General features: G+C 67.3%; 48 protein-coding genes, 2 tRNA genes and 1 pseudogene (1 of these 51 only partly in view). 27 read left to right on the forward strand and 24 right to left on the reverse strand.

The window, feature by feature from the left end:
* Positions 1 to 82 precede the first annotated feature (82 nt).
* Positions 83 to 167, reverse strand: a tRNA-Leu gene (locus tag QPK32_RS17995).
* Positions 168 to 490: 323 nt separating this feature from the next.
* Here QPK32_RS17995 and rnr point away from each other — a divergent pair.
* The 4 genes from rnr to QPK32_RS18015 all read left to right on the forward strand — a co-directional run bounded on the left by rnr (position 491) and on the right by QPK32_RS18015 (position 5,598).
* Positions 491 to 3,157: a ribonuclease R gene (rnr, locus tag QPK32_RS18000; protein ID WP_290414171.1), complete on the forward strand. Its 2,667-nt coding sequence runs from the start codon at positions 491 to 493 to the stop codon at positions 3,155 to 3,157.
* A 3-nt stretch (positions 3,158 to 3,160) separates the two neighbouring features.
* Positions 3,161 to 3,907: a 23S rRNA (guanosine(2251)-2'-O)-methyltransferase RlmB gene (gene rlmB / locus QPK32_RS18005; RefSeq protein ID WP_290414172.1), complete on the forward strand. Its 747-nt coding sequence runs from the start codon at positions 3,161 to 3,163 to the stop codon at positions 3,905 to 3,907.
* 246 nt (positions 3,908 to 4,153) lie between these two features.
* Positions 4,154 to 4,891, forward strand: a complete 738-nt coding sequence (gene cysE / locus QPK32_RS18010; protein WP_290414173.1) for a serine O-acetyltransferase — start codon at positions 4,154 to 4,156, stop codon at positions 4,889 to 4,891.
* A gap of 17 nt (positions 4,892 to 4,908) precedes the next feature.
* A complete protein-coding gene (locus tag QPK32_RS18015) occupies positions 4,909 to 5,598 on the forward strand; it encodes a YceH family protein (RefSeq protein WP_290414174.1) in 690 nt (229 codons plus the stop codon).
* A gap of 5 nt (positions 5,599 to 5,603) precedes the next feature.
* Here the strand turns inward: QPK32_RS18015 and QPK32_RS18020 are convergent, their stop codons facing one another.
* The 7 genes from QPK32_RS18020 to QPK32_RS18050 all read right to left on the reverse strand — a co-directional run bounded on the left by QPK32_RS18020 (position 5,604) and on the right by QPK32_RS18050 (position 10,951).
* Entirely contained in the window at positions 5,604 to 6,401 is a 798-nt protein-coding gene (locus QPK32_RS18020) for a hypothetical protein (RefSeq protein WP_290414175.1), read from the reverse strand.
* Positions 6,402 to 6,414: 13 nt separating this feature from the next.
* The gene (locus QPK32_RS18025) at positions 6,415 to 7,404 is read right to left on the reverse strand and encodes a hypothetical protein (RefSeq protein ID WP_290414176.1); all 990 of its coding nucleotides are present in this window, start codon (positions 7,402 to 7,404) and stop codon (positions 6,415 to 6,417) included.
* Entirely contained in the window at positions 7,401 to 8,282 is an 882-nt protein-coding gene (locus tag QPK32_RS18030; RefSeq protein ID WP_290414177.1) for an ABC transporter ATP-binding protein, read from the reverse strand. The genes QPK32_RS18025 and QPK32_RS18030 overlap by 4 nt, the downstream gene beginning before the upstream one ends.
* On the reverse strand, positions 8,279 to 8,644 hold the full coding sequence (locus QPK32_RS18035; RefSeq protein WP_290414178.1) for a GntR family transcriptional regulator: 366 nt from the start codon (positions 8,642 to 8,644) through the stop codon (positions 8,279 to 8,281). Before QPK32_RS18035 ends, QPK32_RS18030 begins: the two co-directional genes overlap by 4 nt.
* Positions 8,645 to 8,896: 252 nt before the next feature.
* The gene (locus QPK32_RS18040; RefSeq protein ID WP_290414179.1) at positions 8,897 to 9,676 is read right to left on the reverse strand and encodes a UDP-2,3-diacylglucosamine diphosphatase; all 780 of its coding nucleotides are present in this window, start codon (positions 9,674 to 9,676) and stop codon (positions 8,897 to 8,899) included.
* A 59-nt stretch (positions 9,677 to 9,735) separates the two neighbouring features.
* Positions 9,736 to 10,230 carry a peptidylprolyl isomerase gene (locus QPK32_RS18045; RefSeq protein ID WP_290414180.1) on the reverse strand — a complete coding sequence of 165 codons (495 nt, stop codon included), beginning with the start codon at positions 10,228 to 10,230 and terminating at the stop codon, positions 9,736 to 9,738.
* Between the two features lie 112 nt (positions 10,231 to 10,342).
* Positions 10,343 to 10,951, reverse strand: coding sequence for a peptidylprolyl isomerase (locus tag QPK32_RS18050; protein ID WP_290414294.1), 609 nt, complete (start codon positions 10,949 to 10,951; stop codon positions 10,343 to 10,345).
* Between the two features lie 277 nt (positions 10,952 to 11,228).
* On the opposite strand from QPK32_RS18050, the gene cysS reads away from it, so the two are divergent.
* The 6 genes from cysS to QPK32_RS18080 all read left to right on the forward strand — a co-directional run bounded on the left by cysS (position 11,229) and on the right by QPK32_RS18080 (position 17,517).
* Positions 11,229 to 12,626 carry a cysteine--tRNA ligase gene (gene cysS / locus QPK32_RS18055; protein WP_290414181.1) on the forward strand — a complete coding sequence of 466 codons (1,398 nt, stop codon included), beginning with the start codon at positions 11,229 to 11,231 and terminating at the stop codon, positions 12,624 to 12,626.
* Between the two features lie 27 nt (positions 12,627 to 12,653).
* Positions 12,654 to 13,322, forward strand: a complete 669-nt coding sequence (locus QPK32_RS18060; RefSeq protein WP_290414182.1) for a DNA-3-methyladenine glycosylase — start codon at positions 12,654 to 12,656, stop codon at positions 13,320 to 13,322.
* A gap of 118 nt (positions 13,323 to 13,440) precedes the next feature.
* Entirely contained in the window at positions 13,441 to 14,418 is a 978-nt protein-coding gene (locus tag QPK32_RS18065) for an acetyl-CoA carboxylase carboxyltransferase subunit alpha (RefSeq protein ID WP_290414183.1), read from the forward strand.
* Entirely contained in the window at positions 14,415 to 15,827 is a 1,413-nt protein-coding gene (gene tilS, locus QPK32_RS18070; RefSeq protein WP_290414184.1) for a tRNA lysidine(34) synthetase TilS, read from the forward strand. The genes QPK32_RS18065 and tilS overlap by 4 nt, the downstream gene beginning before the upstream one ends.
* A gap of 249 nt (positions 15,828 to 16,076) precedes the next feature.
* Complete coding sequence (locus QPK32_RS18075; protein ID WP_290414185.1) at positions 16,077 to 17,324, forward strand: aspartate kinase; 1,248 nt, start codon at positions 16,077 to 16,079, stop codon at positions 17,322 to 17,324.
* 99 nt (positions 17,325 to 17,423) lie between these two features.
* A tRNA-Ser gene (locus tag QPK32_RS18080) sits at positions 17,424 to 17,517 on the forward strand.
* Positions 17,518 to 18,118: 601 nt separating this feature from the next.
* On the opposite strand, the gene QPK32_RS18085 is transcribed toward QPK32_RS18080, so the two are convergent.
* The 8 genes and pseudogenes from QPK32_RS18085 to QPK32_RS18120 all read right to left on the reverse strand — a co-directional run bounded on the left by QPK32_RS18085 (position 18,119) and on the right by QPK32_RS18120 (position 25,642).
* On the reverse strand, positions 18,119 to 18,403 hold the full coding sequence (locus tag QPK32_RS18085) for an aldehyde dehydrogenase family protein (RefSeq protein WP_290414186.1): 285 nt from the start codon (positions 18,401 to 18,403) through the stop codon (positions 18,119 to 18,121).
* A 25-nt stretch (positions 18,404 to 18,428) separates the two neighbouring features.
* On the reverse strand, positions 18,429 to 19,112 hold the full coding sequence (gene ligK, locus QPK32_RS18090; RefSeq protein ID WP_290414295.1) for a 4-carboxy-4-hydroxy-2-oxoadipate aldolase/oxaloacetate decarboxylase: 684 nt from the start codon (positions 19,110 to 19,112) through the stop codon (positions 18,429 to 18,431).
* Between the two features lie 16 nt (positions 19,113 to 19,128).
* Positions 19,129 to 20,154, reverse strand: a complete 1,026-nt coding sequence (locus QPK32_RS18095; RefSeq protein ID WP_290414296.1) for an amidohydrolase family protein — start codon at positions 20,152 to 20,154, stop codon at positions 19,129 to 19,131.
* 16 nt (positions 20,155 to 20,170) lie between these two features.
* A complete protein-coding gene (locus QPK32_RS18100; RefSeq protein ID WP_290414297.1) occupies positions 20,171 to 21,274 on the reverse strand; it encodes a 4-oxalomesaconate tautomerase in 1,104 nt (367 codons plus the stop codon).
* Positions 21,275 to 21,366: 92 nt separating this feature from the next.
* Positions 21,367 to 21,891, reverse strand: a pseudogene (locus QPK32_RS18105) (hypothetical protein); the annotation flags it as partial.
* 52 nt (positions 21,892 to 21,943) lie between these two features.
* On the reverse strand, positions 21,944 to 23,167 hold the full coding sequence (locus QPK32_RS18110; RefSeq protein ID WP_290414187.1) for a CaiB/BaiF CoA-transferase family protein: 1,224 nt from the start codon (positions 23,165 to 23,167) through the stop codon (positions 21,944 to 21,946).
* A 155-nt stretch (positions 23,168 to 23,322) separates the two neighbouring features.
* The gene (locus QPK32_RS18115; RefSeq protein WP_290414188.1) at positions 23,323 to 24,861 is read right to left on the reverse strand and encodes a 3-hydroxyacyl-CoA dehydrogenase; all 1,539 of its coding nucleotides are present in this window, start codon (positions 24,859 to 24,861) and stop codon (positions 23,323 to 23,325) included.
* A gap of 10 nt (positions 24,862 to 24,871) precedes the next feature.
* Entirely contained in the window at positions 24,872 to 25,642 is a 771-nt protein-coding gene (locus QPK32_RS18120) for an enoyl-CoA hydratase (RefSeq protein ID WP_290414189.1), read from the reverse strand.
* A gap of 247 nt (positions 25,643 to 25,889) precedes the next feature.
* Between QPK32_RS18120 and QPK32_RS18125 the strand changes: the two genes are divergently transcribed.
* From QPK32_RS18125 to QPK32_RS18140, 4 genes are read left to right on the forward strand one after another with little or no spacing between them, the layout of a single operon-like run.
* Entirely contained in the window at positions 25,890 to 26,711 is an 822-nt protein-coding gene (locus QPK32_RS18125; protein ID WP_290414298.1) for an IclR family transcriptional regulator, read from the forward strand.
* A 22-nt stretch (positions 26,712 to 26,733) separates the two neighbouring features.
* Complete coding sequence (locus QPK32_RS18130; protein ID WP_290414190.1) at positions 26,734 to 27,888, forward strand: acyl-CoA dehydrogenase family protein; 1,155 nt, start codon at positions 26,734 to 26,736, stop codon at positions 27,886 to 27,888.
* Between the two features lie 47 nt (positions 27,889 to 27,935).
* Positions 27,936 to 29,201: an MFS transporter gene (locus QPK32_RS18135; protein WP_290414191.1), complete on the forward strand. Its 1,266-nt coding sequence runs from the start codon at positions 27,936 to 27,938 to the stop codon at positions 29,199 to 29,201.
* A gap of 10 nt (positions 29,202 to 29,211) precedes the next feature.
* Positions 29,212 to 29,865 (forward strand): flavin reductase family protein, encoded by a 654-nt coding sequence (locus tag QPK32_RS18140; RefSeq protein WP_290414192.1) that lies wholly within the window; start codon positions 29,212 to 29,214, stop codon positions 29,863 to 29,865.
* 97 nt (positions 29,866 to 29,962) lie between these two features.
* Here QPK32_RS18140 and QPK32_RS18145 read toward each other — a convergent pair whose 3' ends face one another.
* Both QPK32_RS18145 and nhaA read right to left on the reverse strand, forming a co-directional pair.
* On the reverse strand, positions 29,963 to 31,864 hold the full coding sequence (locus tag QPK32_RS18145) for a sensor histidine kinase (protein ID WP_290414193.1): 1,902 nt from the start codon (positions 31,862 to 31,864) through the stop codon (positions 29,963 to 29,965).
* Positions 31,865 to 32,024: 160 nt separating this feature from the next.
* On the reverse strand, positions 32,025 to 33,263 hold the full coding sequence (nhaA, locus tag QPK32_RS18150) for a Na+/H+ antiporter NhaA (protein ID WP_290414194.1): 1,239 nt from the start codon (positions 33,261 to 33,263) through the stop codon (positions 32,025 to 32,027).
* Positions 33,264 to 33,791: 528 nt separating this feature from the next.
* Between nhaA and QPK32_RS18155 the strand changes: the two genes are divergently transcribed.
* The 7 genes from QPK32_RS18155 (at position 33,792) to QPK32_RS18185 (ending at position 42,667) form a co-directional block, all read left to right on the forward strand.
* Positions 33,792 to 35,777, forward strand: a complete 1,986-nt coding sequence (locus QPK32_RS18155) for a BCCT family transporter (RefSeq protein ID WP_290414195.1) — start codon at positions 33,792 to 33,794, stop codon at positions 35,775 to 35,777.
* Between the two features lie 61 nt (positions 35,778 to 35,838).
* Positions 35,839 to 36,555, forward strand: coding sequence for a MarC family protein (locus QPK32_RS18160; protein ID WP_290414196.1), 717 nt, complete (start codon positions 35,839 to 35,841; stop codon positions 36,553 to 36,555).
* A gap of 425 nt (positions 36,556 to 36,980) precedes the next feature.
* Entirely contained in the window at positions 36,981 to 37,667 is a 687-nt protein-coding gene (locus QPK32_RS18165; protein WP_290414197.1) for a helix-turn-helix domain-containing protein, read from the forward strand.
* 204 nt (positions 37,668 to 37,871) lie between these two features.
* Positions 37,872 to 39,881, forward strand: a complete 2,010-nt coding sequence (locus QPK32_RS18170; protein ID WP_290414198.1) for a TonB-dependent siderophore receptor — start codon at positions 37,872 to 37,874, stop codon at positions 39,879 to 39,881.
* 10 nt (positions 39,882 to 39,891) lie between these two features.
* A complete protein-coding gene (locus tag QPK32_RS18175; RefSeq protein WP_290414199.1) occupies positions 39,892 to 40,392 on the forward strand; it encodes a YfiR family protein in 501 nt (166 codons plus the stop codon).
* Positions 40,393 to 40,403: 11 nt separating this feature from the next.
* Entirely contained in the window at positions 40,404 to 42,269 is a 1,866-nt protein-coding gene (locus QPK32_RS18180) for a bifunctional diguanylate cyclase/phosphodiesterase (RefSeq protein WP_290414200.1), read from the forward strand.
* Positions 42,270 to 42,442: 173 nt separating this feature from the next.
* Positions 42,443 to 42,667: a hypothetical protein gene (locus QPK32_RS18185; protein WP_290414201.1), complete on the forward strand. Its 225-nt coding sequence runs from the start codon at positions 42,443 to 42,445 to the stop codon at positions 42,665 to 42,667.
* Between the two features lie 214 nt (positions 42,668 to 42,881).
* On the opposite strand, the gene QPK32_RS18190 is transcribed toward QPK32_RS18185, so the two are convergent.
* The 3 genes from QPK32_RS18190 to QPK32_RS18200 all read right to left on the reverse strand — a co-directional run bounded on the left by QPK32_RS18190 (position 42,882) and on the right by QPK32_RS18200 (position 47,198).
* A complete protein-coding gene (locus QPK32_RS18190; protein ID WP_290414202.1) occupies positions 42,882 to 44,042 on the reverse strand; it encodes a sensor histidine kinase KdpD in 1,161 nt (386 codons plus the stop codon).
* Between the two features lie 222 nt (positions 44,043 to 44,264).
* Positions 44,265 to 46,517 carry an ATP-binding protein gene (locus QPK32_RS18195; RefSeq protein ID WP_374046764.1) on the reverse strand — a complete coding sequence of 751 codons (2,253 nt, stop codon included), beginning with the start codon at positions 46,515 to 46,517 and terminating at the stop codon, positions 44,265 to 44,267.
* 42 nt (positions 46,518 to 46,559) lie between these two features.
* Entirely contained in the window at positions 46,560 to 47,198 is a 639-nt protein-coding gene (locus QPK32_RS18200; protein ID WP_290414203.1) for a TetR/AcrR family transcriptional regulator, read from the reverse strand.
* A gap of 143 nt (positions 47,199 to 47,341) precedes the next feature.
* Between QPK32_RS18200 and QPK32_RS18205 the strand changes: the two genes are divergently transcribed.
* Together QPK32_RS18205 and QPK32_RS18210 are read left to right on the forward strand one after the other, a co-directional pair.
* Entirely contained in the window at positions 47,342 to 49,768 is a 2,427-nt protein-coding gene (locus QPK32_RS18205; protein WP_290414204.1) for a membrane-bound PQQ-dependent dehydrogenase, glucose/quinate/shikimate family, read from the forward strand.
* A 152-nt stretch (positions 49,769 to 49,920) separates the two neighbouring features.
* The gene (locus QPK32_RS18210; protein ID WP_290414205.1) at positions 49,921 to 51,240 is read left to right on the forward strand and encodes a carbohydrate porin; all 1,320 of its coding nucleotides are present in this window, start codon (positions 49,921 to 49,923) and stop codon (positions 51,238 to 51,240) included.
* Positions 51,241 to 51,413: 173 nt separating this feature from the next.
* Here the strand turns inward: QPK32_RS18210 and QPK32_RS18215 are convergent, their stop codons facing one another.
* Entirely contained in the window at positions 51,414 to 52,202 is a 789-nt protein-coding gene (locus QPK32_RS18215; protein ID WP_290414206.1) for an IclR family transcriptional regulator C-terminal domain-containing protein, read from the reverse strand.
* Between the two features lie 94 nt (positions 52,203 to 52,296).
* Here QPK32_RS18215 and pcaD point away from each other — a divergent pair, with 94 nt between their 5' ends.
* Genes pcaD through QPK32_RS18230 form a run of 3 tightly spaced genes read left to right on the forward strand, consistent with a single transcriptional unit; the run spans position 52,297 to position 54,915 of the window.
* On the forward strand, positions 52,297 to 53,142 hold the full coding sequence (pcaD, locus tag QPK32_RS18220; RefSeq protein WP_290414207.1) for a 3-oxoadipate enol-lactonase: 846 nt from the start codon (positions 52,297 to 52,299) through the stop codon (positions 53,140 to 53,142).
* Complete coding sequence (locus QPK32_RS18225) at positions 53,129 to 53,518, forward strand: hypothetical protein (RefSeq protein ID WP_290414208.1); 390 nt, start codon at positions 53,129 to 53,131, stop codon at positions 53,516 to 53,518. Before pcaD ends, QPK32_RS18225 begins: the two co-directional genes overlap by 14 nt.
* A 56-nt stretch (positions 53,519 to 53,574) precedes the next feature.
* On the forward strand, positions 53,575 to 54,915 hold the full coding sequence (locus tag QPK32_RS18230; protein WP_290414209.1) for an MFS transporter: 1,341 nt from the start codon (positions 53,575 to 53,577) through the stop codon (positions 54,913 to 54,915).
* A 26-nt stretch (positions 54,916 to 54,941) separates the two neighbouring features.
* Here the strand turns inward: QPK32_RS18230 and QPK32_RS18235 are convergent, their stop codons facing one another.
* Complete coding sequence (locus QPK32_RS18235; protein WP_308632596.1) at positions 54,942 to 55,847, reverse strand: LysR family transcriptional regulator; 906 nt, start codon at positions 55,845 to 55,847, stop codon at positions 54,942 to 54,944.
* Positions 55,848 to 56,057: 210 nt separating this feature from the next.
* The gene (locus QPK32_RS18240) at positions 56,058 to 56,909 is read right to left on the reverse strand and encodes an N-acyl homoserine lactonase family protein (RefSeq protein WP_290414211.1); all 852 of its coding nucleotides are present in this window, start codon (positions 56,907 to 56,909) and stop codon (positions 56,058 to 56,060) included.
* Between the two features lie 239 nt (positions 56,910 to 57,148).
* Between QPK32_RS18240 and QPK32_RS18245 the strand changes: the two genes are divergently transcribed.
* Positions 57,149 to 57,276, forward strand: partial view of a GNAT family N-acetyltransferase gene (locus QPK32_RS18245; protein WP_290414212.1) — the 5' end (the start) only. It continues 376 nt past the right edge of the window; the window shows 128 of its 504 coding nt (coding positions 1–128); it begins with the start codon at positions 57,149 to 57,151; its stop codon lies beyond the right edge, outside the window.

Consider the following 57,276-nt stretch of genomic DNA (forward strand, 5'->3'; position numbering starts at 1 on the left):
CCTGAACCATGCGCGTCTACCAATTCCGCCACGTGGGCAATACAAAACTGCTCGCTACCTGCAACGTTCGACAAGCCGGCGCTGGTGCCCACGGAGGGACTCGAACCCCCACACCTCGCGGCACATGGACCTGAACCATGCGCGTCTACCAATTCCGCCACGTGGGCGCTGGACTTGCTTCTTGCTGCATTTGCTCGACGTTGCCGTCGAATTCCGCTACGATATCAGGCTTTGCCGTTTTGCGCTAGACCAACTTTCGTTTGCCTCGCAGCGTGCGCCACCGAATATCGCGGCTTTCTTCGTCTGCGGCTGGGCCGTATCCGAAGAGACCGAAAGTATAGCGGATGAATGAAAAATGTCAAAGGGGCACGCTACGCCACGAAGTTAGGCGAATCACCCGGTACTCCGGTACACTACGCCCGTCACTGTGTCAATCCAACACTCTTGCGCTTAGTTAATTGAGCGCGAACACACCGAACAAGAAAACGATTTGAAGCACCCAACTCATACCATTCCAAGCCGCGAGGAAATCCTCGGCGTATTCCGCCAGGCCAAGGGACCGCTCGACAGCGGCGCCGTGGCCCGAGCCCTGCAAGTCAACCCGGAAGCGGAAGGCGTGCTGGCGCGCCGCTTGAATGCGATGGAGCGGGACGGACAGATCCGCTCCAATCCCGCCGGCCAGTTCGCCCTGACGGACCATTCCAGCTTCATCGCCGGCCGCGTCAGCGCGCACCGCGACGGCTTCGGCTTCGTGATCCCGGACGAGGGCGGCGACGACCTGTTCTTGAACGATAAGGAGATGCAGAAGGTGCTGCACGGCGACCGCGTGATGGCCCGCGTCGTCGGCACTGACCGCCGCGGCCGCGCCGAAGGCACGATCGTCGAAGTGGTCGAGCGCGCCAATACGCACATCATCGGCCGCCTGCTGAACGAGAACGGCGTCTGGGTCGTCGCGCCGGAAGACAAGCGCATCGGCCAGGACATCCTCGTGGCCGGCTCCCCCGGCAAGGCCAAGAGCGGCCAGGTCGTCAGCGTCGAGCTGGTCGAGCAGCCCTCGCGCTTCCGCCAGCCGACCGGCAAGATCGTCGAAGTGCTGGGCGAGCTGGACGACCCGGGCATGGAGATCGAGATCGCCGTGCGCAAGTTCGGCGTGCCGCACATCTTCTCGCAAGCCGCCGTCAAGCAGGCGAACAAGCTGCCGAACGAGGTGCGCGACAGCGACCTGGGCGAGCGCGTCGACCTGCGCGACGTGCCGCTCGTGACGATCGACGGCGAGGACGCGCGCGACTTCGACGACGCCGTCTACTGCGAACCCGTCAAGATCGGCCGCGCCAAGGGCTACCGCCTGCTGGTGGCGATCGCCGACGTCAGCCACTACGTCAAGCCGGGCGACCCGCTCGACGACGACGCGATCGAACGCTCGACCTCGGTGTACTTCCCGCGCCGCGTGATCCCGATGCTGCCGGAGAAGCTGTCCAACGGCCTGTGCTCGCTGAACCCGGCCGTCGACCGCCTCACGCTCGTGTGCGACATGGTGGTGAGCAGCGAAGGCGAAGTGAAGGCCTACCAGTTCTATCCGGCCGTGATGCACTCGGCCGCGCGCCTGACCTATAACGAAGTGGCCGCCATCCTCGGCAACACGAAAGGGCCGGAAGCGGCGCGCCGCCCGGCCATCGTGCCGCACCTGCTCAACCTGAACGAGGCGTTCCGCGCCTTGCTCAAGGCCCGCCAGCAGCGCGGCGCGATCGACTTCGAGACCACCGAGACCTATATCGTCTGCAATGCGATGGGCAAGATCGAGAAGATCATCCCGCGCACCCGCAACGACGCGCACCGCCTCATCGAGGAATGCATGCTGGCCGCGAACGTCTGCGCGGCCGACTTCCTGATCCGCCACAACCAGCCGAGCACCTTCCGCATCCACGCGGTGCCGACCGAGGAAAAACTGAACCAGCTGCGCCAGTTCCTCAAGCTGGCCGGCCTGAACCTGGGCGGCGGCACGACTCCGCAGGCGCGCGACTACGCCGACCTGATGCAGAAGATCAAGGAGCGCCCGGACGCGACGCTGCTGCAGACCATGCTGCTGCGCTCGATGCAGCAGGCCGTCTACAGCCCGGACAACGTGGGCCACTTCGGCCTGGCCTACGAGCACTACGCCCATTTCACCAGCCCGATCCGCCGCTACCCGGACCTGCTGACGCACCGCGCCATCAAGGCCGTCCTGAAGGGCAAGAAGTACGAGCCGACCGACATCGACCTGTCCAAGCTGAACACGACGATCTCGAACGCCGCGCGCAAGCAGGCCGCCAAGGACCGCGCCAACGGCAAGCAGAAGGATCCGAAGGACCTGACGATCTGGGACGCGCTGGGCGTGCACTGCTCGGCCAACGAGCGCCGCGCCGACGAAGCCTCGCGCGACGTCGAGAACTGGCTCAAGTGCTTCTACATGAAGGACCGCCTGGGCGAATCGTTCACCGGCGTGATCTCGGGCGTGACCCCGTTCGGCATCTTCGTCCAGCTCGACGAGCTGTACGTCGAGGGCCTGGTGCACGTCACCGGCCTGGGCCAGGATTACTTCCAGTACGACGAGACCCGCCACGAACTGCGCGGCGAGCGCACGGGCCAGGTGTATGCCCTGACGGGCCGCGTCACCGTGCAGGTGGCGCGCGTCGACCTCGAGTCGCGCAAGATCGACCTCGTGCTGGCGGAAGAGAAGGCGGCCGAACCGGCGCCGCTCGAGCGCGCCCGCCAGGCCGCGCTGGAAGCGCTGGAACCGAAACCGCCGCGCCGCCGCAAGGCCAAGGGTAAGAATGGCAATGGCAACGGCAATGGTGGCGTGCCGGCTAGCGCCCAGGAAGCGCATGTGACCCCGGCCGAGCCGGCAGCCGTGCTGCCGGAACTGCATGCCGGCGACGAGAGCGAGGACGACGTCGTGTTCGTGCCGCCGACCTCGCGCAAGCGCCGCGGCAAGGCCGCCGCCGCGCCGGCGCCGGCAGCGGCTCCCGTTGCCGCCCCTGTAGCAGAGAAACCCGTGGCGAAGAAAGCGGTGGCGAAGAAAGCCGCGGCGAAGAAACCCTCGGCCCCCCAGGCCGCAGACACAACGAGCGCTTCCGCAAAAGCGCCGAAAGCAGCATCCAAAACCAGGAAAAAGAAGTAATCGATGAAAAATAAAATGATTTTCGGCTTCCACGCCGTGACCTCGCGCTTGCGCCACGAGGCCCAGTCCGTGGAAGAGATCTTCGTCGACGCGACGCGCCAGGACCGCCGCATGCAGGACCTGATCGCGAACGCGAAATCGGCCGGCGTGCGTGTGATGCCGGTCGACGCCGAGCGCCTCGACAAGATCGTCGGCACCCGCCGCCACCAGGGCGTGATCGCGTTCGCCAGCCAGCTGACGCTGGCGCGCAACCTGGACGAGCTGCTCGACGCCGTCGACGGCCCGCCGCTGCTGCTGATCCTGGACGGCATCACCGATCCGCACAACCTGGGCGCCTGCCTGCGCGTGGCCGACGGCGTCGGCGCGCATGCCGTGATCGCTCCGAAGGACCGCTCGGTCGGCCTGAACGCGACGGCCGCCAAGGTCGCCAGCGGCGCCGCCGAGACCGTCCCGTACATCACCGTCACGAACCTGGCGCGCACCATGCGCGACCTGAAGGAGCGCGGCATCTGGCTGATCGGCACGTCCGACGACGCCGACAAGGGCCTGTACCAGGGCGACTTCACGGGCCCCACGGCACTCGTGATGGGTTCGGAAGGCGAGGGCATGCGCCGCCTGACCCGCGAGACCTGCGACATGCTGGTCTCCATTCCCATGTTCGGCTCGGTCGAGAGCCTGAACGTCTCGGTCGCGTCGGGCGTCTGCCTGTACGAGGCGCGCCGCCAGCGCCTGGCCAACGACCCGCAATAATCGACGTGCGGCCGCCGCGGCCGCACGTCGTCCCTGCGAAGGCAGGGACCCAATGTACACATGAGCCGCGCCGCGGCCGCACGTCGTCCCTGCGGAGGCAGGGACCCAATTTCGCACGAGTCGCGTCAGCGCACGCAGAAATTGGGCCCCCGTCTTCGCGGGGGCGACGGGCATGTTTTATTTCCCTCATAAGCAAATGCGCCGCGGATCGGCTACCATCTGCCTGTCCCGCTTTCGTTCCTACCCATGTTTTCCAAGCTGCGCGAAGATATCCAGAGCATCATCCAACGCGACCCCGCCGCGCGCAACGGCTGGGAGGTGCTCACCTGCTACCCCGGCCTGCATGCGGTCGTCATGCACCGCTGGGCGCACGCGTGCTGGCGCGCCGGCTTCAAGTGGCCGGGGCGCTTCATTTCCTACCTGGCCCGCATCGTCACGGGCATCGAGATCCATCCGGGCGCGACCATCGGCCGGCGCGTCTTCATCGACCACGGCTTCGGCGTCGTGATCGGCGAGACGGCCGTGGTCGGCGACGACTGCACGATCTACCAGGGCGTCACGCTGGGCGGCACCACGCTGGTGGCCGGCACCAAGCGCCATCCGACGCTCGAGCGCGGGGTGATCGTCGGCGCCGGCGCCCAGGTGCTGGGCGCGTTCACGGTGGGAGAATATGCCAAGATCGGCTCCAACGCCGTCGTCGTCAAGCCGGTGCCGGCGGGCGCCACGGCGGTCGGCAACCCGGCCCATATCGTGCGCAAGGAAGAGCAGTCGCGCAGCGCCCAGATGTTCGCCGCCTACGGCGTCACGCCCAACGGCGACGACCCGCTGTCGAAGGCGCTGCGCAACCTGATCAACCACGTCGCCCAGCAGGACGAGCAGATCGAGCGCCTGTGCGCCACGCTGAAGGGGGCCGGCATTTCCTGCCAGGGCATCGACGAGAATGATAAACTCGACCAGGCCCAGCTCAACCGCCTGGTGGAATGACCCCTTAGAGGACCGCAATGCAAGACAATATCCCGGGCAGCTTCGACCCGGCCTCCGACCTCGACCCCTTCGAAATCCGCGTGCTCGGCGTGCTCGCCGAAAAAGAGGCGCTCACGCCCGACAATTATCCGCTGTCGCTGAACGCGATCATGAACGGCTGCAACCAGCTGTCCAGCCGCGACCCCGTGATGCAGCTGTCCGAAGACGTCGTGCACGACACGCTGCAGCGCCTCATGCAGCGCAAGCTCGTCAACGGCATGTCGCAGGCCGGCGCCCGCGTCGTCAAGTACGAGCACCGCATGCGCATCAAGTGGACGCTCGAGCAGGACAAGGTCGCCGTGCTGACGGTGCTGATGCTGCGCGGCCTGCAGACGGCCGGCGAGATCCGCGCCCGCACCGGTCGCCTGCACGAATTCAAGTCGGTGGCCGACGTCGAGGCCGCGCTGCAGTTCCTGGTCGACAAATACCCGCCGCTCGTGGCGCGCCTGGAACGCGCGCCCGGCACCAAGGAGCCGCGCTACGGCCAGCTGCTGGGCGGCGAGATCGACGTGGCGCGGGCCGACTCCGCCTTCGGCGCGGCCAGCGCGCCGGTAGCGCCTTCCTCCGGCAGCCGCACGGCCCAGCTGGAACAGGAATTGGCCGCGCTGCGCAGCGAAGTCGACGAGCTCAAGGCGCAGTTCGCGGCGTTCCGCCAGCAGTTCGAGTAAACGGTTTATTCCGACGCGGGGGCAGCGGCCACAACCGTCGGAACCTCCGGCGGCGCGTATTCCAGCTCGACGATCGCATCGTTGCTCCAGCTGGTGTCGCCGATCGGCGCGCTGAACGATTTGCCGCGCACTTTCAGTGCCAGGCTGCGTTCCCCGTCGCGCAGCGTGGCCGCGACCAGCGCGGCGTCCGCCTGGTTCGGCCAGCTGCGATCGCCACCTTTCGGCGTAAAGCCCTTGAACCACGAGCACCAGTCCGTGGTGAGCAGGACGCCGTTCACCAGCCCGACCGCCCAGAACGGTGCCTCTTCCTTGGCGATGGCGACCGTCACCTTGCAATCGAGACGGATGTCGCCGAGCCGGCGCTGGTTGTCGGGCAGGCCCGGCGTGCGTACCCAGGGCATGACCCGGGCATCGCGCTTCTTGCGGTTCAGCAGCAGTTCCGCCTTCGCGTCATAGGCGGCCTGGCTGCGCGCCACGGCAAAGCGGCGCTCGCCGTCCAGCGCGAGCGGAATCGAGAAGTCGTCGGCGGCGATGCGGGCCAAAGGCGCTTCTCCGCTCCAGGCCTTGTCGCCGCGCGCATCGACCTTGAACAGCAGCTGCGGCACGTCCGGCGCCAGGGCATGCTGCGCGTCGAACATGTCGAGCCCCGCGGCGATGGCGCGGTAGGTCCAGCGCTCCGGATTCTTGATGGCGTTGATGTGGACGGTGCCCCCTTCCTTGTTTGCTTCTTCCGCGTCCTGGGCAGCCGCGGCGCCGCACCAGCAGGCCAGGCCCAGTACGGCGGCCGCGATCGGGCGATTCATCGCGGTCCCCATCTCAACCCTCGTCGCGCCAGCGGCGCAGGCGGATCGCGCCGAACAGCATGAGGATGCCGGCCGCCGCGCCGATCCAGGCGTCGATGCCGGCCAGCGAGGCGTAGGCGCTGGTCACGATGCTGTTGCCGTCGACGCCGAACTGGGTCGGCTGCAGCGGCTGCGGCATGCCGGGATAGGTGTACCAGATGCCCGGGACGACGCCGCTCAGCAGGCGCGCCACGACGTCCTGCGCGACCGGCATGAGGGACAGTTCCTGGCCCGAGAAGTTGAGCAGGGCGGTGCTGATCCACTTCATGAGGATCAGGCCGACGACGGGAATGCCCACGGCCCACAGGAAGGGCTTGGTGCGCGCCCAGCTCGACACCAGCAGCAGCCAGCCCACGGTCGGCAGCGCCCACACGACGTACACGGGCAGCAGGGCGACGAGGCGCAGGGGGCCCAGGTACAGGTCGGGCGAGGCCAGCACGGGCCCGAACATGTTCATGCCCTGCAGGCCGACCGCGGCGCAGACGATGAACAGCAGCGCCAGCGAGGCCACGGTGGCGATGGCGATGGCGATCAGCGGCGCGACGATCATCGCGGTGGCGGCCTTCGACAGCACCGTCATCGGGTCCGAGACGGGCAGCGACTTCCAGAACAGGATGCTGCGGTCGCGCCGTTCGTCGTACAGCGCGCCCAGGCAGTAGAAGAACACCACGGCCGACAGCACGAGCAGCAGCGGGGTGGCCGTGGCCAGGTAGGAGCTGCTGGCGATGCGCGCGATCATGGTCCTCAGGTCCGCCGAGAGGAGCACGTGCATGCTGTCGCCGCCGAAGGTGCGTCCGTTGACGGTCACGTGCCCCGGCATGCCGTAGTTGGCGACGCCGTAGCCGATGGTCCCGCCCACCAGCACCACCAGCAGCGCGCCGACGATCGCGGGGGCCCAGAACATCGCGCCCTTGTGTTCCCAGAACTCGCGCTGCAGCAGCCATTTCATCGTGGTCGTGTTCATGCGTAGCTTCCTTTCATGGTCGCGACGAACAGGTCGGCGACGCTGGGATTGCGGGTTTCGCCGAGGGCTGCCAGCTGCTGGCGCAGCCCCGCGCCGGCGCCATCGGCACTGCCGGCGTCGAACAGCATGACGGCCTTGCCGAACACGGTGCGGCGGTCGATCGGCTGCAGGGCGTTGGCGGCGCTGATCTTGTCGTGCGAGACCATCACCTCGATGTAGCGCTCGCCGATCTCTTCCATCGACGCGGCCAGCACGATGCGGCCGTCGCGGATGAACATCAGGTCGGTGAGGATGTGCTCCACTTCCTCGACCTGGTGGGTCGTGATGACGATGGTCTTGTGCTCGTCAAAATAGTCTTCCAGCAGGTTCTGGTAGAACTGCTTGCGGTAGATGATGTCCAGGCCCAGCGTCGGTTCGTCCAGCACGAGCAGCTTGGCGTCGATGGCCATCACGAGCGCCAGGTGCAGCTGGACGATCATTCCCTTCGACATTTCCTTGACCTTCATCGACGGCTGCAGCTTCGTGTTGGCGATGTAGCGCTCGGCCTTGGCGCGGTCGAAGCGCGGGTGCACGCCGGCCACGAAGTCGATCGCGTCCTTCACGCGCAGCCAGCGCGGCAGGATGGCGACGTCGGCGATGAAGCAGACGTCCTGCATCAGGTCGTCGCGCTGGGTGCGCGGGTCGAAGCCCAGCACGGACAATTCGCCCTCGAACGGGATCAGGCCCAGCGCCGCCTTCAGCGTGGTGGTCTTGCCCGAGCCGTTGGGGCCGATCAGGCCGACGATGCGGCCGGCGGGGATGGTGAAGTCGATGCCGTCGACGGCGGTGCGCTTGCCGTAGCGCTTGGTGAGACCCTTGGCGGAAAGGACGGTGTTCATGACTGGCTCCCATGCTGGTCGCGCAGCAGCACGTCGACGTTCAGGCCGAGCTGGCGGATGCGCTCCAGCATGGCCGGCCATTCCTCGCGCAGGAAGCGCTCGCGTTCGCTGGCGAGCAGTTTTTCGCTCGCTCCTTCCGTGACGTACATGCCGATCCCCCTTCGTTTTTCCACTAAGTTGTCGTCGACCAGTTCCTGGTAGGCCTTGGAGACCGTGATCGGGTTGAGCTGGTACTCCGCGGCGATCTGGCGCACGGAGGGCAGGGCGTCGCCGGCCTTGAGCGCGCCGTCGAGCATCATGCCGATCACCTTGTCCTTCAGCTGCCGGTAGATGGGTGTATTGTCATTCCAGCCGGTGGTCATCGATGGCCTCCTGTCCTGGTGCTGCCTGTCGTGTCATGCCTGCCTCCACGGTGGTGATGTAATGAGGTGGTGTGGTAGTAAGGTATAACACCACCTCACTGGCGGTCAATACGGGAACGATATGGCTAGCAGAACTGATAGGTAGCACTGGCGATGGCATACGCCGTCGTCCCCGCGCAGGCGGGGACCCAAGTTCGACATGCAGCCGGAACGCCGGAAAGTAAGTGCCGCCGGCGCAGGGACGGCGTCGGATCAGGACGGGATGACGTCCCCGTCGACCCCGTGCCGCGTGATGACGCCGGCGCCGTCGATGGCGATCCAGCCGCCGCGCACGGGCTCCACGTCCAGCTCCCAGTCGGGCAGCACGTAGCGCCGGCGGCCGTTCGCATCGGCATGCAGGGCCGGGCGGTGCGTATGGCCATGGATGATGGTGTCGGCGCCGCTGCCGGCATGCAGGTCGGCGATGGCGGATGGGGTGACGTCCATGATCTCGTAGGACTTGTCGCCCTGGGCGGCGCGGCTGCCTTCGCGCAGGCCGGCGATGATCGCCTTGCGCTGCGCCAGTGGCATCGCGAGGAACTGGCTTTGCCAGGCCGGGTCGCGCACCTGGGCGCGGAAGGCCATGTACTTGCTATCGTCGGTGCACTGGGCGTCGCCGTGCACGAGCACGACGCGCGTGCCGCCGAAGTCCTCCACGTGCGGCTCGTCCAGCAGCGTCAGGCCGGCCGCGTCGGCGAAGCCGGTGTCGACGAGGAAGTCGCGGTTGCCGTCCATCCAGTAGACGCGCGTGCCGGCATCGGCCACGCGCCGGATGGCATCGGCGATGGAGCGGTTGAACGGGTCGGCGAGGTCGTCGTCGCCGGCCCAGTATTCGAAGATGTCGCCGAGCAGGTAGAGCCGCTCGGCGTGGACCGCGCGCTCGGCCAGGAACGCGAGAAAAGCGTCGGCCGTGCGCGGGTGGGCCGCCTGCAGGTGCAGGTCGGAGATGAAGAGCGCAAGCGTGCGCGCGGCCGGAGCCGTCGATACGGTCATCGTGTTTCCAGGATGGCCGCAGGGACGTCGAGCCCCTGCGTCACGCCTGCCATCGTTGATTACTGGACGACTTCGACTTTCTCGATGACGACTGCCTCGGTCGGCACGTCCGAGTGCATGCCCGAGCGGCCGGTCTTGACGGTGTTGATCTGGTCGACGATGTCCTGGCCTTCGACGACCTTGCCGAACACGGCATAGCCCCAGCCGTCCTGGCCCGGGTAGTTCAGGAAGTCGTTGTTCTTGGTGTTGATGAAGAACTGGGCCGAGGCCGAGTGCGGGGCCATGGTGCGGGCCATCGCGATGGTGTACTTGTCGTTCTTCAGGCCGTTCTTGGCTTCGTTCTCGACGGTCTGCTCGGTCGGCTTCTGCGACATGTCCGGCGCGAAGCCGCCACCCTGGATCATGAAGTCCTTGATGACGCGGTGGAAGATGGTGTTCGAGAAGTGACCCTTGTTCACGTAGTCCAGGAAGTTGGCAACGGTCTTCGGCGCTTTGTCGGCGTCCAGTTCGATCTTGATGTTGCCCTTGTTGGTGGTCATCAGCAGCGTGGTCATCTGTATTGTCCTGTTCTGTTGGTTGATGGAAGCCCGCAAAACCGTCGCGAGCATCGCAGGCCGAACCTGCAATGCGCAGCAGGTTTGGCGCGCTTCCAAGGTTGTCGGACCGTTATTTTACCCGCTTGTCGGCTTTCACGACGGTCGCGGACTGGATCACGATCGGCGTCACCGGCACGTTTTCCATGCCGCGCACGTCGTCGACCACGACGCCCTTGATCTTGTCGACCACGTCCTCGCCCTTCACGACCTTGCCGAACACGGTATAGCCGCCGTTCATCTCCGGATAGTCGAGGCCGGGGTTGTCGACCACGTTGATGAAGAACTGCGAGGTGGCCGTGTCCGGGTTCGCCTCGCGCGCCATCGCAACGCTGTACTTCACGTTCGACAGGCCGTTGTTCGCCTCGCTCTTGATCGGCTTCCTGGTGGCGCGGCCGGCCAGCTTGGCATCCATGCCGCCGGCCTGGATCATGAAGCCGTCGATCACGCGGTGGAAGATGGTGCCCTTGTAGAACCCCGATTTCACGTACTGCAGGAAGTTGGACACGGTGACGGGCGCCTTTTCCTGGTTCAGCTCCAGCACGATCTCGCCCATCGACGTCTTCAGCGAGACCTGCGGATCGTCGGCCGCGAAGGCGGCGGCGGACAAGGTCAGGGCGGCGACGGTGGTAGCAAAGACCGCTGCGCAGCGGGTGGCCAGGCGCGTGCCCGGGGATTTCATCGTGAACATTCGTGGGTTCTCCTCTGTGGACAGAGCGCAAAGCGGTGTCAAGGGTTTTGTCGAAAAATAAAGCTGGGGCATATGCGGCCAGCCGGGATTTTATCAATGCTATACTTTGCGACGGACTGCCGATTCTATCAAAAGCGAAAAACCGGCAGGCTCGTACGCGTTGAAGCGCGCCACGGGCCTGGCGGCGGCAATCCCGACGTCCCGTCGCCCGCCCCCGTCTCCGGCAACGCGCTCGCACGTCGTGCTCCAACCCTCTAGCAAACATCCGATGAGCCAACTTAAGATCTACAACACGCTCGCGCGTGACAAGCAGTCATTCGTTCCCCTCCAACCCGGCAAGGTCAATATGTACGTGTGCGGGATGACGGTCTACGATTACTGCCATGTGGGTCACGCCCGGATGATGATGGCCTTCGACGTCATCTACCGTTGGTTCAAGGCGTCGGGCTACGAGGTCAAGTACGTCCGCAACATCACCGACATCGACGACAAGATCATCAAGCGCGCCGTGGACAACGGCGAGACCATGTCGGCGCTGACCACGCGCTTCATCAAGGCCATGGACGAGGACACGTCCGCGCTGGGCATCCTGGCGCCGGACTTCCAGCCGCGCGCCACCGACTACGTGCCGCAGATGCTGTCCATCATCGATCGCCTGGAAACGAAGGAACTCGCGTACCAGGGCGAGGATGGCGACGTCAACTACGCCGTGCGCAACTTCCCCGGCTACGGCAAGCTGTCCGGCAAGTCGCTGGACGACTTGCGCGCGGGCGAGCGCGTCGATGTCAATACGGGCAAGCGCGACCCGCTGGACTTCGTGCTGTGGAAGGCCGCCAAGGAATCCGAACCGGCGGAAGCGAAATGGGACTCGAAGTGGGGCATCGGCCGTCCGGGCTGGCACATCGAGTGCTCGGCCATGTCCTGCGCCATGCTAGGCGAACACTTCGACATCCATGGCGGCGGCGCCGACCTGCAGTTCCCGCACCACGAGAACGAGATCGCCCAATCGGAAGGCGCGTTCGGCGCGCCCATGGCCAACTACTGGATCCACAACGGTTTCGTGCGCGTCGACAACGAAAAGATGTCCAAGTCCCTGGGCAATTTCTTCACGATCCGCGACGTGCTCAAGAAGTACGATGCCGAAGTCATCCGCTTCTTCATCCTGCGCGCCCATTACCGCAGCCCGCTGAACTATTCGGACGTCCATATCGACGATGCGAAGGGCGGCCTGACGCGACTGTACACGGCGCTGAACGGCATCGACCTCGGCAGCGACCCCGTGGCCGTCGACTGGAACGAAGCCCATGCCCGGCGCTTCCGCGACGCGATGGACGACGACTTCAACACGCCGCTGGCCGTGGCGGAGCTGTTCGACCTGGCATCGGAAGTGAACCGCAGCAAGTCGCTGGGCGACGCGCGCCAGCTGAAAGCGCTGGCCGGCGTGCTGGGCCTGCTCGAACGCAGCCCGCAAGCCTTCCTGCAGGCCGGCAATCCGGGTGAGGGCGCCCTCGACGAAGCGGCCATCCTGGACGCCATCGCGCGCCGCGCCGCCGCCAAGAAGGCGCGCAGCTTCGCCGAAGCCGACGCCATCCGCGCCGAGCTGACGGCGGCCGGGGTCGTGCTGGAAGACAAGCCGGACGGCAGCACCAACTGGCGCCGCGCCTGATCCTCGCTTTCCGGACGACAGCAGAGCATGGCACTTTCCAAGGACCTCGCGGGCGCCGAGCAGGCGCCGCCCGACGCGCCGCCCTACGTTCCGGCGTACTGGGCGGAGGCGAAGGCCGAGCTCATGGGCCGCGACCGCATCATGAACAAGCTGATCCCCCAGTTCGGGGACCTGCAGCTGCGCGGCCATCCGGACCCGTTCACCACGCTGGCCCGTTCCATCGTCGGCCAGCAGGTGACGGTGAAGGTGGCGGAAGCAGCCTGGACGCGCCTGCGCACGCTGAGCCCGAAGATGACGCCGGCCCAGATCCTGAAGGTCGGCGCCGCCGAGCTGGCCGCCTGCGGCCTGTCGAAGCGCAAGACCGAATACATCCTCGACCTGGCCGACCACTTCAAGGCGAAGCGCGTGCATGCCGACCAGTGGTCGCAGATGGAAGACGAGGCCGTGATCGCGGAACTGGTCCAGATCCGCGGCATCACGCGCTGGACAGCAGAGATGTTTTTGATATTTAATCTGCTCAGGCCAAACGTGCTGCCGCTGGACGACCCTGGCCTGATCCAGGGCATCAGCCAGAATTATTTTTCCGGCGAGCCCGTCTCGCGCAGCGATGCGCGCGAGGTGGCGGCGAACTGGGAGCCATGGCGGACCGTTGCCACATGGTATTTATGGCGTAGCCTGGACCCGGTTCCGGTATAAAATATGCGCCTTTTGCGGGAACCTTGAAAAACTTACCAATATTACACGTTGGTTTTTCAAGACTCCCTTGCCGCCGCGTGGACGATCTTCCGCGGCCAGAAACAACCCCGGAGGTACAATGACTAAAACCACTTTCCTCAGTTTTGAACAGCCGATCGCCGAGCTCGATTCCAAAATTGAAGAGCTTCGTTTCGTGCAGGACGATTCGGCCGTCGACATCTCGGAAGAGATCGACCGCCTGGCCAAGAAAAGCCAGCAGCTGACGAAAGACATCTATGCCAAGCTGACCCCGTGGCAGGTCTCGCAGATCGCGCGCCACCCGCAGCGTCCGTACACGATGGATTACGTGAACGCGATCTTCACCGACTTTCACGAACTGCACGGCGACCGCACCTTCGCCGACGACCAGTCGATCATCGGCGGCCTGGCGCGCTTCAACGGCCAGTCCTGCATGGTCATCGGCCACCAGAAGGGCCGCGACACGAAGGAGCGCGCGATGCGCAACTTCGGCATGCCCCGTCCGGAAGGCTACCGCAAGGCCATGCGCCTGATGAAGCTGGCCGAGAAATTCAACCTGCCGATCTTCACCTTCGTCGACACCCCGGGCGCGTTCCCCGGTATCGACGCCGAAGAGCGCGGCCAGTCCGAAGCCATCGGCCACAACCTGTACGTGATGGCCGAACTGAAGGTGCCCCTGATCGCCACCATCATCGGCGAGGGCGGCTCGGGCGGCGCGCTGGCGATCGCCGTGGGCGACGCCGTGCTGATGCTGCAGTACTCCACGTACTCCGTCATCTCGCCGGAAGGCTGCGCCTCGATCCTGTGGAAGACCTCGGAGCGCGCCGCCGAAGCGGCCGACGCGCTGGGCCTGACCGCGCACCGCCTGAAGGCCATCGGCCTGATCGACAAGATCGTCAACGAACCGCTGGGCGGCGCCCACCGCGATCCGAAGGCGATGGCCCAGCTTCTCAAGCGCGCGCTGGCCGATACGCTGCGCCAGTTCCAGGGCATGAAGACCAAGGACCTGCTGGACGCCCGCCACGCCAAGCTGATGGCCTACGGGAAGTTCAAGGAAACGCTGCCGCGCGAAGAGTGAGTTCCCATCCAGCTGCAAGTGTCGCGCAGGCTTTCAATAGCCTGCGCGAACAGTACTTCCCCGACGCCTCTCCACGCATCGCCGTCGCCCTCAGCGGCGGCCTCGATTCGATGGTCCTGCTGGACCTCGCCGCCGCCCAGGTGCGCACGCACGGCGGCACGCTGTTCGCCTTCCACGTCCACCACGGCCTGAGCCGCAACGCCGACGCCTGGCGCGACCATTGCGCGTCCAGCGCGGCCGCCCTCGGCGTCCCGTTCGACGCGCGCGCCGTCGCCGTCGACAAGGGCAGGAGCGGCATCGAAGCGGCCGCGCGCAAGGCGCGCTACGCGGCACTGGGCGCCATGTGCCGCGCGCACGGCGTGGACCTGCTGCTCACAGCCCACCACCAGGACGACCAGGCCGAGACCGTGCTGCTGCAGCTGCTGCGCGGCTCTGGCGCGTCGGGCCTGTCCGGCATGGACAGCGCCAACCGCGCGCCGGCCTTGCTGGGCGACGAGCGCCTCGTCATGGCGCGTCCGCTGCTGGCGCATGCGCGCGCCGAGCTCGAAGCCCATGCGCGGGAGCGCGGCATCGCCTGGGTCGAGGACGAATCGAACACCGACCCGCGCTACACCCGCAATGCGCTGCGCCACCAGGTGATGCCCGTGCTGGACCAGCTGTTCCCCGGCTTCCAGCAGCGCATCGCCAGGTCCAGCCTGCACGTGCAGTCGGCCCGCCGCTTGCTGGATGAACTGGCGGCGCAGGACCTGGCCGCCTGCCTCGACGGTGACGGCCTGCATCTCGCCGGGCTGCGGTCGCTGAGCATCGACCGCATCAACAACCTGCTGCGCCACTGGTTCGCCGTGCGCCGCCTGGCGATGCCGTCGACGGCCTTGCTGGCGCAGATGGTCGCGCAGACGATGTCGGCGCGCGAGGATGCGCAGCTGCTGGTGGCGCATCCCGAGTGCGAAGTGCGGCGCCACCGCGACCGCCTGTACCTGGTGCCCAAGCTGCCCGACCTGGCCGGCATGCGCGACCCGGACGACGCCGGCATCATCGAACGGTATGCCCAGGCGTTCCGCTGGGAAGGGCAGGGCAGCATCGCCTTCCCGGACTACGGCGGCGTGCTGCATTTCGATGCGGTGCAGCACGGGCACGAGCGGGGGTTCGACGCGGCCTGGCTGCGCGCCCAGCCGCTCGAGATCGACTTCCGCAAGGGCGGCGAGAAACTCAAGCTCGCGCCGAACCGCCCCACGCGCAGCCTCAAGCAATTGTTCCAGGCGACAGGCGTTCCGGCCTGGGAACGCACCCGCCTGCCCATCGTGGGCAATGGCATCGACCTGCTGTTCGCGGCCGGGCTCGGCATGGATTGCCGCCACCTGGGCGCGGGCCTGGGCCGCATCGCCCTGCGCTGGGAATCGGCTGCATGACCGTAGGGTGGGCACCACGTGCCCACCGCAGCGCCACTATCCCGCAAACGTCCGGTGGCCAGATGGTGCCCACCCTACGCCTGTCTATACATCAAAGACGTTCCGGGTCGTGCGCGGCGCCTCATGACCTTGCCGAATTACCATATTCCGATTCCGTATAGGTTTCCGCCCTCGACTGCTTGTTATTCTGCATAGCAGCATGTAGAGTAAAAGGCTCTTTTGATTTTTTACAAGCGGAAATCCCCCAGCATGGCCTTTATAGTCCACAAATATGGCGGTACGTCGATGGGCTCGACGGACCGCATCAAGAACGTCGCAGCCCGCGTCGCAAAATGGCATGATGCCGGCCACCGGATCGTCGTCGTCCCGTCGGCAATGTCGGGCGAAACCAACCGCCTGATCGCGCTGGCCAAGGAAATCATGCCGCAGCCGGACCCGCGTGAACTGGACATGATCGCCTCGACCGGCGAACAAGTGTCGGTGGGCCTGCTGTCGATGGCGCTGCAGGCGCGCGGCAAGGACGCGGTGTCGTACACGGGCTGGCAAGTGGGGATCAAGACCGACTCGGCATTCACCAAGGCGCGCATCCAGTCGATCGACGACAAGCGCGTGCAGGCCGACCTGGACGCCGGCAAGATCGTGATCATCACGGGCTTCCAGGGCATCGACGACCACGGCAACATCACCACGCTGGGCCGCGGCGGCTCGGACACGTCGGCGGTGGCCATCGCGGCCGCGCTGAAGGCCGACGAATGCCTGATCTACACGGACGTCGACGGCATCTACACGACCGACCCGCGCGTCGTGGACGAGGCGCGCCGCCTGTCCAAGATCACGTTCGAGGAAATGCTGGAACTGGCCTCGCTGGGCTCGAAGGTCCTGCAGACCCGTTCCGTCGAATTCGCCGGCAACTACCGCGTGCCGACGCGCGTGCTGTCGTCGCTGACCGACCCCCTGATGCCGCTCGACGAGGAAGCCAAGTCGGGCACCCTGATTTCGTTTGAGGAAGAAAGTAATATGGAACAAGCCGTCATCTCGGGCATCGCCTTCCAGCGCGATGAAGCCAAAATCACCGTGCTGGGCGTGCCGGACAAGCCGGGCGTCGCCTTCCACATCCTGGGCCCGATCGCCGATGCCAACATCGAGGTCGACATGATCATACAGAACGTGTCGGTCGACGGTAAAACCGACTTCACGTTCACCGTGTCGCGCAACGAGTACCAGCGCGCGGTGGCCGTGCTGGAAGCGAACAAGGAAGCGCTGGGCTTCTCGCGCCTGGTCGGCGACGGCAAGGTCTCCAAGGTCTCGGCCGTGGGCGTGGGCATGCGCAGCCACGTCGGCGTCGCGTCGCAGATGTTCCGCACGCTGTCGGAAGAGGGCATCAACATCATGATGATCTCGACCTCGGAGATCAAGATCTCGGTGCTGATCGACGAGAAATACATGGAGCTGGCCGTACGCGCCCTGCATAAAGCGTTTGCGCTGGAGCAAGCTTAACGTTTTCGAAAAAAAATGGCCGTGCTTCCTTGACCAAATGAAGTGTGGCCATTAATATGCGTGCACTCAGCGACAACGAGCAACACTGTGAAGCTGATTGGAGGCGTGGCCGAGTGGCCGAAGGCACTTCCCTGCTAAGGAAGCATACGGGCTTAAACCTGTATCGTGGGTTCGAATCCCACCGCCTCCGCCAAGTTACAAAAGAAGAAGCCCCTGCAAAGGGGCTTTTTCTTTTCCCGCGGCAGAATAGGCGAGCAGAGCGCCTGCGCGCTCTGCGGGTGGGAGGCGAAGCTGCGCGCGTGCTCGCGCGCAGGCGGCCCGCACGATGTGGGCGAATCCCACCGCCTATGCCAGAACATTGTCCAGGCAAGTCCGTGGGCGCCAAAGAACCCGCTGTTCTCATGGAGACGGCGGGTTTTTTTCGTCCTACGATGTCTTGGTGCATCCTCGTATAGCCAGGATCTGTGGGCGCACGATTGGGGCATGCATGTTTCCTGCCAACCCGGACGCCTCGGATTACCCGAGACAGTCGCACCGCTGACGTAGCTGCAGTAGCGGATCCAAGTCCAGGGAAAGGAATTACAGGCTTGGCGACGGCATGCAGGACTGTCCGGTGTCCTCGAAGTCATGGGCGGTAGCTGATCGGGGGCGAGCGCTTGATCCACTGAGCCATGCCGATCTCGGCCGGTGCTGTCGGCGCGAACCCGAACTGCGCGTACAACGCGTTGGCCCTGCCGTCGGCGATCAGGCTGACCTAGGCTTCGGCGGGCGCCTGGCGCTGCCGTCGGCCTTATTTACGGATGAGGATGGTTTTGGGGTTGGTGAACAGCCGGCGGCCGTCGTCGCCGTGCTCGGTGCCCAAGCCCGACTCTTGTGGCGGCGCAGCTGGAGCCGCCGAGCCCGAACAGGCTGTCGTTGGTGCGCTTGACCACGTCGTCGACGTCGTCGTAGGCGATGATCGGCACGATCGGCGCGAAATGCTCGTCCTGCACGATCATCGATTCTTCCGGCGGATTGTCGACCACGGTCGCCGGGATGAAGTAGCCGGGGCGGTCCGGGTCGACTTCGCCGCCCAGCACGACCTTGTAGCGCTTGGCCCTGATCTCAGTCGATGTACTTCAGGCCTGCCTTGGCGAGCGGCTCGCGCATGTTGTACATGTCCAGTCCTAGTACGCCGGACGCCAGTTTGGCGCGCTTTTCGCCTTCCAGGGCCTCGCGTTGCTCGGCCACCTCGGCCACGCGCGCGGCGTCCGCCGCCGGGACGACGACCACGCCGTCATCGTCGGCCACGATCGCGTCGCCGGGGTTGACCAGGGCGCCGGCGCAGACTACCGGGATGTTGACCGAGCCCAGCGTCGCCTTGATGCAGCCCTTGGCGCTGATTGCCTTGCTCCACACCGGGAAGCCCATCTCCTTCAGCACGCGTACGTCGCGCACGCCGGCATCGATGACGAGGGCCTTGGCTCCGCGCGCCATGAAGCTGGTGGCGAGCAGGTCGCCGAAGAAGCCGTCGGTGCACTCGGCGCTGAGCGCGGCCACGACCACGTCGCCCGGCTGGATCTGTTCGGCGGCCACGTGCAGCATCCAGTTGTCGCCGGGGTGCAGCAGCACGGTGACGGCGGTCCCGCCGACCTGCGCGCCCGGCCAGATCGGACGCATGTAAGGCTTCAGCAGGCCCACCCGGCCCATCGCCTCGTGCACGGTGGCGCTGCCGAGGCGGCCCAGCCGTTCGACGGCGGCGGCATCGGCGCGCTCGATGTTGCGCTTGACGATGCCGAGCTGGTTCATCAGGGGCGTGCTCATCTCAAATTCCTTTCTGTTTCAGGGCGGTGTCCAGGCGCGCGAACACACGGCGCGCATTGCCTTCGAAAATCTGGAAGCGGTCTTCATCCGACAGCGCGGCGGCCTGGATGTAGCGCTTGGTGTCGTCGTAGTAATGCCCGGTTTCGGGATCGATGCCGCGCACGGCGCCGATCATCTCCGAGGCGAACAGCACGTTCTTCGTCGGGATGACCTTGGTGAGCAGGTCGATGCCCGGCTGGTGGTAGACGCAGGTGTCGAAGAAGATGTTGTTCAGCAGGTGCTCTTCGAGCAATGGCTTCTTCATCTCCTGCGCCAGGCCGCGGAAGCGTCCCCAGTGGTAGGGTACGGCGCCGCCGCCGTGCGGGATCAGGAACTTCAGCGTCGGGAAGTCCTTGAACAGGTCGCTGGTCAGGCACTGCATGAAGGCCGTCGTGTCCGCGTTCAGGTAGTGCGCGCCGGTGGTGTGGAAGCAGGGGTTGCAGCTGGTCGAGACGTGGATCATCGCCGGGATGTCGTACTCGACCATCTTCTCGTAGATCGGGTACCAGTGGCGGTCCGACAGCGGCGGCGCGGTCCAGTGCCCGCCCGACGGATCTGGATTGAGGTTGATGCCGACCATGCCGTACTCCTTGACGCAGCGTTCCAGCTCGGGAATGCAGGTGGCCGGGTCGACGCCGGGCGACTGCGGCAGCATGGCGGCGCCGATGAAGTGGTCCGGGAACAGCTGCGACACGCGGTAGCATAGTTCGTTGCAGATCGCGGCCCAGGTGGCGCTGGTGTCGAAATGACCGATGTGGTGGGCCATGAAGCTCGCCCGCGGCGAAAAAATCGTCAGATCGGAGCCGCGTTCTTTCATCAGGCGCAGCTGGTTGCTCTCGATCGACTCGCGCAGTTCGTTGTCACTGATGTTGAGGTCCGACACGCGCGGGCCGAGGTCCGGCGTGTTCAGGTTGGCGATCTGCCTGTTGCGCCATTCCTCCAGCGCCTTGGGGGCCGTCGTGTAGTGGCCATGGCAGTCGATGATCAGGGGCTTGCGCATGTGTTTATTCTCCTCTCCAGATGTCTTCCGATATATAGACTTCGCCGCGCATGATCGGGCGCGCGGTGCGCAGCAGGGCGGCGCGGACGACTTGTTGCGGGTTGTTCGGATCCAGGCCGAGTTCGACGCTGAATTCGCCGGTCGGGTGCTCGACCGATACCGTGGTCGTCAGGCCGGGCGCCACCTGGGCGATACCCTGGGTGACGGAACCTTCCATCACGCAGGCAGTGGCGACCGTAACGGCGGCCAGCACGCCGATCGCTTCATGGCAGACGTGCGGGATGAAACAGCGGGTGGCGATGGCGCCGCCATCTTGCGGGGGCGCGACCAGGCACATCTTCGGATAGTTCCTGGTCGTTACGTCGCCCAGGCCCATCAACGGACCGGCCGTCAGGCGCAATCCTTCAAGCCTTGCCTTGAGGGCAGCGTTGGCATTCAGTTCGGCCACGGACTCGTATCCGGTCGCGCCCAGGTCCGCGGCCCTTACCAGCACCATCGGCATGCCATTGTCGATCAGGGTCGCGTCGATCTCGAACGGTCCGCCCGCAGCGGCATCGACCCGCACCCGCTCCAGTGCTCGGCCGGTGGGCAGCAGGGATGGGCAGACCGAGCCGGCGGTGTCAAGGAAGTCAATGCTGATCGGCGCGGCGGTACCGGGGACGCCGTCGATCCGGGCATCGCCTGCGTACTTCAGGCGCGCAGACGGCGTCGGCACGGTGATATCGCATTGCATGCCTGTGTTGATAGTGAGTACCCTGGCCGTGGTGTGGCCGTCCTGGATGGGCAGCAGGCCACGCTCGAGCGCGAACGGCAGCACGGCGGCCAGCATATTGCCGCAGTTGGGCGTCACGTCCACCGTGTCCCGGTCGGGCTGCAGCTGGGCGAACAGGAAGTCGAGGTCGACGCCGGGCGTCGTGCTGCGCCTGACGATGCCGACCTTGCTGGTCAGCGGATGCGCGCCCCCAAGGCCGTCGATTTGACGGGGGTCGGGGGACCCCATTGCGGCGAGGAGCACCCGGTCGCGCAGCGTCGAATCCGCCGGAAGTTCGGACTCGAGAAAAAAGGGACCGGCGCGAAGCGGGCGCTCCTGAAGAACGCGACATTCCAGAAGCCCATCGCCCAGCGCTGGTTGAAGGGGAAGGCGAGGTCCGGCTCCGGCGTCGCCCGCGGCGTGGCGGGAAGGCCGAACAGGTAGGCCTTGATCGCCAGCGCATCGGCGCGGCTCAGCTGCGAGTACGAGGTGTACGGGAAGGCCGGATACAGTCGCTTGCCGCCCTTGCGGATGCCGTCGTGCATGGCGCGCACGAAGTCGTCGTCGCTCCAGGCGCCGATGCCGGTGTCGCGGTCGGGTGTGATGTTCGACGAGTACAGCGTCCCGAACGGCAGCTTGAACGCGAGTCCGCCGGCGAACGGCTTGCCGCCGGGGGCGGTATGGCAGGCGACGCAGTCGTCCGCGCGCGCCAGGTAGGCGCCGCGCGCCACCAGCGCCGCGGACGGCGGCGCCCCGTGCAGGACGGGCGCCGTCCCCGGCGAGGGATCGGAACGGTTGAGGAAGGCGTAGGCGGCGGCCGCGCAGGCGGCGTGTCCGATCGCGGCATTGGGTTCGTGAGCCAGGCCGGCCCGGGCGGCGCGGGCCACGCCGGCTTGCAGGGCAGCGGTTTGATCGACGCCCTGGTCCGGCGCTGCGAAGGGACGATCAGCCGCCGTACCGATGGCGGCGCCCATGTCACCGTGCTGTGCCGGTTGCCCGCCCAGGCTTGAATCTGCCGCGCGGCATTCAGACGATGCCCTTGTCCTTCAGCGCCGCGATCTCGGCCGCCGACAAGCCTGCCAGCGTGGCCAGGATGTCCTGCGTATGCTGCCCGAGCAGGGGCGGCGCGCTTGCGTAGGCGATGGGCGTCGCCGAGAACTTGATCGGGTTGGCCACCGAGGGAACGGTGCCGGCCTGCGGATGCGGCAGGTCGACCCGCATCTTGCGGTGCTTGACCTGCGGGTGCTCGAAGGTCTGGGCGATATCGTTGATGGGGCCCGCGGGCACGCCGGCGGCTTCCAGCGGCGCGACCCAGTCGGCGGTGGTGCGCCCCAGCAGCACTTCTTCCAGCATCGGCACCAGGATCTCGCGGTTGCGCACCCGGTTGGCGTTGGTCGCGAAGCGCTCGTCCCCGGCCAGGTGCGCGCAGCCGGCGATGTCGCAGAATTTCGCGAACTGGCGGTCGTTGCCGACCGCGAGGACCATATGGCCGTCGCGGGTGCGGAACACCTGGTAGGGGACGATGTTGGCGTGCGCATTGCCCTGGCGCTTTGGCACCTTGCCCGACACCAGGTAGTTCATGTTCATGTTGGCCACCGCGGCCACCTGCACGTCCAGCAGCGCCATGTCGATGTACTGTCCTTCGCCGGTCTTGTGGCGGTGTTCGATCGCCGCCAGGATGGCGACGCTCGCGTACATGCCCGTCATCAGGTCCGAGAAGGCGACGCCGAGTTTCTGCGGGCCGCCGCCGGGCAGGTCGTCGCGCTCGCCCGTGATGCTCATCAGGCCGCCCATGCCCTGGATCACGAAGTCGTAGCCGGCGAAGGAGGACATCGGGCCGTCCTGGCCGAAACCCGTCACCGAGCAATAGACCAGGCGTGGATTGAGCGCCTTCAGGTCGTCGTAGGACAGGCCGTAGCGCGCCATGTCGCCGACCTTGTAGTTCTCGATGAAGACGTCGCTCTCCATCGCCAGCTTGCGCACGATGGCCTGGCCCTCGGGCGTGGCGATGTCGAGGGTGACGGACTTCTTGCCGCGGTTGGTGGACAGGAAGTAGGCCGACTCGCGGGTGTCCCGGCCTTCCTCGTCCTTCAGGTAGGGCGGACCCCAGGCGCGGGTATCGTCGCCGCTGCCCGGCCGTTCGATCTTGATGACCTCGGCGCCGAGGTCGGCCAGCATCTGGCAGGCCCAGGGGCCGGCGAGGACGCGCGTCAGGTCGAGGACGCGGATGTGCGACAGTGCTCCGGACATGCTGTTCCTCCGTTCAGGCGCGTTCGACGGCGGCGGCGGCCAGGTCGTCCGGACGGACCGGGGCGAGGGCGCCGGCGAGGCGGCCGAACGGGGTGCGCAGGCCGGAATGGATGTAAGCGTCGAGCATGGTGTTCCTTTGTTTCCAGGATAGGTCGTCAATTGTCCGGAGTGAGCAGCGACACGCCCAATAGCGCGCGCCGCCTGAGCCAGGGGCTGGGCCGGTAGCGCGGGTCGCGGTAGGTGTCGAACAGGCCGTCCAGGATGCGCATCACGGTCGCGGCGCCGAGCGCGTCGCCCAGCGCCAGCGGACCGCGCGGATAGCCGAGGCCCAGCGTGACGGCCTGGTCGATGTCGGCCGGGGTGGCGATGCCCTGCTGGGCGATGTCGGCGCCGATGTTGACGATCGTGGCGACGACGCGCTGGCATATCAGGCCGGCGCTGTCGCGCACCACGGACACCGGCGTGCCGTCCGCCGCGAACAGCGCGTGCGCGGCGTCGCGCACGGCCGGCGCGGTCAGCGGCGTCGTCATCAGCGTGCGCCGGCCCGCCAGGAACAGCGGGTCCAGCGCCACCGTGCGCGCCGGATCGAGCCCCGCGGCGACGGCGGCGCCGGTCGCGTCCTGCCCCACCGGCAGCACCAGGCACAGCGAGCCGGCGGCCGGACGGGCGCCGCGGTCGCGCGCGGCGCCGAGCGCGGCGAGCAGTGCGTCCAGCAGCGCGTCGACGGCGGGGAAGGCGGCGGCATCGGCCGCATCGAGCCAGACCGCGACGTCGGCGCGCGCCGGCACCGGCACCGGCGGGCCGGGAATGTCCTGCTTCTTTCCATCTTCGTAGGCATAGAAGCCGCGGCCGCTCTTGCGGCCCAGCAGTCCGGCCGCCAGCCGCTGGCGCGCCAGCGGGGACGGGCGGAAGCGCGGTTCCTGGTAATACTGGTCGTAGATCGATTCCATCACGGGCTGCGACACGTCCAGCCCCGTCAGGTCCAGCAGCTCGAACGGTCCCATGCGAAAGCCCGCGGCGTCGCGCAGGATGCGGTCCAACTCGGCATGCGCGGCGACGTTCTCGCCCAGCAGGCGCAGCGACTCGGTGAGGTAGCCGCGGCCGGCGTGGTTGACGATGAAGCCCGGCGTGTCGCTCGCGCGCACCGGCGCGTGGCCCATGCGGCGGGCGATGTCCACCAGGCGGTCGGCCACGGAGGCGTCGGTGAGCGGGCCGGCGATCACCTCGACGATCTTCATCAGCGGCACGGGGCTGAAGAAGTGGAAGCCGGCCACGCGCCCCGGCGCCCGGCACGCGGCGGCGATCGCCGTCACCGACAGCGACGAGGTATTGGTGGCCAGGATGCAGTCCGCGCCGACCACGGCTTCCAGTTCGCGAAACAGCGACTGCTTGGCGTCCAGGCGCTCGACGATGGCCTCGACCACCGTGCCGCAGGGCGCGAGGTCGGCCAGCGTGGCGGCGACGGCCAGGCGCGCGACCGCATCGGACACGTCCTGCGCGGCCAGCTTGCCCTTCGCGGCCAGCTTGTCCAGGGTGGCGGCGATGGCCTCGCGCGCTTCCTCGGCGGCGCCGGGACGGCTGTCGTGCAGGATCACGGGAATGCCGCCCTGGACGGCGATCTGGGCGATGCCGCGGCCCATCAGGCCGCAGCCGACGACGCCGAGCCGGCCCTGGTTGTCGAAATCGGATGTCATCCCGTGCTCCTCATTCCCCGGTGTAGTCGGGCTTGCGTTTCTCGAAGAAGGCGCGCATGCCTTCCTTCTGGTCGCGGCTGGCGAACAGCAGATGGAAGGCCTTGCGTTCCAGCATGAGCGCCGCGTCGAGCGACGCGTCCTGGCCGGCCAGCACGACTTCCTTGATCTGGGCCGCGGCCAGCGGCGGCATGGCGGCGATCGTCCGGGCCAGTTCCAGCGCGCGCTCCTGCACCTTGCCGTCCTCGACCACCTCGCTGGCGAGGCCCGCGGCGAACGCTTCGCGGCCGTTCAGCGGCTGGCCGGTCAGCAGCATCTTCATCGCCTGGAACTTGCCGATGGCCCGCGTCAGCCTTTGCGTTCCCCCGGCCCCCGGCATGATGCCGACCTTGATTTCCGGCTGCGCGAACGAGGCATTCTCGCCCGCGACGATGATGTCCGCGTGCATGGCGAGTTCGCAGCCTCCGCCCCAGGCATAGCCGTTGACGGCCGCGATCACGGGCTTCGGACAGCCGGCGATCGCCTGCCACAGCCGCTGTACCTGGCGCAGGTGCATCTCGATCGGCGTGGCTTCGGCGATGTCGCGCAGGTCGGCGCCGGCCGCGAACACCTGCTCGCCACCCGTCAGCACGATGCAGCGCACGGCGGGATCCTGGCCCAGGACGGTGAACTGTTCTGCCAGCTGGCTGCGCACGCTGCGGTTCAGCGCATTGCGGACATCAGGGCGGTGAATGAGGAGGCGGGCGATGCCAGGTTCTGGATGGGAAAGAACGAGTTCGGTCATGGATTTCCAGGTTCGCATAGCGGACCGATAGTTCGAAAAAAAGTCGATCGGTGCAGGATAGGCAAAAAATTTGGCCATGTAAAGCCTGTTCTGACGCCATTTATCGGGTTTGTTTATAAATTTTATTAACGGTTCGCATAGCGGACCAGCGGTTTGAAAATGTTTGACATCACCCGAAATGATATGACAGGATGAAATGAGGGCCGGCCGGGAGATGCCGGACGCGACGGAACAACGGGAGGAGCGCATGCGCAGCGCGGACGACGACAGCGACATCCAGCAATTCGACGACAGCGGGGAGGGCAAGGACCGGCAGTTCGTCACGGCACTGGCGCGCGGCCTCGAGCTGTTGCGCTGCTTCGGCGAACGCGAGCGCGAGCTCGGCCTGACCGAGCTGGCACGCCGCACCGGCATTCCAAAGCCGACCGTCGCGCGCCTGGCCGGCACGCTCGCGAAGCTGGGCTACCTCGACCACCTGGAGGCGGAAGGCCGCTACCGGCTGGGAGCGGGGGTGCTGGCACTGGGCTTCGGCATGCTGGCGCGGCTCGACGTCCGGGAGACGGCGCGTCCGTTGATGCGCGAACTGGCCGAGCGCACCCAGGCGTCGGTGTCGCTGGGCGTGCGCGATCGCCTGTCGATGGTGTACGTGGAATCGGTGCGCAGCAGCGCCTCGATCACGCTGCAGCGCGGCGTGGGGACGCGCCTGGCACTGGCGACGACGGCGCTGGGACGCGCCTACCTGGCGGGCATGCCCGCGCCCGAGCGTGCCGGCCTGCTCCAGCAGCTGCGCCAGCGCGACGCGGCCGACTGGCCGCGCCTGCAGGCCGGCGTCGACCAGGCCGTGCGCGACTACGCCGAGCGCGGCTTCTGCATCTCGATCGGAGAATGGGACAAGGACGTCTGCGGCGTCGGCGTCCCTTTCCGCGCGCCGGACGGCACCATGATGTCCTTCAACTGCGGCAAGCCCGCGTTCAAATGCAGCCGCGAGTACCTGGAACGGGAACTCGGTCCGGCCCTGGTCGAGCTGGTCCGCAAGGTCGGCGGCTCGATGGGACGCGGCAACGCCTGAACCACGACACAAAGGAAGAAACATGATACGCGACCAAGAAACCATGACCGTGCTGCTCGACACGCTGTCCCGCTTCGTGCGGGAGCGGCTGGTGCCGGCCGAAAACGACGTCGCCGAGACCGACGCCATCCCGGCGGACGTCGTCGCCGACATGCGCGAGCTGGGCCTGTTCGGCCTGTGCATCCCGGAGGAATACGGCGGCCTGGGCCTGACGATGGAGGAGGAAGTGCTGGTCGCTTTCGAGATCGCGAAGACCTCGCCGGCATTCCGCTCGCTGATCGGCACGAACAACGGCATCGGCTCGCAGGGCCTCATCGTCGACGGCACCGAGCAGCAGAAGCGCGACTACCTGCCGCGCCTCGCGTCGGGCGAGCTGATCGCCTCGTTCGCGCTGACCGAACCGGGGGCCGGGTCGGACGCCGCGTCGCTGCGCACGTCGGCCCGGCGCGACGGCGACTTCTACGTGCTGAACGGCACCAAGCGCTTCATCACGAACGCCCCGGAGGCCGGCATCTTCACCGTGATGGCGCGCACCGACCCCGAGGTAAAGGGTGCCGGCGGCATTTCCGCCTTCATCGTCGAGCAGGGCACGCCCGGCCTGTCCATCGGCAAGCCGGACAAGAAGATGGGGCAGAAGGGGGCGCACACGGCCGACGTCATCTTCGAGAATTGCCGCGTGCCGGCCGCGAACCTCATCGGCGGCAAGGAAGGCGTGGGCTTCAAGACGGCCATGAAAGTGCTCGACAAGGGCCGCCTGCACATCGCGGCGATCTGCGTGGGCGCCGCCGAGCGCATGCTCGACGACGCGCTGCGCTACGCGATCGAGCGCGAGCAGTTCGGTAAGCCGATCGCCGAGTTCCAGCTCGTGCAGGCCATGCTGGCCGACAGCAAGGCCGAGATCTACGCGGCGCGCTCGATGGTGCTCGATGCGGCGCGCCGGCGCGACGACAAGGAGGACATCTCGACGGAAGCGGCTTGCTGCAAGATGTTCGCGTCCGAGATGTGCGGCCGCGTGGCCGACCGCGCCGTGCAGGTGCACGGTGGCGCCGGCTACGTGTCGGAATACGCGATCGAACGCTTCTACCGCGACGTGCGCCTGTTCCGCATTTACGAGGGCACGACCCAGGTGCAGCAACTGGTCATCGCCCGCAACATGATCCGCCGCGCGCAAGCATAAGTCCCGCCAGAAGGACTGATCGCACGGTATAACGACAAGGAGGAGATATGGAAGTCGCAGCACGCCGCGCCGTCACGGCCGCGCAAGACAAGCAGACCTGGAAGGTGGTGTTCCTGTTCGCGTTCCTGGCGCTGATGATCGACGGAGCGGACCTGATGTTCCTGTCCTACAGCCTGGGCAGCCTGAGCGCGGACTTCGGCCTCACCAAGGTGCAGGCGGGCGCGCTGGGCACCGTGACGCTGGCCGGAATGGCCTTCGGCGGCATCTTCGGCGGCTGGGCGGCGGACCGCTTCGGCCGCGTGCGCACGGTAGTCTGGACGATCGCCCTGTTCTCGGTCGGCACCGCGGTGCTGGGCAGCACGCAGAACTTCGAGCAGTTCGCGTTGTTCCGCCTGATCGCCTCGATCGGCCTGGGCGCCGTCTATGTCGTGGCGAACACGCTGATGGCGGAATACGTGCCGACCGAACGCCGCACCACGATCCTCGGCAGCCTGCAGGCCGGCTGGTCGGTCGGCTACGTGGTCGCCACCCTGCTGGCCGGCTGGATCCTGCCGGCGTACGGCTGGCGCTGGCTGTTCTACATCGCCATCATTCCCGTCGTCCTCGCCGTGCTGATGCAGCGCCTGGTGCCCGAGCCGCAGGCGTGGATCGCCTCGCGCCAGAAGCTGCTGGCCGACCGCGCCGCCGGGGTGCGCAGGAGCGAGAAGCAGGTCAGCGCCATGAAGCTGATCTTCGCCAATCCCGTCCACCGGCGCATGTTCATCCTGTGGTCGCTGGCCGCGGGCTTCCTGCAGTTCGGCTACTACGGCGTCAACAACTGGATGCCGACCTATCTGGAAAAAGAGCTGCACATGAACTTCAAGGCCATGACCGGCTACATGGTCGGCACCTACGTGGCCATGATCCTCGGGAAGGTGGCGGCGGGCTGGCTGGCGGACCGCTTCGGCCGCCGCGCGATCTTCGCGCTGGGGGCGCTCGGCACGGCCGTGTTCCTGCCCGTGATCGTGATGTTCAACTCGCCCGACAACATCGTGTACCTGCTGATCGTGTTCGGCTTCCTGTACGGCATTCCGTATGGCGTGAACGCGACCTACATGACCGAGAGCTTCGAGACCACGATCCGCGGCTCGGCCGTGGGCGGCGCCTACAACGTGGGCCGCGTCGGCGCCGCGATCGCGCCGGCCTGCATCGGCTACCTCGCCACCAGCGGCTCGATCGGGCTGGGTTTCCTGGTGATGGGCGCGGCCTACTTCCTGAGCGGGATCGTGCCGGCCCTGTTCATCAAGGAAAAGCTCTACGACCCCCAGCACTGAGAGCAATCACATGACCATTTCGCTTTCCGCCGCCGACTTCCAGCCCACCGAGATGTATTTCCTGCTGCGCGACTCGGTCGTGCCGCGGCCGATCGCCTGGGTGTCGACGGTGTCGCCCGACGGCGTGTCGAACCTCGCGCCGTTCAGCTTCTTCAACGTCGTCTCGCCCAGTCCGCCCATGCTGGGCTTCAGCTGCGGCCCGCGCGGCGACGACCACGGCGGCGCCTGGATCCCGAAGGACACGTACGTGAACATCGCGGCCACGCGCGAGTTCGTCGTGAACATCGTGCCGGAACACCTGATGGACGAGATGGTCCGGACGGCGGCCGACCTGGCGCCGGGCGACAGCGAATTCCGGGATGCCGGACTGGAAGAAGCGCCGAGCACCGCCGTCAAGCCGCCGCGCGTGGCACGGGCGCCCATCGCCTACGAGTGCCGGCTGCACGACATCCTCGACGTCGGCGCCAACCGCTGGATCACGGGCAGCGTGGAGCACGTGCACATCGACGAATCCGTGTACATCGGCCGCAGGGGCGAACAGGACCACCGCATCGACCTGCTCGAACACGCCGGCAACCGCCCGCTGGGGCGCCTGGGGCGTGCCTACTATGTCCGCTTGCGCGAGATCGAGGCGCGCCTGCGGCGCGATGGGCCGAACGGCTGAGCGCGCGGCCGACCATGCCGCACCGGCCTTCCTGGCGAATCGGCGATGTTGTGCGGTGCGGCGGTCGGGCGGACGGCGGCGCCGTGGGCCCGATCGTTCATGGGCCCTGGCCGGGGCAAGGAATCGCCAGCGCGGCCGCCGCCGCAGGCGGTGGGGCGTGGGCCGGCAGGGCATGGGCGGGCAGGGCGAGGGTGAAGGTGCTGCCTTGTCCTTCGCCCGGACTGGCGACGTCCAGCGTGCCGCCGTGAAGCTCGACCAGGCGCTTGGCCAGGGCCAAACCAATGCCGAGGCCGCCTGCGGACAGGTCCGTCTTGCGTGTTTCCTGGGTGAAGAGTTCGAATACGTGGTCCATGAGCTGGGGCGACATGCCGATGCCGTTGTCGCCGACGGTCAGCAGGACTTTCCCATCGGACGTCGTCTGGGTCACGACGATCCGCCCCCCGTCGGGCGTGAACTTCGCGGCGTTGTCGAGCAGGTTCGCGAGCACCTGCACCAGGCGCTTCCTGTCGCCGTCGACCACGGCGGGGCAGGGCGCGGGATGCGTGTCGAGGCGATGGCGCCGGGCGGCGAACTGCGGCGCAGTCTGCTCGATCGCGTCGGCGAGCACGTCGCGCATGTCGACCGGCTTCCGGTCCAGCTTGATCTTGCCGCGCGTGACCCGTGACACATCCAGCAGCTCGTCGATCAGGTCCGTCATGTGCCTTGTCTGCCGGACGATCATCTGCCCCAGCCGCAACTGCTGCGCTTCGTCTGCCCTGCCGAGACGCAGCAGCTCGCCGGCCGTGGCGATCGGTGCCAGCGGATTCCTCAGCTCGTGGGCGAGCGTGGCCAGGAATTCGTCCTTGCGCCGGTTCGCCTCCTTCAATGCGCTTTCATTCGCGCGCAGCTGGCTGATCAAGGATTGCAAGGTCGTGCGCAGGAAGACGATCTCGCGATAGCCGGCCGGCGTGGGATCGATATGGTCGGACGCGAGCGTTTCGATCCGGCGGGCGGATTCGGCGAGGTGGATGATCGGCCTGGCGATCCACCGCGCCAGCCACCAGGCGACCAGCGCGAACACGAAGGCGATGGCGCTGCCCACCGCCACGATCTGGCCGCGCAGCCGGAACACCGGTGCATACGCGTGATCGATGTCCTGGCGCACCACGACCGTCCAGTCCAGACCGGGGGAGGCCGCATACCCCCGGGTCTTCGCGTAACCGATCAGGTAGGTCTTGCCGTCGGCGAAGCGTGCGGTCCTGTAGCCCTGGGAACCGCGCGCCGGATCCGCCGGCGGCGGCAGGGATAAGCGCGTCCCCACGAGGTGCTTCGGACCGATGATGACGGTCTGGTCCGTGGTGACGATGAAGGCTTCCACCTTGCGTTTCCTGAGCAGCGGCAGCATCACCGATTGCTCGATTTCCGCCGCCCAGGCGAGGCTCAGGTGCACGCCGAAGACGCCGGCAAGGCGGCCGTCCCGGTCCCTGTACGGAAAGGCGATGTCGATGAAACGCGGCGCTCCCTCGGCAGGGTCGGTCTCGAGCAGCTTGGCAAGCAGCGCGGCCGCATGCACGTCGGTCAAGTGGATGTCCTTGAGCGCATTCTGGAACCAGGGCCGGTGGGACACATCCACCCCCTCGAGCAGGCGGTTGGCCGACATCAGCACCCGGCCCTGCCGGTCGGTAAGGCCCAGCCACGCGTAGTAGGGATAGGTCCGCTGCATGTCCTCGAACAGGCGGCGCTTGTCGTCCAGTTCTTCCGGGGCGCCGAGTTGCGGCCGGTTGGCCAGGATCTGGACTTCGCGGTAGCGTTCGAACAAGCCCCGGTCCAGCTTGTCCGCCACCTGCGCTGCGAGGTCGGAGAATTGCTGGCCGATCTCGACTTCTTCCCGGCGGGTGAACAAGGCGCCGAGGATGCCGGCGATCGCGAGCGTCATCGCGAGCACGAGTCCGGCGAGCAACAGCGTCAGCTGCGCCGAAATGCTGACATCCTTCATCGAACCCGGCACGTAGGTACGCACGAAATGTCTCCATGGCGGCGAAGCGCTCTCGCCTTTCTCATGACGCGATGTTACTCGCAATTCGGAAAAATCAGAATAGCGGGCGCGGGAGACGGACAGGACCATGCAGGTGAAGCGCGCGACGCCGCATGTCGCCGGCACCCGGCTGGTCGTGAATTGCTCATGACCGCCTCCCCCGGCCCGGTCCGGCGGCATCCGGCAGGTCGAGGTCCATCGTGGCGGTGTCGTCGTCGAGGGCAGTGGGGTGTCCGAACAGCTTGAGCCAGATGAAGCCGACGACGCCGGCGGTGAGCGAGGCAACCAGGATCGCCATCTTCGACGCGTTGACGAGGGCGGGACTGCCGGCAAACGCCAGGTTGGTGATGAAGATCGACATGGTGAAGCCGATGCCGCCCAGGATGCCCGCGCCGGACACGTGGCGCCAGCTCAGGTCCAGCGGCAGGCGGCACAGGCCGAGCAGGACGGCGGCCAGGCAGGCGAGCATGATGCCGATGGGCTTGCCGAGCACGAGGCCGGCGACGATGCCCATGCTGTTGGGCGACGCCAGCTCCTCCATCCATCCGGCGCCGATCACGATCCCCGTATTGGCGAGCGCAAAGATCGGCAGGATCAGGAACGCGACGGGGAAGTGCAGCATGTGCTCCAGCCGGTGCGACGGCGAGGCGGCATCGTCCTCGGTGGCCGAATAGGGAATGGCGAACGCCAGCAGGACGCCCGCGATCGTCGCGTGCACGCCCGATTTGAGCATGAGGAACCACATCAGGGCGCCGCCGACCAGGTAGGGCGCCAGCGCGACGATGCGCAGCCGCTTGTTCATGAACAGCAGCACGGCGAACACGGCCAGCGCGCCGCCCAGGTAGGCCATGGACAGGCTGGCGGTATAGAAGAGGGCGATGACGACGATGGCGCCGAGATCGTCCATGACGGCGAGCGCGGTCAGGAACACCTTCAGCGAAGCCGGTACGCGTTTGCCCAGCAGGGCCAGCACGCCGAGGGCGAACGCGATGTCGGTCGCCATCGGAATCCCCATGCCGGGCTGGCTCGGCAAGCCCTGGTTCAGCATGAAGTGGATGAGCGCGGGCGCGGCGATGCCGCCGGCCGCGGCCAGGATCGGCAGCAGCGCGTTGCGCAGGTTCGACAGTTCGCCGCAGTACAGCTCGCGCTCGAGTTCCAGGCCGATGAGCAGGAAGAAGATCGCCATCAGCGCATCGTTGACCCAGAGTTCCACGCTCAAGCCGGCGACCTGCACATGCCAGAACTGCAGGTAGTCCGCACCGAACGGCGAATTCGCCAGCAGCAGCGATATGGCCGTGCAGGCGATCAGGACGATGCCTCCGGCTTTTTCGGATTCGAAGAAACGGTTGAATGTCTGCGATAGCGCGCGCTGGATGACTGTCATGCGATGTCCTCGGGGATGGTGTGATGCGTTTGCCGTGCGGCCGGGGAAGGAATGGCGGGGCGTGCAGGCCGGCCGACGCGGGTCCGCGGGCCGGGATGAAGCGATACGGTGCACGCGCCGGATGCCGGCGGCGGGAAATCGGGTACGGGGATGCCGTGCCTGGAGCGGATGTGTCCTTTGCCGGACACGACGTGAAATGGATGGCGGACCTTGTTCATGGGCGAGCGAATGACGCGCGGCGGCCCGACCTGACGCATCCCTGCCACACGACGATGTGTGCGCACCCGCTGCAAGTATAGTCGATTTGCCAAGGCAACGGGCTGTCCGGGACCCAGGCGTGCAATGCCGCACGCGACGGTGCCGCCGAGGACCGATGTTATAATAAACACACGTAAATTTGTCCAAATTATTGTTGGGCCGCGACGGTGCAACCATTCCTCCTGCGACGGTCCGCGCCGGCAAGCGCCGCACCGATGCGCGGCTGGGTTGTTCATGTGCCGTCCGCACGGTGCTCGAGAAAGGAACACGATGACAGATCCCTCGCCGAACGACGCCAACGGTTCCAGCCGACGCCGCTGGATACAGGTGAACCCGCCGGTGTTCTTCGTGTCGGCGGCGCTGATCCTGGCGTTCGCCGCCGCCGCCGCACTGTTCCCGCGACGCGTCGGCAGCCTGTTCGATGCGCTGCAGGCCGGCATCGTGCGCGATTTCGGCTGGTTCTATATCCTGTCGGTCGCGTTCTTCCTGATCTTCGTGATCTTCCTGATGATGAGCCGCTACGGTGACGTCAAGCTGGGGCCGGACGACAGCGAGCCGGAATACAGCTACCTGTCCTGGCTCGCCATGCTGTTCAGCGCCGGCATGGGCATCGGCCTGCTGTTCTTCGGCGTTGCCGAGCCCATCCAGCACTACGCGCAGCCGCCGACGGGCCCGGGGCGGACGATCGATTCCGCCCGCCATGCGATGGTGCTGACCTTCTTCCACTGGGGCCTGCATGCCTGGGCGATCTACATCGTCGTCGGGCTGGCGCTTGCCTACTTCGCGTTCCGGCGCGGCTTGCCGCTGACGCTCAGGTCGAGCCTGTTTCCGCTGATCGGCAACCGCATCCACGGACCGGCCGGCCACGCCATCGACATCTTCGCGGTACTCGGTACCATGTTCGGCGTGGCGACGTCGCTCGGCTTCGGCGTGCTGCAGGTGAATGCCGGCTTTGCGCACCTGTTCGGCCTGCCGGTGAACCCGCAGGTCCAGATCATCCTGATCGTGGTCATCACCGGCATGGCGACGCTGTCGGCCGGGACCGGGCTGGACAAGGGCGTGAAACGCCTGTCGGAGCTCAACATCATCCTGGCGATCGCACTGCTCCTGTTCGTCCTCGCGGTCGGATCGACCGTGTTCCTGCTCGAAGCCTATGTCCAGAACATCGGCACCTACCTGGGCGAAGTCGTGCAGCGCACCTTCCGCATGTATGCCTACGAGCCGAATGCATGGCTCGGTAAATGGACCTTGTTCTACTGGGGCTGGTGGATCTCGTGGTCGCCGTTCGTCGGCATGTTCATCGCGCGGATCTCGCGGGGACGCACGATCCGCCAGTTCGTCGGCGGCGTGCTGCTGGTGCCGACGCTGTTCACCTTCCTGTGGATGACCGTCTTCGGCAATACGGCGATCCGGCTCGACCTGGGCGGCGTCGCGCCCATCGTGCAGACCGTGGCGGACAACCTGCCGGTGGCGCTGTTCGAGGTCCTGGAGCAGCTGCCCCTGTCGCTGATCGCCTCGGGCCTTGCCACGCTGCTGGTCATCACGTTCTTCGTCACGTCCGCCGATTCGGGCGCGCTCGTCATCGACATGATCACGTCCGGCGCCGCACCCAATCCGCCGGTCTGGCAACGCATCTTCTGGGCGATCTGCGCCGGCCTGGTGGCGGCCGTGCTGCTGCTGGCGGGCGGCCTGCAGGCGCTGCAGACCGCCGCGCTGGCCAGCGCCTTGCCGTTCGCGGTGGTGATGCTGCTCATGTGCTACGGCTTGCTGCGCGCGCTGCAGACCGAGTCGGAAGGCACGTCGATCGACCTGTCGGTCGCCGCCGATGCGCCCCCGGCGGTGGGCCTGAGCTGGCAACAGCGCCTGGCCAGCATCACCAATTTCTACGACCAGCCGGAGATCGCGGCCTTCCTCGCCGGTCCCGCGCGCGACGCGCTCGACGCCGTGGCCGCGCAACTGCGGGAGAGCGGCCTGGTGCCGGAAATGACCGAGAGCGAAAAACGCCTCGACCTGAACGTGCCGCACGGCGACCGCGGCGTATTCCGCTACACGGTCCGCGCGCGCAGCTTCCGCGCGCCGAGTTTCGCCTGGGCCGAGACCGAGGGCAGGGACGCGGACAGCCGCCACTACCGGGCGATGGCCTACAGCTCCGAAGGCGACCAGCAGCACGACGTCACCGGCTACACGCGCGAGCAGCTGATCAACGACCTGCTGAACCGCTATGCCCGGTTCCGCCATGCGCGAAGGATGCCCTGATGCGCTCGATGCGGCGGTCGCGCGATGACAGGGCGGCAGCGGTTGCGCGGGGAGGCCCGGCATGACGCTCGATCTGCTCGTGGTCGCGGCAAAAAGCTTCCTGTTCGTGTTGTTCACGATGCTGCCGATCCTGAATCCGGCCGCAACGGCACCGATCTTCCTCAGCATGACCGAAGGCGCGCTGCCCGCCACCCGCGTCATGCTCGCCCGCCGTATCGCGCGCAACATGTTCTGGTTGATGACGGGTTCGATGCTGGTGGGGTCCTACGTCCTCGACTTCTTCGGCATCTCGCTTCCCATCGTCCGCATCGGCGGCGGTTTGATCCTGGCGTCCGTCGCGTGGCGCCTGCTGGGGGCGACGCCCGCCACGCAGGACAGCCGGGCGGCACTGGCCGAGGCGTTCACGTCCGACCATGCGCGCCGGCAAGCGTTCTATCCGCTGACGTTTCCGATCAGTTGCGGACCGGCCTCGATCTCGGTCGCCATCACGGTGGGCGTGACGCTGCATGACATCGAACTGGCGATTTCCCTGGCGCGGATGGGCGCCGCGCTCGTGGCGCTGGGCGTCATCGGGGTGCTGCTGTACCTGGCGTTTCGCTACGGCGAGCACTTCCTGCGCCTGATCGGCGAGGCGGGAACCGCCGTCTTCCTGCGCCTGACCGCATTCATTCTCCTGTGCCTGGGCGTGCAAATCGTGTGGGACGGCGTCCGCGAATTGATGATGGAACTCATGTCCATGTCCACGCAGCCCATGCTCCACGCGGCCTTGCGGTCCTGATCGATGCGTCGCTCGTCTTGCGATCGGAACGCTCTCTACCTGCCTGAAGGAGCGCCGTTCATCCGAATTCAGCGGCGCGCCGGCTGCGCGACGAAGGGCATACACTGACAAATAGGTCATCCGGGTGAGCGGATCTCGTCAGCTTGATCATGGCATTATCCGCGTTCGGTCAGCGGTGTACCCCTGTCCGCCTGTCGCCGCCATTTCTCCATCGGCAAGCGGCATTACCTTTCCGATCCAGGCTGCCGCACACGGATCGCCTTCCTTCGTTCTTCCACCGATTGATCTGACCCTCGACCACGTTCTCGGGGCGAGCACTCCGGCATTTCTGTTACGCGCGTGAGAATTCGATAGATTTCTCGGTGGAATGTATTTACACTAGTGTGACAAAGTTGAAATCCGATTCTGTGGCGCCGTCACAGTCGATGCGCCTGAAGAAAGCAAACAAAGAAATGATGTCGAAAACCGGTAAGGAAGATGATGTGCCGTACGCTGCCGGTGACGCGGAATTGTCCGATACGTGCACGACCAAGGAGGCAGCGGCTGCGCTTGGCGTGTCGCACCGGACGGTTCAACTGTGGGTCGAGGCGGGAAAGCTGAAAGCCTGGAAAACGGCGGGCGGCCATCGCCGCATCTCGCGCGTATCCCTGCACGCCATGCTGGGGGAGCGCAATGCGAGGGCGCCGGACGCCAGCACGCCTACCGCCGGGACGCCGTCGCCGGCAAGCACGCCTGCAGCCTCGCACCGGCCTCGGGTGGTGGTCGCGGAAGGGGACCAGACGCTCCTCGATCTGTGCACGCTCCAGATCAGGCTATGCAGCGCCAGGGCGGACGTCGTGGCGACCTCGAACGGATTCGAAGCCTTGCTCCGGATTGGCGAACGGGTGCCCGACCTGTTGATCTCTTCCTTGAACCTGCCCGGCCTGGACAGTTCCCGCATGATCCGGACGCTGCGCTCGACCGCGCCTTATACGGGGATGCGGATCGTGGTGCTCAGCGAACTCGACCACCATACGACCGCATCGATGGGCCTGCCGGACGACATCCCGGTGCTGCACAAGCCGATTGCCTTGAGCAATCTGGAACGCGTCGTCACCAAAATGTTGTCTTGACGACAGCGTCGTCATTCGGCGACAAAACTCACAAAAAATCACATTCTCGCTGACAATATTTCTCAGGATAAATATAATTTGTCTTGTGGACAGCAATCGCTCGCCACGTTTCCTGCCGCGCTCCGAACCCCCGATCGCTTCCATCGTCGTCCAGAATCTCCTGCCCCGCCGGGTGGCAGTGCTTTGTCATTCCTACGCTGAATCATGCTCGATAACATCACGATTTCGCCGTTCGTCCTGGCGGTACTCGCACTGGCCGCCACGTGCGCCCGCGCGGGCGAGGACGGCACGCAGCGGACCGTGCTGGCCGACCTGCCGCTCGAGCAGCTGATGCAGGTGCAGACCGTCACGTCGGCGTCGCGCTTCGAGCAGTCGCTGCGCGACGCGCCGTCGGCCGTTTCCGTCCTGACGGCGCAGGACATCCGCGAATACGGCTGGCGCACGCTGGCCGACGCGCTCGCCTCGCTGCCCGGACTCTATGTGTCGAGCGACCGCAACTACACCTACCTCGGCGCGCGCGGCTTCCTGCGCCCGGGCGACTACGACAGCCGCTTCCTGCTGCTGATCGACGGCGTGCGCGCCAACGACAATGTGTACGACCAGGCCGCGATCGGCAACGACGGCATGCTCGACATGGACCTGGTCGAGCGCATCGAGTACGTGCCGGGGCCGGGAGCGGCCGTGTACGGATCGAACGCGGTGTTCGGCGTGATCAACGTGGTGACCAGGTCCGGCAGCGCGCTGGGCGGCGTGCAGGCCGCGCAGTCGTTCGGCAGCCTGGGCGAGCGCCGTTCGCGCGTCAGCTACGGCTGGCATGCGCAGGACGGCAGCGATGCCGTGCTGTCGGCCAGCAGCTACCGGCGCCGCGGCGGCGACCTGTATTTCCCGGAGTTCGACGGCGAGGGCCGTGGAGCGGACGGCGTCGCGCATGGCCTGGACTGGGAACGCGCGACCAATCTGTTCGCCAAGCTGCACCGCGGCGACCTGACCTTCGGCGCCGGCTACGTCGACCGCAGCAAGGGCGTGCCGACGGCTTCCTTCGGCGCCGTGTTCGACACCCCCGACGCCACCCGCGACAGCAGGGCGTTCGCCAACCTGGACTACCAGGCGGCGCTGGCGCCCGCGCTGGACGTGGCGGCAAGCCTGTACTGGGGACGCTCGGACTACCTGGCCCACGGCCTGTACCCGAGCGAGGCGGGCGCCCCGCACGTCAACATCGACGGCGATCATGGCAGCTGGCACGGGATGCATGCCCATGCCAGTTATGCCGGCCTGGCCGGCCATCGCATCGTGGCGGGGATCGAGTGGAATCGCAACCGCCGGCGCGACCAGTTCAACTACGACATCGACCCGTATGCCGGCCTGCTGGACGACCGCCGCGGCGGCACGCGCAGGAGCGTCTTCGTCGAGGACGAGTGGCGCCTGGACGGCGCGACGATCGTCAACGCCGGCCTGCGCCACGACCGCGACAGCGAGGCGGGCATCCGTACCAGCCCGCGCATCGCCTTGATCCGCAACGTGACGCCCAGGGATACGGTGAAACTCATCTACGGCACGGCGTTCCGCGCGCCCAATGCCTACGAGCGCTATTACGCGCTCCCGGGTGCGGGCGGCCAGCAAGCCAACCCGGGCCTGCAGTCCGAAGACATCCATACGCGGGAACTGGTCTGGGAGCACAACCCGCACGCCCACGCCAAGTTGTCGGCGGTGCTGTTCAGCTACCGGATGCACGACCTGATCACGCAGACGGAGGATCCGGCGACAGGGCTGCTGCAATTCACCAATACCGAGCGCGCCCGTGCGCACGGCGTCGAGCTGGCGGGCGAGAACACCGATGCGCGCGGCGTGCGCATGCGCGCGAGCTACAGCTGGCAGCGCACGGCGGACAGCCTCGGGCGCGGCCTCGTGAATTCGCCGCGCCAGCTGCTCAAGGCCGGCGCCAGCGTGCCCTGGGCGCCGCTGAACGCCCGCCTGGCGGGGGAATGGCAGTGCGCGGGGCAGCGCCTGACCGAACATGCGCGCGTGGGCGGCTATTGCACCCTCAACGTCGTCCTGACGTCGATCGGCAGCCGCACGCAGGGCTGGAACTGGTCGGTCGGCGTCTACAACGCGGCCGATCGCGAGCATGCCGACCCGGCTGGGCCGGCGTTCGTCCAGGAAGCCATCGCGCGCGACGGACGCGCCCTCGTCGGCAAGCTGGAATATGGCTTCTGAAGTTCCGCCGATGCTTTCTTCCATGACCGCCGTGCTGCTGGCGCTGGGCATCGCCTGCTGTCCGCGCGCCGCGCTGGCCCAGAGCCAGGACGAGCAGCTCAAGGCCGCCTATATCGTCAACATCGCGCTGTTCACGACCTGGCCGCTGCCTGCGGCACCGGCCGGCGCGCTCGCCGTGTGCGCCAGCCCGGCGCACGGGCTGTGGGACAGCCTGCGCCAGCTGGATGGCCGCAACGTCAACGGACGCCGCTGGGCCACCGTCGATGCCCGGGGCGCGAAAGCCTGCGACATCGCGGTCATGGCGGGCGCCCACGCGCCGCGCAACCCGCCCGCGGACCCCGGCCCCACGCTGTTCGTGGTGGACGGCGCCGTGCCGGGCAGCTACGCGGGCGCGGTCGCCCTGGTCGAGGAATCCCAGCACGTCCGCTTCGACGTCGACACGCGCGAGGCGGCGCGTGCCGGCATCCGGTTCAGCTCGCGCCTGCTGCGGCTTGCGCGCAACGTCCGATGAGTCGGGCATCCATGCCAGCGCGCACGCCAGGACGGCGGCGCAGCGACCGCGCCACGATCTGGTCGACCGTGAGCACGGGCCAGGTCGTGGCCGTCGTCGTCGCCATGCTCGTCGCCGGCATCGTCGTCCTCGTCTACCAGTACGTACTGCTGCGCCAGGCCCAGCTCGACGAGGCGCGCGTGCAGGCCGGCATCATCGCCGACAACGTGACGGCCCCCCTGATGTTCTGCGACCGCGACGCCGCGGCCGAGATGCTGCGGCCGCTGCGCTACGCGGGCGACCTGGTCTCGGCGGCCGTGGACGACGCCGACGGCCGGCGCTTCGTCGGCTACGTGCCGCAGCGGGGGAGGGAGCCGGGGCCGCTCGCGGCGCTCCTGCCCGGCATGGCCGATGCCGTGCGCGTGAGCGCGCCCGTCGAGTATCGCGGTCGAAGGATCGGGAAGGTCGACCTGGTGGTCAGTACCGCCGGCGTGCGCGCCGCCATGCTGCACTACATGGCGTTCCTGGCGCTGACCGTCGCGGGCGCCGTCGCCCTCGTCATCCCGATCCTGCGCCGCACCCGCTCGCGCGTGGCGCAGGCCGAGCGCGAGCTCGACACGCTGGCCCATACGGACCCGGTCACCGGCTTGCCGAACCGCCGCGCCACCTACCTGCGCCTGGAGCGGGAAATGACGCGGCCGCACGGCGTCTTCGCGCTGCTGCTGATCGACCTCGACAACTTCAAGACCGTCAACGACACGGCCGGCCACGCCGCCGGCGACGAGCTGCTGCGCGCCGTGGCGAAAACCATCGGCGACGTGGTCGGCGACGGCGGCCTGGTGGGCCGCATCGGCGGCGACGAGTTCGCCGTCATCCTGGCGCCGGTCGCGCAGCGCCAGGCCGCCCTCGACGTGGCGCGCGCGATCGTCGGGGCGCTGTCCGTGCCCTTCGTGCTGGAGCATGGCGAAGTGCTGGCCACCGCCAGCATCGGCATGTGCGTGTATCCCGACGACGCCGCGAGCACGGCGGAACTGGTCAGCAGCGCGGACACGGCGCTCTACCGCGCCAAGCATGCCGGGCGCAACCAGGTCGTCGACTTCCGTCCGGAGATGACGCTGGCGGCCCAGCGGCGCGCCTGCATCGAGCGCGAACTGCGCAAGGCGATCGCCGCCGGGGCGCTGGAGGTGCACTACCAGCCGCAGTTCGAGAGCACCGGGCGGCGCGTCGTGGGCGTCGAGGCGCTGGTGCGCTGGAACCATCCCGACCTGGGCGCCGTGGCGCCGGCGGAGTTCATCCCCGTCGCCGAGGAAACCGGCATGATCGTCGCGCTGGGCACCTGGGTGCTGCGGCGCGCCTGCCGCGACGCGGCCGGGTGGCGGCGCGCCGGCCTGCCCGCGCTGAGCGTGGCCGTCAACGTGTCGGCCCGGCAGATGCGCGAGCCGGCGTTCGTCGCCGACGTACTGGAGGCACTGGCCGACAGCGGACTGCCGGCGGCGCATCTCGAACTGGAACTGACCGAAAGCATGCTGATGGAGAAGGTGGAAACCGCCATCGCCTTCATGCAGCAGATCCGCGCCGCCGGCGTCCGGCTGTCGATCGACGACTTCGGCACCGGCTACTCGTCGCTGGCCTACCTGCAGGCGTTCCCGATCAACCAGCTCAAGATCGACCGCAGCTTCGTGCGCCTGCTGCCGCGCGGCGGGGAAGCGACCGCCCGCGCCATCATCGCGCTGGCACGCGGCTTCGGCCTGACCGTGCTGGCCGAGGGCGTCGAGGAGCGCGCCCAGCTCGACTGGCTGCACGACGCCGGCTGCGAGTACGTGCAGGGCTTCCTGCTGGGCCGGCCGATGCCGGCCGACGCCCTGGCCGCGCTGCTCGCGCAGCGGACGGCGGCCTGAGACGCATCCCGCCTGCGCCCGGTCAGGAAACGGGCGACGCGCACGGCAGCGCCAGTGCATGGGCAACGCAGTGGCGCGCGCATCCTACAGGCTGGCGCTCCATCGTCCGATGTCCGGCGCCACGCACGGGTCTACCATCGCTACCGTCACCATTTCTTCCGACGGAGCATCCGATGATCGACAAACACGAAGGTAGTAAGCGGCCTCATGGCGAAACGGGCGATACCGTGCAGCAGGCGGCCGAGGTATCCCGGCCCACGTCCACGGCCGGGCGCGCCATCGACAGCGACAAGGTACCCCAGGCACCGCCGGGCAACGACCAGCAGGACGCCCCGCGCGCGAATACGGCGGGGAGGGAATGCGAGCGCGGCGATGCCGCGTCCGGGCAGCGGCCGTAGGGCCGCCGAGCCAGGGCGCGAGCGCACCGGCCGCGGATCGTCCCGCGCGGCAAGCGCATGCAGGATGTCGCGCAACAGTAACGCCCGCGATCGGCGTGCGTCAATATTGCGTCAGAGATGCGCAACCCCGACTTTCCCGCCATCGTCGACGGCATCCTGTACGGCACGGGCGCCGCCGGACATGCGGCGCCGCGCTTGCCTTGGGGCCGCGCCTTCAGGCGGAATAATCGGCCGCGGCGGCGCGCGCCGGCTGCTCCACGAAGGGCCGGCAGTCCACCGGCACGTCGATGAGGAAGGTCGTGCCGGTTTGCGGCGCGCTGTCCACGGACACGCTGCCGCCATGGCTGTCGGCCACGGCCTTCACGAAGGGCAGGCCGACGCCCCAGCCGTCGACGGCCGGCACGCCGGCCTCGCGGTGCAGGTAGTCGAAGATCCGTTCCTGCCGGTCCGCGGGGATCGGATTGCCGTCGTTGTGCACGCTGAGCATCAGCCGCCCCCGGGTTTCGCGCGCGACGATCCGGATCGTGCCGCCGTTGCCGTACTTGACCGCATTGTTGACGAGGTTCTCGACCGACCGGCGCAGCGAATCGCGGCACCAGAACCCCGTCACCGAATCGCTGTCCGCCTCGAAGCGGACATGCCGATCCGCGCCCTGGCGGTACTGTTCGCACACGTCGCCGACGAGGTCGCGCACGTCGAAACGCGTCAGCCGGAGCGGCATCTTCGCGGCTCCCTGGAAGGTGAGGGCGTCGAGCAGGTCGCTCATCATGGCCCGGAGCCGCGCGGAATTCTCTTCGATCCTGGATGCCGTCCTGCGCGCCACGTCCAGGTCGGGCGCGAGCGAAATCACCTGGGCGCCGTAATCGATGACGGCCAGCGGCGTGCGCATGTCGTGCGACAGCGCCGCGGCCACCTTGCGGCGCAGGTCTTCGTGGATCCGCGTGAACGTGCGTATCGCCTCGCGCGTGGCGGCGTTGATGGACTTGTCGATGATGGCCCAGTGCGTTTCCTCCAGCGCGATGCGGCCCTTCGTCTCGGCGGCGATCGCCTCGCGCAGGATCTGGTATTCGTGGATCACCTGGTCCGGACCGAACGGGGTCATGCGCGCCCGCTCGTCGCCATGGGCGGACGGCGACGTCGTCCCGCTGGCGCCGTGCCGGCGCGGGTGGTCCGGACTCAGGGCTTCCGCGATATTGTCGAGGAAGGCCGGCAGCGTATTGGTCAGCACGGGACGGAGCAAGTCGCCGGCGCCGTCCACGCGCGCGCGCACTTCGCGCTCCCAGCGGTCCATGACCGCGTCGCGTAGCGCAATGAACTGCAGGGCGACGGGGGAAAGCCCGCGGCCGTCGGATTGTTGGTCTGTTGCCAGGATCATGCCACACTCGAGGAAAAGCCGGCCGGCGTCGCGGCCCGCGATTGCGCCGACTGGCGCACATGTCCGTCGCGATGGGGTGCGAACGGACGAGAAAACTTGCCGGTAAATATTATAGCTCTACCGTATTTGCATGGCCCGGCAAGCCGCCGACGGAACAGGGATGTTGAACAAGCTTGTGGTGCCGTCGCCACGCCGGCCGGGAACGCGCTGGCCGCGTGCCCGTCAGGCGACGCGCCACGACTTCAGCGCCGCCAGGACGGTCAACAGTTCGGCCGGCTCGACCGGCTTGGCGACGTGCATCTGGAAGCCGCTCGTCAAAGCCCGCATCCGGTCCTGCACGCGCGCGTAGGCCGTCAGCGCCACCGCCGGGGTGGGCGCAAGTCCCAGCCGTGCCTCGCGCTGCCGTACCTCGGCGATGAACGCATACCCGTCCATGCCCGGCATCCCGATGTCGCTGACGATCATGTCGGGCTGGATGCCCTCCCACAGCAGCAGCGCTTCCTCGGCATTGCTCGCCGTCTCGACGACCGCGTGGGCACTGCCCAGGACGGAGGTCAGCATGCCGCGGGCATCCTCGTCGTCCTCCACCAGCAGCACGACGAGGCCGGACAAGCCGAACTGCTCGGTGTCCTGCGGCAGCGCGTAGTGGCCGGCCGCCTCGCGCTGCGGCGGCAGGGCACCGCCGTAGGCGAGCGGGGCGATGGGCAGGCTCACGGTGAACGACGCGCCCTTGCCGACGCCGTCGCTGTGGGCGCTGACGGTGCCGCCGTGCAGCTCGACGAGCTTCCTGACGATGGCCAGCCCGAGCCCGAGGCCGCCGTGCTTGCGGCTCGAGGACGAGTCGACCTGGGTAAAGCTGTCGAACACGCGCGGCAGGTAGTCGGGCGGGATGCCGGCGCCGTTGTCGGTGACGACGATCTGCACGTTCGAATGGTAACGCTGCAGCGCGAGATGGACGCGGCCGCCCTTGGGCGTGAACTTGACGGCGTTCGCCACCAGGTTCCAGACGATCTGTTGCAGCCGTTCCGGATCGCCCGAGATCGGCCCGGCCTTGGGATCGACCACGACCTGCAGGTCGACCGACTTGGCCAGCGCCGCCGGCCGCATGGCTTCGATCGCGCCCTCGACGGCCAGGTGGGGCGAGAACAGCTGCACGTTCAGCCGCAACTTGCCGCTGACGATGCGCGAGATGTCGAGCAGGTCCTCGACGATCTGGGCCTGGGCCCGGGCGTTGCGCTCGATGGTGGCGATGGCGCGTTCGGCCATCGCCGGCTTCAGCTTCCCCGACGTGAGCATCTGGGCCCAGCCGAGGATCGACGTCAGCGGCGTGCGCAGTTCGTGCGACACGGTTGCCAGGAACTGGTCCTTCGCCTCGCTGGCCTGCGCCGCTTCTTCGTACAGGCGCTGCTTTTCCACGGCATCCTGCTCGGCGCGGCGCCGGGCAAGCAGCGCCTCGCGATACAGGGTCGCCTTGTTCATGCCGATCGCCGCCTGCGCCGCCAGGGTTTCCACCAGCTTCTCGTGTTCCGGCCGGAAGACGCCCGCGTTTTCGTGGCCGAAGAACAGCCCGCCGATCACCTCGCCGTTGCCAAGCTTGACCGGCACCGCGAGGTAGGAACGGACGGGGAGGTGGCCGGCCGGCATGCCGTAGTGGGGCGCCAATTTGCCGTAGCGCGGATCGCGGCGGATGTCGTCGCTGCGGATCGTGCCTTCCCCGCTGAACGTGGGGCCGAACAAATGCGTGTTGCGGGGCAGGGGGAACTGCGAGAAGTGCTCCTTGGGTACCCCGGCGATCGTGTACAGCGTGTACGACTCGCCCGCTTCGTCGCGCACGTTGTAGAAGAACGCGCCGAACTGCGCCCCGGTCAGGCGCGTGGCCGTATCGGTGACGGCCTGGACGATCTTCTCGTGGTCGAGCTCCTGCAGGATCAGCAGGCCGATCTCGTGCATGGCCTCGCGGATACTGTCCTGTTCGCGTTGCGGCCGGGCGTCCATCACTTCGATGACGGTGCCGACCACGCCGTCGTCGCGGTGGATCGGGCTGGCGGTGAACGTGACAGGGTAGAGCGTTCCATCCTTGTGGACGAACACTTCCTTGCCGCGCTCCTGCATGTTCGTCGGCGCCGCCCGGTCGATCGGGCATTCGGCCAGCGGATAATGGCTGCCGTCCGGCCGGGTATGGTGCACGAAGTCGTGCAGCGGCGCCCCCTGGACCTCCGCCAGCGTGTAGCCGGTAAGCCGCTCCGCCGCCGGGTTCATGTACACGCAATGCTGGCGGTCGTCCATGATGAACAACGGCGCCGTCGCGTTATTGCAGAGATCTTGCAGATCAACAATCTTTCCTGGGACAAGGTGCACCACGCAAATGACGAAAGTGCTGGATTTTACCTTTTCCTGAACGGGGACGTACGCGGCGCGTGCACGGCGGCCGGCAGCGAAACCCAGGTGCCATGCGGCTTCCAGCCCAGGGGGCACGGCAGTTCAGGACTGCGCCTGCCGCCGCGCCGTGGTGCCGCGTCAGGCCGGGCCGTGACGGAAAACGAACTGCAAGATCGCTTCGATACGCCGTTCCGTCTGTTCCGGTGTGATCTGTGCCTCGAGGCCCAGCGCCAGGTTGCGCTGGCGTTCGGCCGCCGCCATGATCAAGGCAAGGTCGGCCATCAGCGACGGATCGCCGGCGGCGATATATCCCTTCCTTTGCATGCGTTCCATCCAGGCCGCCAACTGCTGCTTGCCCTGTTCTTCGCGGGCGCGGTAGTAGGCGGCGCCGATGGCCGGGTAGCGGCTGCGCTCGCGGATCGCCATGACATAAATGCCGACGGCCTGGGGCCCGCTGGCGAAGGCGACCCACTCCCTCAGGAAGCACGCAAGGACGTCGCGGGCATCGGCGGCGTTCGCCACCGGCGCGTCGAGGCGCGTCGTGGCCACCTGGATGCCGCGCCGGATGAGATGGGTGATCAGTTCCTCCTTGCTTTCGACGACCGTGTACACGGTGCGCTTCGATATCCGGGCGCGCTGCGCCAGCTCGCTGACGCTGAAGTCGGCATCGGCGGCCTGCTCTTCGAGGATGTCGATGGCCGCCTGGATCAAGCGATCCAGCAGTTCCTTCGGACAATTGGTGACCGGTCGCCCGGCCTTGGGTTGCTGTTCCGTCATCGTGATGCTCAGCCTTTCGAGGCGTATTGTTAAAATTGATTTGGAAACCGTGCGGTTTACAAATTCGTCTCCCGTGGCTATCATACATGGCAATCAATTCATGAAGGATCCACGTGTCGAACTCTACTAGCTCAAGGGGACTGTTGACAGTCACTGGAGCGATTTTCATTCTTCTCGGCCTGGTATTGACAGGCGGAGGCGCCTACCTCGCGAGCCTCGGCGGCTCGCTCTACTACCTTGTCGCCGGCATCGGCCTGCTCGCCACGGGCGTGCTCGTGTTCCGGGGCCGCCGCGCGGCGCTGGGCCTCCTGTCCGCGATCCTCGTCGTGACCGTCGTCTGGTCCGTGATCGAAGTTAAATTTGACTGGTGGCAACTGTTGCCGCGTCTCGATATCTGGTTCGCCGCCGCCGTCTGGCTGCTGCTGCCCTTCGTCGATCGCCGTCTCGGTAAACAAGAGGGCGCCGCCGACGTCGGCCGCAAGGCGTTGTTCGGCGCGGTCGCCGTGACGCTGCTGGTTGGCGTGGTCGCGCTGTTCCAGGACTACCACGACATGCATGGCGAGGTGCCAGCCGAAAACATGGCGGCAACCGGCGAGGCCGATGCCGCCGGCGTCGCCCCCAACGACTGGTCCGCCTACGGCCGTTCCGGCCATGGCGACCGCTATGCGCCGGCCGCGCAGATCACCCCGGCCAACGTGGGCCAGTTGAAGCAGGCGTGGAGCTTCCACACGGGCGACTTCAAGGGCGCGGGCGACCCGGGCGAAATCGCCAACGAAGTCACGCCGATCAAGGTGAACGGCATGCTCTACATGTGCACGCCGCACAATATCGTCATCGCGCTGGACCCGGACACGGGCAAGGAAATCTGGCGCCACGATCCCAAGATCAACCGCGACGCCAAGCGCTACCAGCACATGATCTGCCGCGGCGTGTCGTACTGGGACGTGAATGCCCCGTCGCCGGGCGGTACGCCGAGCGCGCCGGCGGCCGATGCGGCCGCCATGGAATGCCCGCGCCGCATCTTCGCGCCGACCATGGACGGCACCCTCATCGCCGTCGACGCCGATACGGGCGCGGCCTGCAAGTCGTTCGGCGACAACGGCGTCGTGGACCTGTACAAGGGCCACCCCGTCAAGACCCGCGGCATGCTGATGCCCACCTCGCCGCCGACCGTGTCGCAGCACATGCTGGTGATGGCGGCCAGCGTGACCGACAACGACTCGACCAACGAGCCGTCCGGCGTGATCCGCGGCTACGACCCCGTCACCGGCAAGCTGGTGTGGAACTGGGATCCGGCGCGCCCGGACGAAACCAATCCGCTGACCGAGGGCCAGACCTATGTCCGCAACTCGCCCAATTCCTGGGGCGTGTCGAGCGTCGACGAAAAACTGGGCATGGTCTATATCCCGATGGGCAACGAGACCCCGGACACCTGGGGCGGCAAGCGCAACAAGAACGGCGAACGCTTCAACAGCGCCATCGTGGCGCTCGACGTGGCGACCGGCAAGCTGCGCTGGGTCTACCAGACCGTGCACCATGACATCTGGGACATGGACATCGGCGGGCAGCCGACCCTGGTCGACATCGATACCCCGCGCGGCAAGGTGCCGTCCGTCGTGGCCACCACCAAGACCGGCAACATCTTCGTGATCGACCGCCGCGACGGCTCGCTGGTGGTGCCGGCGCCGGAAAAACCGGTGCCGACCGACCACGTCGCCGCCGGCGACAAGCTGTCGCCGACCCAGCCGTTCTCGGCCCTGAGCTTCCTGCCGGACCGCCCGATCCAGGAGACCGACATGTGGGGCACCACGCCGTTCGACCAGCTGGCGTGCCGCATCATCTTCAAGAACCACCGCTACCAGGGACCGTTCACGCCGCAGACCGTGGGCGAGGAAGGCAAGGGAGCCATCATTTCCCCTGGCCCGCTGGGCATCTTCGAATGGGGCGGCGCTACCGTCGATCCGGTCCGCCAGCTGCTGATCGTCAACCCGGACTACATGGGGTTCCAGGAACGCCTGGTGCCGCGCGCCAAGGCCAACGCCGCCGGCGGCTCCGGTACCGAGATGGGCCTGCAGCCGCAGACCGGCATCCCGTTCGCCGTCGAGATCAGCCCCTTCCTGTCGCCGCTGGGCTTCCCGTGCCAGGCGCCGCCCTGGGGCTATGTGGCCGCGGTCGACCTCAAGACCATGAAGAAGGTGTGGATGCACAAGAACGGCACCACGCGCGACAGCGCCCCGGTTCCGATCGCGCTGCCGCTGGGCGTGCCCAGCCTGGCGGGCATGATGACCACCGGCGGCGGCGTGACCTTCCTGAGCGGCACGCTCGACTACTACCTGCGCGGCTACGACGTCCGCAACGGCAAGGAGATCTGGAAAGCACGCCTGCCGGCAGGCGGCCAGGCCACGCCGATGAGCTATGTGTCCGACAAGACGGGCAAGCAATACGTCGTGGTCATGGCCGGCGGTCACGGTTCGCTCGGCACCAAGATGGGCGACGAAATGGTGGCATTCGCCCTGCCGGACGGCGTCGCGCCCGCTGCCAGGACGGCCAGGGCGCACCAGGCGCAGTAGGCGTCCAGCGCGACGGACCGGTTCCGCGCGCAGTGCCGGGCAGGCCTCACGGGCCTGCCCGGCAACCCGATGCGCCCGAGCAGATCGACTACCCAGGATCATTGCGGCCGCGCCGCTGTGCGCGGACCGCTACATTATTGAAAGAAAACATTATGAATATCATTCCAAGCAAGACCGTGATCGCCGCGGCGATCGCTACCGCCGCCTTCGGCATGCTGGCCACGCAGGCCGCCTCCGCCACCGACCTGAACACCAGCCCCTACCTGCTGGGCGACTGGAACGGCCAGCGTACCCGCCTGGCCGAACAAGGCGTCAAGTTCGACCTCGGCTACGTCTCCGAAATCGCCAGCAATACCACGGGCGGCACCGACCACAAGACGCGCAACAGCGACCAATGGCGTTTCGGGACCACGCTCGACCTGGACAAGCTGCTGGGCTGGCATGGCGGCACCTTCTATATCGACATCACCGACCGCAACGGCCATAACCTGGATACCGACGCCGGCCTGGGCAACTTCCAGCAGGTGCAGGAAGTCTACGGCCGCGGCCAGACCTGGCGCCTGACCAATTTCTACCTGCAGCAGTCCTTGCTGAACGACCGGCTGCGGCTGAAGTTCGGCCGCATGACCATCGGCACCGACTTCGCCAACTTCAGCTGCGACTTCCAGAACCTGACCTTCTGCGGCGCGCAGCCCGGCAACATCGTCGGCAGCTACTGGGCCAACTGGCCCGTCAGCGTGTGGGCCGCCGTCGCCAAGCTGAATACCTCGGCCACCACCTACCTGCAGGTGGGCGCGTACCAGGTCGATCCGACCTACCTGAATGACGAAGACACCCGGCACCGCGGGCTGTACCCGAACAATCCGCATGGCACGACCGGCGCCCTGATCCCCGTCGAGTTCGGCTGGCTGCCCAGCGTGAACGGCCTGCCCGGCAGCTACAAGGTCGGCGCCTGGTACAACACGTCCGACAGCGCGGACCTGATGCTGGACCAGAACCGCCAGCCGCTCGGCAGCAGCGACGCGGTCGCGCTGCGGCGCGACGGCGCCTACGGCGGCTACGTCAGCATCCAGCAGCAAGTGACGGGCAGCGCCGGCGGCAAGGGCATGACCCTGTTCCTGAACGCCTCGCAGGCGGACAAGTTCACGGCCGCCACCGACAGCCAGGTGGCCGTCGGCATGCAATACAAGGGCCTGTTCGACCGTCCGCGCGACATGATCGGCGTGGCCGTCGGCGCGACCCACGGCAACGGCCGCTACGCCAACCACCAGCGCTTCGTCAACGGCCTGCACCCGGACGCGGCGACGGTCGTCAACGACGGCTACGAATACGCCACCGAGGTGTACTACGCCTGGTCGCCGATTCCGTCGCTGAGCATTCGTCCGAACGTCCAGTTCATCAAGCACCCCGGCGGCACGTCCGCGAATTCGGACGTCGTGGTCCTCGGGCTGAAGAGCCTCGTGACGTTCTGATCCCGGGCGGCCCCGGCATTGCCGACGTCGACCCGGTGCTGGGCCAGGGCAGGGTGGCCGGCCGGGCGATCCTGCAGGACGTCGGCAGGGACATGCCGCTGCGCAGCGATGCCGCCGGACGTCCCGCCGAGGACGCCGGCGACCGGGGCCCGGCCGGGTCCCGGTAATCCCGGCTAGGCCATGCCGCGCGCGGCGAGGGCGGCGTTGATTTCCTGCGCGGCCTGGCGCAGGAGCGGCAGGTTGTCGTTCAACATGTGTTCGCGCGAATTCGCCTGCACATGGCCGGCGACGTTCATCGCGGCGACGGTGCGCCCGTGGCGGTCGACGACCGGCACGGCGATCGCCGTCAATCCCAGCTCCAGTTCGCCGGCCGTGTAGGCGTAGCCGTTCGCCCGCACTTCCATGATCGTGGCCGCCAGGCGCGCATGGTCGGTACGCGTGGGGTGGGCATGTTCGGCCTGCGCGCAGCGCGCCAGGGCCGGACCCAGCTGGGCGTCGTCCAGGCCGGCCAGCAGCACCCGTCCCGTCGCCGTCGCCCAGGCCGGCAAGCGGGCGCCGATGGCCAGGTTCACCGAAATGATCTTCCTGGTCGACGCGCGCGCCGTGTACACCACTTCCACGTCGTCCAGCACGCAGACCGAGCAGGACTCGTTGGTCTTTTCCGCCAGGTCGACCACATAGTGCTCGACGATTTCCGAAAACGACAGGCCCGACAGGTAGGCATAGCCGAGCTGCATCACCTTCGGGCTGAGGCGGTAGCCGCGCACGTCCGCCTGCACGTAGCCGAGGTGGACCAGGGTGCCGAGCAGGCGGCGCGCCGATGCCCGGCTGATGCCGACCGCCTCCGCCACTTCCGCCAGCGAACGTACCGGCTTGGCCGCGTCGAAGGCGCGGATGACGGCCAGGCCGCGCGCGAACGCGTCCACGTACAGCTCCGGGTCCGGGCGCTTCTCTTCCTTCATGATCGTTGACCTTGCTCGATGTGGGGCCTAGAATGAATTCGTAAAGCGAACGCACGTTCGCTTAGCGAACAAAGATTATCAGAGGTGCCATACCGTGGTCAATCCCTACTTTTCCATGCTGCGCCAGCAGAGCGAATACGCCGGCGTGAGCCATGCGGCGGTCGGCGACCCCGGGGCGCCCGTGCTCGTCCTCGCGAATTCCCTGGGCACCAACCGCCGCCTGTGGAGCGGACAGGTGGGCGACTGGGCGCGCGACCATCGCATCGTCTGTTTCGATTATCCCGGCCATGGCAGCCCGGTCTGGCGCGAAACGCCGTCGATCCGCGCCATCGCCGCGCGGCTCGCGCGGCTGCTCGACCACCTCGACGTGGAACGCTACGCGTTCTGCGGCTTGTCGATGGGCGGCGCCGTGGGCATGGAGCTGGCGGCCCTGCATGGCGCCCGCCTGCAGCGGCTGGTGTTGAGCAATACCGCGGCCAGCTTCGGCGACCCCGCGTTCTGGACGGCGCGCGGCGCGACGGCGGTCGACGCCGGCGTGGCCGCGCTGGCCGACGCCACGCTCGCGCGCTGGTTCACGCCCGCCTTCGCCGCCGACAACCCGTCCGTCGTCGCGTTCTACCGCGCGATGCTGTGCGCGACGGAGCCGTCCGGCTACCGCTGGTGCTGCAACGCGATCCGCGACTTCGATTTCCGCGACCGCCTGGCGGCCATCCGCCAGCCGACCCTCGTGATCGCCGGCGCCCACGACGCGGCCACGCCGCCGGCGCAGGGAAGGGAACTCGCCGCCGCCCTCGAGGGCGGCGACTACATCGAACTCGATGCCGCCCACCTCGGCAATGCCGGCGCCGCGCCGGCCTTCACGGCGGCGGTGCGCGCCTTCCTCGCCGACGCGGCGCAACCACCCACCCTGGCAGGGAGCCACGACCTTGGGCAGCAATGACGACATCCGCGCAGCATGCATCGACGTACTCGACCGGTTCATGGAGGCGCTCAACCGCTACGATGCGGCGGGCATGGACGCGACCATGCACTTTCCCCACCTGCGCCTGGCGGACGGCAAGTTCACCGTGTACGAGGCGCCGGGCTGCAATCCGATGGACCTGTTCGACCGCCTCCGGAAAGAGGACGACTGGAAGTACAGCCGCTGGGAACGGCGCGACCTGGTGCAGCACAACGGCGACAAGGCGCACGTCGCCCTCAGCTATACCCGCTACCGTGACGACGATTCCGTGATCGGAGTCTATGACTCGTTGTACATTATTACGCGCGTCGGCGGCCGCTGGGGCATCCAGGTCCGTTCCAGCTTCGGTCCCTGAGCCGCCCGCCGCTTTCCCCAAGCGCGGCGCATACGACAGCAAGGAGACGAACCACCATGGACGACCACCGCATCGCCTCCCGCACGCTGCGCAAGATCGTGCTGCGCATCCTCCCGCTGCTCTTCGTCTGCTACGTCGTGGCGATGATCGACCGGCTCAACGTCGGCTTCGCCAAGCTGCAGTTCATCGGCGACCTCGGGATGACCGAAGCCACCTTCGGCGCCGCGGCCGGATTGCTGTATCTCGGCTACATCCTGTTCGAAGTGCCCAGCAACCTGATGCTGCATCGCGTGGGCGCCCGCAGGACGCTGCTGCGCATCATGGTACTGTGGGGCGTCTTCACCATCCTGCAGGCCTGGGCGTCGGGCAAGTACTCCTTCTACGCGCTGCGCTTCCTGATCGGCGCGGCCGAGGCGGGGTTCTTCCCCGGCGTGCTGCTGTACCTGACCTACTGGTTTCCAGATCACCTGCGCGGCCGCATCACCAGCCTGTTCGTGATGGCGCTGCCCGCCGCCGGCATCCTCGGGGGCCCGCTCGCGGCCTGGATCATGACGGGACTGGACGGCCATGCGGGGCTGCGCGGCTGGCAGTGGCTGTTCATCCTCGAAGGCATCCCGGCGATCGTCCTCGGCATGGTGTGCTACCTGTGGCTCGCCGACCGCCCCGAACAGGCGCGCTGGCTGGACCAGGACGAACAGCGCGGCGTGGCGCTTGCCGTGCAGGCCGGCGCCGCAAGAACGACCGGCACGACCGGCACGACCGGAACGACAGGCACCGCGCCGGCACAGCTGCACGACGTGCTGCGCGACCCTCTCCTGTACAAGCTCGCGTTCTGCTACTTCGCCTTCTATTGCGTGGAGAACGCGCTGCTCGTGTGGATCCCCACGCTGCTGAAGAACGTCGGCGTGGCGACCATCGCCGGCGTCGGCTGGGTGAGCAGCGGGATCGCGCTCGCCGCGACGGCCGTCATGCTGGCAGTCGGCTACAGCTCGGACAGGCGCGGCGAGCGGCGCTGGCACGTCATCGGCTGCGGCCTCGCCGCCGGCGCCACCTTCCTGCTGCTGCCGCTGGCGGCGCACAGCGTCGCCCTCACGGCGCTGATCCTGACGCTGTCGAGCGGCGCCGTGTTCGCCTTCCTGGCCGTGTTCTGGACGATTCCCAGCGCCCTGTTCAAGGGCCGCGCGGCGGCGGGCGGCCTGGCCCTGATCAGTTCCATCGGCGCCCTGGGCGGCACCTTCAGCCCCATCTTCATCGGCTGGATCAAGGAGGCGACGGGCAGCTACCACTATTCGCTGGGGACGCTCGGCGCCGTCCTGATCCTGAGCCTGTTCCTGCTCAACACCTGCTTTCCCAGGCCGGACCGCGAAGGCGCGGCGAAGGCATCGCGCGCGGCGTGAATGGCCCGCGGCGGGCGGGCATGCCTTCAGGCGTCCGCCGGGCGCTGCAGCGTCTCCACGAGGTGGTCGAGCACGGCCCGCGTCTTCGCCGTCATCCTGCGCCCCACCGGGATCAGGGCATGGACGGGCGCCGTGGCGACATCGGCATCGGGCAGCAGGTGCACCAGGCGGCCGTCGGCAACGTAGGGCGCCGCGAAACGGTCGATGATCTGCGCGACGCCCAGTCCCAGCGTCGCCGCTTCGACGAGCGTGCGGCCGTCGCCGACGACGAGCGCAGGTGCAGGCATGCGTTCGCGGCGCTGGCCCTTGTCGTCCAGGACCCAGCCGCGCACCTGGCCGGTAATGCTGCGAAACAGGATGGCGTCGTGGGCGTCCAGGTCGGCGAGGGAGGCGACCGGCCCGCGTCGCCGCAGGTAGGACGGCGCGGCGTACAAGGCCAGCGTCAGGTCGCAGATTTTACGGACCGTCATGTCGCTGTCGGCGGGAAGGTGGCCGATGCGCACCACGATGTCCCAGCCGTCGGCCACCGGATCGGACATGCGGTCGCTCGCCGTCATCTCGACGCTCACCTTGGGGTAGCGCTCGCGCAGCGCCCCCAGCGTCGGCAGGACCAGGCTCGCGAAGCCGGCCGGCAGGTCGATGCGCACGCGGCCCGCCGGTTCGGCGCGGTTGGCGGCCAGCGCCTGTTCGGCCTCGCGCAGGCGGTCGATGGCGGCGCGTGCCGCGGCCAGGTAGATGGCGCCGTCTTCCGTCAGGTGCACGGCGCGCGTCGTGCGCTGGAACAGCCGGGTGCCGAGATGCTTCTCCAGCCTCTGCACGGCCTTGCCGACGCTGGACTTGTTGGTCCCGAGCCGTTCGGCCGCCCCGGTGAAGCTGCCGGCGTGCGCCACGGCGACGAATCCCTGGATGTCCTGCAGCGATGCGCCGCTCATGTCCTGCATTGTCTCCCCCTGAGAAACGAGGCTGTCGCGAAAGGCACATGGCGGCGTTGCGGCGCCTCGCCGTGTACTCCCGTGCACTCGCACTGTCTTCGGCGCCGCGCCTTGCCCTGCACCTTTCGCGACAGCCTCAAAGAAGGGAGCCAGTCTAGCAGGTTCGGCGCCGCCGGGGATACTGGCCTGCCGCACGGCCGCACGGCCGCGTCAGTCGAGGAAGCCGGGCAGCTTGGGCAGCTTCTGGTTGTCGGCCGGTTCGTGCTGGATGACCAGCGTCGCGTGCGTGCTGGCGATGACCGCGTCGAGCTTCTTGCCGGAGCTGATGGTCTGGGCGTGGTCGTAGTTCCAGGTCGGCACCTGGTGGCGCTGGTAGTTCTCGGTGAAGTGCCACTGGTCGCCGGACAGCACGTAGGGGCCGGCGTGTTTCAGGTCGACCAGCAGGGCCATGCTGCCCGGCGTGTGGCCCGGGGTGGCGATGGTCTTGAGCGTGCCGTCGCCGAACAGGTCGACGTCGCCGTCCACCACCTTCACGCGCGTCAGCTGCTTGCCCGCGATGTGGGTGCTGAACAGGGCTGCGTCGATGTAATGCGCGGACGCCTTCTTCGTGTCCGCCATCGCGTCCAGGTCGGCGCGCTGCACGATCAGGGTCGCGTTGGGGAAGTCGTCGACCTGGCCGGCGTGGTCGAAGTGGGCGTGGGACACGGCCACGTACTTGATGTCGGCCGGGCGCAGGCCCAGGTCACCGATCTGGTCGACGATCGTCCGGTCGAGCTTGGTCGTGAAGCTGCCTTCGGTCAGCGGGCCGTTCAGGTATTTCTTCGGCAGGCCGGCGTCCCACAGCAGCCAGTCGTCGCCGTGCTTGATCAGGTAGCAGGACATCACGATGTCGTAGGACTGGCCCTTGTACAGGCCTTCGTCGGACATGACCGACTTGTCGCCGAGCGTCATGTGGCCGCAGTCGAGGCGGAACATCCTGACGTCGGGCGCGGCGGCGTACGACGGCGCCATCGCGGCGAACGAGAGGGTCGCTGCAGCCAGGCTGGAAAGAATACGTTTCATGGCAATTCTCCTGTATGTTGGATTGGTTCGTTCGGAGCGCCGAGCTTCTTTGCATTCGCCTTGGCAACCGATGGAGGCAGTATGACGCGCCATTCGAAAGCGATAAACCTGCTAAAAGGCCATTCTTTGTGGCCCGTTGGGAGACAATCGCACCCGAGCCGGAACGCGCGCCGACGTCCGTGCCAGGTCGCCGCCCGCGGCTATACTGTGGGCCACCTCGACGCCAAGCCAGGCCCGCCATGTATTCTCTCCCGCTCCACGTCCGTCCCGCCGCCGCTGCCGACGAACCGTTCCTCGCGGCCTTGTACCGCTCCACCCGTGACGACCTGCTGGGCATGGTCGCCGACCCGCGCTACGTCGACGCGCT

Origin of the sequence: Massilia sp. YIM B02763, from assembly GCF_030412015.1 — a bacterium.
In the GTDB taxonomy this organism is placed as follows: domain Bacteria; phylum Pseudomonadota; class Gammaproteobacteria; order Burkholderiales; family Burkholderiaceae_D; genus Telluria.

What these genes read in the sequence shown, in the direction of transcription:
- rlmB (WP_290414172.1), top strand. Translation starts at nt 3,161, where the DNA reads ATGAAAAATAAAATGATTTTCGGCTTCCACGCCGTGACCTCGCGCTTG.
- cysE (WP_290414173.1), top strand. Translation starts at nt 4,154, where the DNA reads ATGTTTTCCAAGCTGCGCGAAGATATCCAGAGCATCATCCAACGCGAC.
- QPK32_RS18015 (WP_290414174.1), top strand. Translation starts at nt 4,909, where the DNA reads ATGCAAGACAATATCCCGGGCAGCTTCGACCCGGCCTCCGACCTCGAC.
- QPK32_RS18020 (WP_290414175.1), bottom strand. Translation starts at nt 6,401, where the DNA reads ATGAATCGCCCGATCGCGGCCGCCGTACTGGGCCTGGCCTGCTGGTGC.
- QPK32_RS18025 (WP_290414176.1), bottom strand. Translation starts at nt 7,404, where the DNA reads ATGAACACGACCACGATGAAATGGCTGCTGCAGCGCGAGTTCTGGGAA.
- QPK32_RS18030 (WP_290414177.1), bottom strand. Translation starts at nt 8,282, where the DNA reads ATGAACACCGTCCTTTCCGCCAAGGGTCTCACCAAGCGCTACGGCAAG.
- QPK32_RS18035 (WP_290414178.1), bottom strand. Translation starts at nt 8,644, where the DNA reads ATGACCACCGGCTGGAATGACAATACACCCATCTACCGGCAGCTGAAG.
- QPK32_RS18040 (WP_290414179.1), bottom strand. Translation starts at nt 9,676, where the DNA reads ATGACCGTATCGACGGCTCCGGCCGCGCGCACGCTTGCGCTCTTCATC.
- QPK32_RS18045 (WP_290414180.1), bottom strand. Translation starts at nt 10,230, where the DNA reads ATGACCACGCTGCTGATGACCACCAACAAGGGCAACATCAAGATCGAA.
- QPK32_RS18050 (WP_290414294.1), bottom strand. Translation starts at nt 10,951, where the DNA reads ATGAAATCCCCGGGCACGCGCCTGGCCACCCGCTGCGCAGCGGTCTTT.
- cysS (WP_290414181.1), top strand. Translation starts at nt 11,229, where the DNA reads ATGAGCCAACTTAAGATCTACAACACGCTCGCGCGTGACAAGCAGTCA.
- QPK32_RS18060 (WP_290414182.1), top strand. Translation starts at nt 12,654, where the DNA reads ATGGCACTTTCCAAGGACCTCGCGGGCGCCGAGCAGGCGCCGCCCGAC.
- QPK32_RS18065 (WP_290414183.1), top strand. Translation starts at nt 13,441, where the DNA reads ATGACTAAAACCACTTTCCTCAGTTTTGAACAGCCGATCGCCGAGCTC.
- QPK32_RS18075 (WP_290414185.1), top strand. Translation starts at nt 16,077, where the DNA reads ATGGCCTTTATAGTCCACAAATATGGCGGTACGTCGATGGGCTCGACG.
- ligK (WP_290414295.1), bottom strand. Translation starts at nt 19,112, where the DNA reads ATGAACCAGCTCGGCATCGTCAAGCGCAACATCGAGCGCGCCGATGCC.
- QPK32_RS18110 (WP_290414187.1), bottom strand. Translation starts at nt 23,167, where the DNA reads ATGTCCGGAGCACTGTCGCACATCCGCGTCCTCGACCTGACGCGCGTC.
- QPK32_RS18115 (WP_290414188.1), bottom strand. Translation starts at nt 24,861, where the DNA reads ATGACATCCGATTTCGACAACCAGGGCCGGCTCGGCGTCGTCGGCTGC.
- QPK32_RS18120 (WP_290414189.1), bottom strand. Translation starts at nt 25,642, where the DNA reads ATGACCGAACTCGTTCTTTCCCATCCAGAACCTGGCATCGCCCGCCTC.
- QPK32_RS18125 (WP_290414298.1), top strand. Translation starts at nt 25,890, where the DNA reads ATGCGCAGCGCGGACGACGACAGCGACATCCAGCAATTCGACGACAGC.
- QPK32_RS18130 (WP_290414190.1), top strand. Translation starts at nt 26,734, where the DNA reads ATGATACGCGACCAAGAAACCATGACCGTGCTGCTCGACACGCTGTCC.
- QPK32_RS18135 (WP_290414191.1), top strand. Translation starts at nt 27,936, where the DNA reads ATGGAAGTCGCAGCACGCCGCGCCGTCACGGCCGCGCAAGACAAGCAG.
- QPK32_RS18140 (WP_290414192.1), top strand. Translation starts at nt 29,212, where the DNA reads ATGACCATTTCGCTTTCCGCCGCCGACTTCCAGCCCACCGAGATGTAT.
- nhaA (WP_290414194.1), bottom strand. Translation starts at nt 33,263, where the DNA reads ATGACAGTCATCCAGCGCGCGCTATCGCAGACATTCAACCGTTTCTTC.
- QPK32_RS18155 (WP_290414195.1), top strand. Translation starts at nt 33,792, where the DNA reads ATGACAGATCCCTCGCCGAACGACGCCAACGGTTCCAGCCGACGCCGC.
- QPK32_RS18160 (WP_290414196.1), top strand. Translation starts at nt 35,839, where the DNA reads ATGACGCTCGATCTGCTCGTGGTCGCGGCAAAAAGCTTCCTGTTCGTG.
- QPK32_RS18165 (WP_290414197.1), top strand. Translation starts at nt 36,981, where the DNA reads ATGCGCCTGAAGAAAGCAAACAAAGAAATGATGTCGAAAACCGGTAAG.
- QPK32_RS18170 (WP_290414198.1), top strand. Translation starts at nt 37,872, where the DNA reads ATGCTCGATAACATCACGATTTCGCCGTTCGTCCTGGCGGTACTCGCA.
- QPK32_RS18175 (WP_290414199.1), top strand. Translation starts at nt 39,892, where the DNA reads ATGCTTTCTTCCATGACCGCCGTGCTGCTGGCGCTGGGCATCGCCTGC.
- QPK32_RS18180 (WP_290414200.1), top strand. Translation starts at nt 40,404, where the DNA reads ATGCCAGCGCGCACGCCAGGACGGCGGCGCAGCGACCGCGCCACGATC.
- QPK32_RS18185 (WP_290414201.1), top strand. Translation starts at nt 42,443, where the DNA reads ATGATCGACAAACACGAAGGTAGTAAGCGGCCTCATGGCGAAACGGGC.
- QPK32_RS18190 (WP_290414202.1), bottom strand. Translation starts at nt 44,042, where the DNA reads ATGATCCTGGCAACAGACCAACAATCCGACGGCCGCGGGCTTTCCCCC.
- QPK32_RS18200 (WP_290414203.1), bottom strand. Translation starts at nt 47,198, where the DNA reads ATGACGGAACAGCAACCCAAGGCCGGGCGACCGGTCACCAATTGTCCG.
- QPK32_RS18210 (WP_290414205.1), top strand. Translation starts at nt 49,921, where the DNA reads ATGAATATCATTCCAAGCAAGACCGTGATCGCCGCGGCGATCGCTACC.
- QPK32_RS18215 (WP_290414206.1), bottom strand. Translation starts at nt 52,202, where the DNA reads ATGAAGGAAGAGAAGCGCCCGGACCCGGAGCTGTACGTGGACGCGTTC.
- QPK32_RS18230 (WP_290414209.1), top strand. Translation starts at nt 53,575, where the DNA reads ATGGACGACCACCGCATCGCCTCCCGCACGCTGCGCAAGATCGTGCTG.
- QPK32_RS18235 (WP_308632596.1), bottom strand. Translation starts at nt 55,847, where the DNA reads ATGAGCGGCGCATCGCTGCAGGACATCCAGGGATTCGTCGCCGTGGCG.
- QPK32_RS18240 (WP_290414211.1), bottom strand. Translation starts at nt 56,909, where the DNA reads ATGAAACGTATTCTTTCCAGCCTGGCTGCAGCGACCCTCTCGTTCGCC.